The sequence below is a fragment of the Robiginitalea sediminis genome (genome assembly GCF_002198115.1).
Classification (GTDB): domain Bacteria; phylum Bacteroidota; class Bacteroidia; order Flavobacteriales; family Flavobacteriaceae; genus Robiginitalea; species Robiginitalea sediminis.
In genome coordinates this window covers 301,217-358,887 of the sequence record NZ_NGNR01000003.1, presented here as the reverse complement: position 1 = coordinate 358,887, position 57,671 = coordinate 301,217, and the positions used below count along the sequence as shown (strand labels likewise).

Genomic DNA, 57,671 nt, shown 5'->3' with positions numbered 1-57,671 from the left:
CTGGGGCCGTACGCCTCGTAGAAGGCGGTGTTGGGCTTGTAGGCCACGCAATACTCCCGGGTGGCATCTATGATGGCTTTGTTGAAGGCAAACAGGGGATCCGGCTCATCGAGCAAGTGAGGCGGGATGCGCTCCAGGTCCGTATCGAGTCCTACGCAGAGGAAGGAGGATTTTTCGCGGATGTGCCGCTCGAGTTGTTCCAGGTTCATGGGTTACAGGATCTCGGAAGCTTCTTTGAGCTTCTCGGTGTTTTCCACCAGCATGAGTTCGTCTATGATCTTCTGGATGTCGCCGTTGATGATATTCTGCAAATCGTACAGGGTCAGGCCGATGCGGTGGTCGGTTACCCTCCCCTGAGGGTAGTTGTAGGTGCGGATTTTGGCAGAGCGGTCGCCGCTGCTCACCTGCGAATTCCGCTTGGCGGCATCGGCCTCCTGCTTTTTGGCCAGCTCCATATCGTACAAACGGCTGCGAAGTACCTTAAAAGCCTTGTCCTTGTTCTTGTGCTGGGATTTCTCGTCCTGGCACTGGGCCACCAGCCCCGTGGGCAGGTGGGTCAGGCGTACGGCCGAATAGGTGGTGTTTACCGATTGCCCCCCGGGTCCGGAGGAACAGAAATAATCGATGCGCACGTCTTTTGGGTCTATATGTACGTCGAAATCCTCGGCTTCCGGCAATACCATAACCGTCGCCGCACTGGTATGCACACGCCCCTGGGTCTCGGTCTGGGGCACCCGCTGGACCCGGTGTACCCCGGCTTCGAATTTCAGCGTCCCGTAGACATCTTCTCCGCTTACTTCAAAATGGATCTCCTTGAAGCCTCCGCTGGTGCCCTCGCTCAGGTCTATCACGTTGGTCCGCCATCCCTTGGACTCGCAGTACTTGGTGTACATGCGGAACAGGTCGCCAGCAAAAATACTGGCCTCGTCTCCCCCTGTACCAGCCCGGATTTCCATAACCACATCCTTGGCGTCTTCCGGGTCCTTGGGGATTAGCATGAGTTTTATCTCCTCCTCCAAGGCTGGCAGCGCCTCCCGGGATTCCTCCAATTGCAGCTTGGCCATCTCGACCATTTCGGCATCGCTGCCGTCCGACAGGATTTCCTCGGCCTCCTGGATCCGGTCCTGCAATTCCACGTACAGGTTCCGCTTTTCCATAAGGCCTTTCAGGTCCTTGTACTCCTTGTTAAGCTGGATATACCGCTTCTGATCGGCGATGATGTCGGGTTGGATAATCAGGTCGGACACCTCGTCGAACCGCTGCTTTACGATATTGAGTTTGTCGAGCATTGCTCCTGTGGAAATTTGGAGCGAAGGTACGATTTTTGGGTCGATTTTCAGGAGGCGGCATCGGAAGTCTTACCGCCCCGGATCGGGCAGCAGGCCCCGTGTCCAGAACATAAGCCCGTCGGCATCCACTATAATAGCTTCGGTATCTCCCAGTTGCTCCACCAGGCGGATGCCCCGGGCCGGCCCCAGGGCACAGAGGGCCGTGGCAAGGGCATGGCTGAACTCGGCGGTCCGCGAGAGGACCACCACCTGACGGATACCTTCCACCGGGTACCCGCTACGCGGATCCAGGACATGCCCATAAGTCCTGTCACCCATCCTGACAAATCGTTTCCGGGTTTGTACCATGGCTACCGAAGATTCGATCAGGGGCAACCAGCGGTGCACCTTCCCGGTATTCTTGGGGTCGGCTACCCCAAGCATCCATTTCTCGCCCGAAGATTTGGCACCCCAGGCGGTTACCACCCCCCCGGCATTGATCATGCCCCCGGGCACCCCCCGGGCCAGCATGAGCTCCTTGGCCCGGTCTGCGGCATACCCCCTGAGAATAGCCTCCAGCCCGATCCGCATACCCTTTCGCGGCAAAAACACCGTGCGTGCCTCCGCATCGAGGACCACCTGCCGGTATCCCACCAGGGGAGTAAGGGCATTTATGGAAGTGGCATCGGGCAGGCGCCGCATACTGCCGTCGAAACGCCAGAGGCTGTCCAGGACTCCCAGGGTCATATCGAAAGCCCCTTCGGTGAGTTTGGAAATCAAAACAGCGCGCTGCAGCAAATGAAAACATTCGGGACTTACCTCAACCGGGGCCTCCCCTGCCATCGTGTTGATGCGGTGGGTCTGGGAACCCGGAATATCGGGGGAAAGGGCATCCTGTATCCTGCGCATCTCCGCCAGGGCCTCCTCCAGGTTGATATAACCCATTTCCTCACTGGCCTGGGTGATGTAGACCTCAACGGACTCCCCGAAAAGGACCTCTGTGCGCCGTACGGTCACCAGGCCGTCCTGCTGGGCAAGGCCGGCTCCTACCGCCCAGATCATAAGCCACAGGACCCACCTTCTTTTCCTCATCTTCCTCCTCTTTTGGGCCCGGTCGCTTTACCGGGATGTACTGAGTCTTATTCGAAAACGCGAAGGATATCGCCGTTCAGCTCTGTGTTGAAAACTTTAAGGGGGTTGCTGGTCACCGTGTTCAGGGGCGTGCCGCTTTGGTTGAATTGGGAGCCGTGGGTGGAACACTGGAAGATCCCGCCCTGGCTGGAGATAAAGCGCACCTGGTCGGTTTGCTGGTGGCTGCATACCTGGCTTGCGGCTACAAAATTCCCCTCCAGGTTGCGTGCCACTACGACGAAGTTCCTGAGGATAAAATCCCCGGGGTTTGCCAGGGCCATCCCATCCGGCCCGCTCAGGTCAATGGTGAAATCTACCCCTTCCGGGATGGGCTCGCTATCCTGCTCCGGACCCTTGGTGCACCCCTGGGTACAGGGGAAAATAACCGCAAAGGCCGCACCGGCGCCCAGCGTTCTTAAAAATGCTTTTCTTTCCATGCCATTTCTTTTAGGGTTAGCCCCTGAGAAGAAAACGGCGATCCGGTTAAAATCGTATGTTTAATAGGTGAACGACCCCTTGGGGGAATGGATGCTGAGGCTTTTGCTCCCCGCGGCTTCCACCCGGCCCACTACCCGGGCTTCTATCCCGAAACGTTCCGAGATGGAGATAACAGTTTGGGCAGCCTCCTCAGGCAGGTAAAACTCCATCCGGTGGCCACAGTTGAAGACCTGGTACATTTCCTTCCAGCCCGTACCGGATTCCCGTTGGATGAGTTCGAACAGGGGAGGTATGGGGAACAGGTTGTCCTTGATCACGTGGAGGCCTTCCACAAAATGCAGGATTTTGGTTTGCGCACCCCCGCTGCAATGGACCATCCCATGGATGGGTTCGGTGCCTAGTTGCTCCAGCACCTCCCGGACCACAGGGGCATAGGTGCGGGTGGGCGAAAGCACCAGTTTGCCGGCGTCCAGGGGTACCCCTTGAACCGGGTCGGTTAGCCCTACGCTCCCGGAATACACCAGGTCCGATGGGATTTCCGGGTCGAAGCTTTCGGGAAAGGTTGCGGCAAGAGCCTTTTCGAAGACGTCGTGGCGGGCACTGGTCAGGCCGTTGCTGCCCATACCCCCGTTATAGGCATCCTCATAAGTGGCCTGCCCGAAGGAGGCCAGGCCCACAATGACATCCCCCGGACGGATCCGGGAATTGTCGATGATGCGGTCGCGGCGGATGCGGGCAGTTACGGTGGAATCCACGATGACCGTTCGCACCAGGTCCCCCACATCGGCGGTTTCTCCCCCGGTGCTGTGGATGTGGATCCCCTGACCGGCCAGGTCGGAGATGAGCTCCTCCGTCCCCTGGATGATAGCCGCAATGACCTCCCCGGGGATTTTATTGGCATTGCGCCCGATGGTGGAACTCAGCAGGATGTTGTCTGTGATCCCCACGCAGAGCAGGTCGTCCAGATTCATCACCAGGGCATCCTGGGCAATCCCCTTCCAAACGGAGAGATCGCCGGTCTGCTTCCAGTACATATACGCCAGGGAGGACTTGGTCCCCGCCCCATCGGCGTGCATGACCAGGGCGTATTCCGGGTCCTGGGTGAGGTAGTCCGGGACAACCTTGCAAAAGGCCTTCGGAAAAAGGCCCTTGTCTACCTTGGCAATGGCCTTGTGGACTTCGTCTTTGGTGGCGGAAACACCTCTTTTCTGATAGCGTTCGGATGCGTTGGCTCCCATGGGAATAAGTTACGGTTAGGGCAAAAATACGGGAATCCTCGGGAGCGGCAACCCCTGCCTATTTGATAAAGAGCAGTTCCCGGTATTTGGCCAGGGGCCATTCCTTCTCCGAAACCAGGCGTTCCAGGCGGTCGCAATGGTAGCGTATCTCTTCGAAATACGGCAGTACTGCCTCACAATACGCCCGGGCCTTTTTCCCCAGGTCGTTCATGGCATTGGCGCGTTTGCGGGCCTCCGTCATGGCATCGGTCTTTTTGCGGGCTCCCTGCAGGTGCTCTGCCAATTGCTCCAGAATCCCCAACTGGGCTTCGGTAAGGGGCTTATGGGCGGCGCCATAAACCTCCTTCATGCCCCGGATATTGGCCAGCAGGCTGTTCTGGTAGGCGATTGTAGCCGGGATGATACTCCCGTAGACCAGCTCGCTCAGGACCCGCCCTTCGATCTGCGTCTGCAGGATATAGGTTTCCAGCTCCACTTCCTGGCGGGCGCGTATTTCCTTTTCGGTAAGAACGCCGGTCTCGGCAAAGAGGGCCAGGGACTCCGGAGCGGTGAGGACTTTCAGGGCGTCGGGGGTACTGCGGTTGTTGCTTAGTTTGCGGCGTGCAGCCTCCTTTTCCCATTGGTCGCTGTACCCGTCCCCATCGAAACGGATGCGCTTGCTGCTCTTGATATATTCCCGAAGCACATTAAAAATGGCCTCGTCCTTTTTGAGTTTCTTTTTCTCGATAAGCGCGTCCACCTCCTCGCGAAAGGCAGTCAGTTGCCGGGCTACGATGGTATTGAGCACGGTCATGGGCTTGGCGCAGTTGGCGCGGGCCCCAACCCCCCGGATCTCAAATTTGTTTCCGGTAAAGGCAAAGGGGGAGGTGCGGTTGCGGTCCGTATTGTCCAGCAGGATTTCCGGGATCTTGCCCACCACATTGAGCTTCAGCTCTGTTTTTTCCTCGGGAGAAAGCTTGCCCTTAGAAACCCCTTCCAGTTCATCCAGGACCTGGGTGAGCTGGGAACCGATAAAGATGGAGATGATAGCCGGCGGGGCCTCGTTGGCGCCCAGGCGGTGGTCGTTGCTGGCCGAGGCGATAGAGGCCCGCAGGAGTTCCTCGTAGGTGTCTACTGCCTTGATGGTATTCACAAAGAACGTGAGGAACTGCAGGTTTTTCATGGGGGTGCTGCCCGGGCTCAGCAGGTTGGTCCCTGTATCGGTGCTGAGGGACCAGTTGTTGTGTTTCCCCGAACCGTTGATCCCGGCAAAGGGTTTTTCGTGGAAGAGGACCTTGAGCCCGTGCCGCTCGGCCACTTTTTCCATCAGGTCCATCAGCAGCAGGTTGTGGTCTACCGCCAGGTTGGCCTCCTCAAAAACGGGAGCCAGCTCGAACTGGTTGGGGGCCACCTCATTGTGGCGGGTTTTTACCGGGATGCCCAATTGCATGCACTCGGCTTCCAGGTCGCGCATAAACCGGAACGCCCGCCCCGGGATTACCCCGAAATAGTGGTCGTCCAGTTGCTGTCCCTTGGCCGCTGCCTGGCCCACCAGGGTTCGGCCTGCAAGGGTGAGGTCCGGACGGCTCTGCGCCAGGGCCGCATCGACCAGGAAATACTCCTGTTCCCAGCCCAGGGTAGCATTTACCTTGGCTACGGTTTTATCGAAATACCGGGCAACGGCAGTGGCAGCCTGGTCCACGGCGTGTAGGGCCCGCAACAAGGGGGTCTTGTTGTCAAGTGCCTCCCCGGTGTAGGATACAAAGACTGTGGGGATGCACAGGGTGCTGCCATAGATAAAGGCCGGGGAAGTGGGGTCCCAGGCGGTATACCCCCGGGCCTCAAAAGTATTGCGGATGCCCCCGCTGGGGAAGCTGGACGCATCGGGCTCCTGTTGCACCAACTGCCCGCCCCCGAATTTTTCGATGGCCCGCCCATCGGGGAGCAGGTCGAAGAAGGCGTCGTGCTTCTCTGCGGTGGCCCCGGTAAGGGGCTGAAACCAGTGGGTGTAGTGGGTGGCCCCCATGGAAATGGCCCAGGTCTTCATGGCCTCAGCCACCTGGTCGGCCATTTTGCGTTCGATCTTAGACCCGGCAAAAATGGCATTCTTTACGCTTTGATACGCCTCGGTAGTGAGGTATTGCAGCATGCGTGCCTCATTGAAAACATGGGAGGCGAAGTGTTCTGACCTGCGGCCGGCCTGAGGGGGTGTCCCGCTTCCGGACTGGGGGGTGTGATGTTGCATGTACACGGGTTTATGAATTGGCAGCCGATAAAATTACGCAATTCGCATTGAACGGTGTCAAAATTAATTTTTTATCAATATCCCCCCTCAAAAAAGGGGGTGTTAATAATTATTAGTCTTTTTTTGATAATATACCCCCCTGCCATTATGGATGCGAGGTGAAAAAGTATATTTTTGACGGTCAAAATTCATAGTCAACAATAAACAATTCGGAATCATGAGCAAATCAAAATTAGAGTACATCTGGTTGGATGGCTACACCCCCACCGCGAACATGCGGAGCAAGACCAAGATCGAATCTGACTTCAGCGGGAAGCTGGAGGATTGTCCCATCTGGGCTTTCGACGGAAGCTCCACAGAACAAGCCGAAGGCGGTTCTTCCGACTGCCTCCTCAAACCGGTTGCCATCTATCCCGACCCGGCACGCGATAACGGGTTCCTGGTGATGTGCGAAGTTCTGAACCCGGATGGCACCCCCCACCCGACCAACTCCCGCGCCACCATCGATTCCGATGTAGACAACGACTTCTGGTTTGGTTTCGAGCAGGAATACTTTATTATGGACACCCATACGGACCTGCCCCTGGGCTTTCCTCCCGGAGGATACCCCGGCCCCCAGGGACTTTACTACTGCTCCGTGGGCGGGAAAAACACCCACGGTCGCGAACTGGTAGAGCGCCACGCCGATTACTGCCTGGAAGCTGGCCTGAACTTTGAGGGCATCAACCAGGAAGTGGCCTGCGGCCAATGGGAATTCCAGATTTTCGCCAAAGGCGCCAAGAATGCCGGCGACCAGATCTGGGTTGCCCGCTACCTGCTGGACCGCCTTACGGAAGAATACGGCTGGTATATTGAATACCACCCCAAACCCATCAAAGGAGACTGGAACGGAAGCGGGATGCACGCCAACTTCTCCAACAGCCTGCTGCGTACCTGCGGTTCCAAGGAGGTATACGAAAAAGTATGTGAGGCCTTCCGCCCGGTTGCCGCAGAACACATCGCGGTTTACGGCGCCGAGAACGACCAGCGCCTTACCGGGAAGCACGAAACGGCTTCCATCCACGACTTCAGCTACGGGGTTTCCGACCGGGGCGCCTCCATCCGGATCCCGATCATGACCGTTGAAAAAGGCTGGAAGGGATGGCTCGAAGACCGTCGCCCGGCGTCCAATGCCGACCCGTACAAGGTAGCGGCCCGCATCATCAAAACCGTAGAAAGCGCCAATATCTGATCCGGCAAAACCCAACGGTTTCCCAAGGAATGAACCCCGGCCCCCCACGGCCGGGGTTTTTTCATATCAGGGTGGTGTAGAGGAAACCCCCATAGACCAGCAGCAAAACCACCCCGTCGCGCCAACCCATGCGCAGCCCCTTGGGAATGAACACCAGGGGGAGGATTAATAAGGCGATCCCGAGCATCCAGTAGACATCCTGCTCCAAAATGGCAGGGTCGGAGGTGGCAATGGGCGCTATAAGGGCGGTAATCCCCAACACCGCCAGCAGGTTGAAGATATTGGAACCGATCAGGTTCCCCACAGAGATGGCCTTTTCCTTGCGGACCATGGCAATGACCGAAGCCGCCAGTTCCGGGATGCTGGTACCAACCGAGACCACCGTAATCCCGATAACCCGCTCACTCACTCCGAAAATCTGGGCCAGGCCAACGGCCCCGGCTACGAGCAGTTCCGATCCGCCCCAGAGGGCGACCCCACCCAGGGCCAGGTGGGTAAGGACCAGATAAAGCGGTTTTAAAGCCGGGGTATCCGACGGGACATCCACCACAGCCTGCTTCTGGAAGCGCAAGAGGTAGACTAAAAACGCAAAGAGCAGCCCCAGCATAATAGCCCCTTCGGCCCTGCTGAGCTGCTGGTCCAGGATCAGAAAGACATAAAAAACCAGGGAGGCCGCCATCATCATAGGCCAGTCCGTAAAGTAGAAGCTGCGCCGGACGTCCAGATGACCGATAAGCAGGGTAACGGCCAGCACCAGCCCAAGGTTGGCAATGTTCGAGCCGATGACGTTGCCCAGGGCCAGGTCCGGGAACCCGTCCAGAGCCGCTTTGGCGCTTACGATGAGTTCCGGGGCAGAGGTGGCAAAAGAGACCACCGTCATCCCGATAATAATCCGCGGGATGTGCAAACGCATAGATAGCCCCACGGCGCCCTTTAGCAGCATATTGCCGCCCAGGATGAGCAGCACCAACCCCGAAATGACCTGCAGGCCTTCTACCATATAAAAGCTTTTATCGCAAAGATACCTATGTTGGTCCACTACACCGCCCTGGTGTTACACCCCGGATTTCCTGATTTTTTAGTTTTTTAACTATTTTTATAGTTGCCGAACTAAATTTATCGTTAAGTTTGTCCTGCAATCAAAAAGCGAATCTTTCGTGATCCGCGGTCGGAAGCCCCCGGGGGCAACGTCTCCCGGGGCCTGCGACCCACCTGCAGATCCCCAAAAAAACATCCCATGCAAAAACTCACCAATAAGGAGGAAGAGATCATGAAGCTGCTCTGGAAGCGGCAAAAGGCGTTTGTCAAGGAACTCCTGGAGGACTTTCCCGGGCGCAAACCGCATTACAATACCCTCTCAACCATGGTCCGCAACCTGGAAGAAAAGGGCTATGTGGGCCACGAAGCCTTCGGGAATACCTACCGCTACTACCCGCTTATCACCCTGGAGGAATACCGGAAGGCCTTTATAGGGGAGACGGTTGCAGACTACTTCGACCACAGCTACAAAAGCCTGGTCTCCTACTTTGCCCGGGAGGAAAAGATTTCTGCCGACGAATTGCGCGAGATCATCCAACTCATCGAAAAAAAGCAGCCGTAATGGAAGCATTGGGACTCTACCTTCTGAAAGCCTCGGCCATACTGGCGCTTTTCTTTGTCTCTTACCAGGCCTACCTGAAACGCGAAACCCATTTCGGGCTTAACCGGGCCTACCTGCTGAGCGGGATCCTGGCCGCCCTGGGGCTCCCCCTTCTGGAATTTACCCGCACCGTTACCGTAGCCTTTACCCCTGTTGCCACCACCGTTACCCGAGGTACCGGGATACTCCCGGCAGAAACGGCAGCCCTGGGGTGGGACGAGGGCCTGGGACTGCTCTACCTGGGAGGAGCCCTGGCAGGCCTCTTTTTGATGGCCCGCCAATTGGTGGGCATCCTGCGCCTGATCAGGACCCACCAGGGGGAACGCCGGGACGGGTTTGTCTATCTGCCATCGGACCGGGTAGAGGCCCCCTTTTCCTTTTTCCGGTACATCTTTTACAACCCCGGGAACCATAGCGAAGCGGAACTCAGGCTTATCCTGGAGCACGAACGCGCCCACGGGGCCCAATGGCATTCCCTGGATATCCTGTTGGGTCGCCTGGCCGGGATTATCCTTTGGGTAAACCCCCTGTGCCGGTGGTACCGCCAGAGTATGGCCCAGAACCTCGAATTCCTGGCCGATGCCGAAACCATCCGCCGCGTCCCCTCCGTTAAAGAATACCAGTATACGCTATTGCGGGTATCGGCGGGCAACCGCCTCTCCCCCGCCCTGGCCAATTCCTTTTATTCATCATTCATCAAAAAACGAATCCTTATGTTACACCAACACCAATCCAGGCGCGCCCACATGCTCAAGCACCTGATTATCCTGCCAGTCCTGGCCCTGTTCCTGCTGGCCTTCAACACCCGGACCGTCTACGTGCCGGAAACTGCCCCCACAGACACCGTCACCCTTCAGGAGGGCAAGACCATTGAACTGATCATCGACAAGGATACCTCGGACGAGGAATTACAGGAGATCAAAACCAAGCTGGCTTCCGATGGGATGGATTTCAGCTACACGGCCGTGCGCAACGCCCAGGGAGAAATCATCGGCCTGGATATTGATATCCAGGGCAAAACCGCAAAAGGAAGCAACATTAGCGGATCGTATTCCCAATCCGACGATACCCCCATTGAGCCCACCCTTATCCGCCTGGACGACGCCGGAAGCCTCTTTATCGGGCAGGCCGATACGGGCCGCAAAATGACCTATCGCTTCACGGGCGATGACGATGCAGACCAGGAGAAGCAGGTACAGGTCTGGGTGCACCGGGATGGGGATGGGGAAGAAGAAACCATTGAGGTCCGGGAAAAAGAGGGTAAAAACGTCTTTATCGTAAACGGGGCTGAGGTAGATGCCGAAACCCTGTCCGAAGACAGCCGCGCCAAGAAAATCATGGTAAAACTCAAGTCCATGAGCGAGGATTCCGATATGGACGTACAGATCCACGAAATCCGGGTTTCCGAAGACGGGGACGAAGAGCATATAATAGAAGTCAAACCCGGGAAGGCCGTAGCCAAAACCATAGAAGTAAAAGAGGTGAACGGGAACAAAACCTATGTAGTAGACGGCAAAGTGGTGAGCAAGCTGGAATGGGAGGAACTAAACGAAGGGGGAGACAAGATGATTGTCCACACCGCCCATGTCCGTAAAATTGAGGATGCGGACGGGAAGCACATCATCATTTCAGACGATCTGGACTACGACAACGACATTATAGCCGAAGGCGGAAAGACCGACTTTATCTTTATCGATTCCGACAAGAGGAAAGACCCACTGGTTTTTATCGATGGCAAAAAAGCCAACATGAAAAAAATGAAAGCCCTGAAGCAGGATCAGATCGCTTCCATCGAAATTATGAAAGGACAAAAGGCCATTGACCAGTACGGCAAAAAGGCTGAGGACGGGGTTATCCTGATCACTACCAAAAAGTAGGCGCAAAGCACTAATACCCCCTGAAAAGGCATACCAAAGCCGGGCCCCAACGCCCGGCTTTTTTTAAGCCTCAAAAAATCCAAATGGCCAAAAACAGGCAAAATGCCACCTGTTTTTCCCTTGGATTTGAAAAAAGGGCCAAAAAAGCCCCTTGAAATATTACAAATTAATATACCATAGAAAATATAATCTTACACATATAAACCTATTTCAAGATTACCTTGTTATATATTGTGATATTATGGATTTTTTTACTTACAAAAGTGTATTTACTTTGATTAATTTTTGCCTTTTTTCTTGGAGGCGATCCGGGCCTGCGCATATATTCGGCCCATCATCACAATCGAGTCACCATTAACACCTAAAAAAACAGCAACATGATCGCACTTGCCAAGTACGTACTCCAACTGGTATTCACCCTGATCACCATCCTGTTCTAGGAGGTGGGATTACCCCAAAAGGCAAAAGGCTGCCCCCGGGCAGCCTTTACGCTTTTATAGAAGGGGCTATCTTTGCCCCCATGCAACAAGGTTTTTTTAAACTCCTCGCGCGGCTTAACAAGTGGCTGCTGCCATCACTCACCAAACGGCAGGCCGATTTGTCACGCGCGCCCAAATGGCAGCTGGCCCTTATCGGCTGGCGCTACTACGTAACCTGCCGCGCACTGGGCTAGTAGGTAACCAGGGCCCGGATGGGGAACCCATCCAGTTTATCGCGCCCTTTGAGGAATTGCAGTTCAATGAGGAAATTGCACTGTACCACCTCGGCCCCCAGCCCCCTGACCAGATCGCACATGGCCCGGGCCGTACCCCCGGTGGCCAGGACATCATCGTGGACCAGCACCCGGTCCCCGACCTCGATGCTCTCCGCATGGATCTCCAGGGCATCCGTACCGTACTCCAGCGCATAATCCTGTCTGCGGGTCTCCCGCGGCAGCTTTCCCGGCTTCCGCGCCGGGATAAAACCGGCCCCTAACTCGCGTGCCAGAAGGGGCGCAAAGAAAAACCCCCGGCTCTCGATGCCCACCACCTTATTGACCCGCAGGCCCTCCGTAAAGGCCAGCAGGGCCTCAGCGGCCTGGTGGAAGGCTTCCGGGTTCTCCAGCAAGGTGGTAATATCCTTGAAAACAACCCCTGGCGTGGGGAAATCCGGCACATCCCGGATGTAGTCTTTAAAATTCATAGAAAACCCTCGTGTGATATTTTGCCCTAAATCTAAAAAGAAATATATTTGCATCCCTTTTTAAGGGAAACCCATCGGCCACGTGGCGCAACTGAATAGCGCATCTGATTACGGCTCAGAAGGTTCCAGGTTTGAATCCTGGCGTGGTCACTAAATTGATTACCAAAGCAAATCAAAACCTTGTAAATCCTATGATTTACAGGGTTTTGTGATTTTTGGACCATCATTTAAATTGAATTAATTTGTGTTAAAAGGTTCACAGATCGTCAACATATTTTTGAATCTGTCAACATGTTGACGATTTAGGATTTCAGAACCCTACACAGATTACATAGTTGATTTGGCTTTCGTCAAACGGAATTCTAATTCTTAAAACCAAACAACTATGCGTTCTAAAAAAACTTTTTCGATTCTTTTCTGGACCTACTTCAATAGATCCTCTCAGGATCTTACCCCAATTTATTCCCGTATCACAGTGAATGGGAAGAGGGTTAATTTTAGTCTGAAAATTAAAGTCAATAAAGACCTTTGGGATCCGAATAGACAACGGGCTAAGGGGAATTCTCAAGCTGCTCGAGTGGTTAACCATTATTTGGACCAGGCACATGCCAAGCTCATTCAGTGTTATAATTCCTTGGACCAAAAAAACGAACTTATAACAGCGAAGATCATTAAGGCCATGTATTTGGGGGAATTTGAAACTCGCAAAACTCTACAAGACCTTATCACCTACCATAACCGCAAAACCGAAAATACTCTGGCCGAAGGTACTAAACGAAATTTTGGAGTAACTACTGGTTACTTGAATCGCTTTTTAAAGGAAAAGAAAAAGAAAGAAGATGTATTCCTTGGCGAGCTTAATTATGAATTAATCTCTGATTTTGAAGCCTATTTATTTAACTACTGGCCGAAAGGTCATCCTAAGGCCATGAGTCAAAATACAGTGATGAAGCATTTGCAGCGATTCAAAAAGATAGTAACCTTAGGGTATCATTTGGAATGGATAGATAAAGATCCATTTCTGCGCTGGAAACCCAACTTTACAAGGACAGATCGTGAATTTCTTATTGAGGAAGAATTAAAGGCTCTTGAAGATTACAAGTTCCTTCTTGATCGGCTGGATCGTGTGAGGGATCTCTTTGTCTTTAGCTGCTATACAGGTATCTCTTATGCGGATATGATAAGCTTGACAAAAAAGAATATTCAATTGGGGATAGACGGGAGTTACTGGATAATAACCAAACGAGCTAAGACAAAAGTACCCGTAAAAGTACCAATTCTAAAGAAGGCAAAAGAAATCATAAATAAATATGATCAGCATCCAATTACAGAAGTCAGTAATTCCCTTTTACCTGTAATCACTAATGAGAAACTCAATCTCTATTTAAAAGAAGTTGCCGAAGCCGTGGGAATTCAAAAAAATCTCACTTTTCATATGGCTCGTCACACCTTTGCGACTATAGTTACTCTTTCAAACGGGGTGCCTATTGAAACGGTTTCTAAACTTCTTGGACACACTAAAATTGCCACAACGCAGATTTATGCCCGGGTATTAGAAAGGAAAATTTCTGAAGACATGGCACTTTTAGAACTTAAACTTAAGAACTAATAGAGTATAGAAATCCAGGTATTTACACATAAAGAGGGGATTATAACAATACTCACAAATACGCTCTTTAAAAAGCCTTGTTGGGTCAACCTAGATTTGGAGGGCTGGCAATCATATAACTATTTGGCGATGAACTATGTATTCTCGATAATATCAATTTCATCTTCTGTTAAATGATACATATGATAAACAGAAAAATCTAACTGTTTTTCAAGTTCTGATGTGTCTGCTTGTATGTCTTTTGATTTAAGTTTTAATATTTCTTTTGATATAGATTCAATTTCATTTACAGCCTTGTCTGAAGGCATTGGAAACGAAATTTGCTTTATGTAGTCAGCTTTTATTGCAAGATTTAAAAACTTGGTAGCAAAAAGGTAATTTACCAAAGTCGAGTTTATAATCCCAATTAAAAAATATGCTGAATATTCGCCTGTCTTGGGAACTAGAAAGTTTAAACCTTGTGAGCCATAATAACCCACTTCGTCCACAGTGGCTACGATCCTTGGTTTTAGTCTTTCATTACGAGTATTCTGAATGATTATTTTTGGGGTGTAATCTAATAAGTCTTTGTTTCTGGCCCATTGTAATGAGAACCAAGGTATTGCACCATTAACACATTCTCGCCTTTTTGATAATTCTTCTTTGAATGGTTCAATATATCTTTTAGCCTTTTTAAAGTTGTCTATATCGCTCTTTGGATTTAGATAAAGGATTTTTCTTTCTGAATTCTTTATAATCCATTTGTTGAAGTCACGGCCGTGTAATACAGGTTTTAAAAGCTCAGGTTCAATCTCTGCTGATATCCATTGTTCGGGTTCATCAAAAATAAAAACTGGATTATTGCCTGTTACTATTCCTTGAAATACTTCAAAGTGCTGCTCAACATTAATATTAGTTGCTTTGAATAACTTGTCAAATATTTTGTTTGAGTTTTCATCACCGCTTACACTAATTGTATAATCGAATTTTTCAAAAAAGTCATTTTCAACTACCGTTGTTCGTGGTTGGTTGAAATTTAAAGCATCGATTAACTCTATTGATTTTACAGTTTTCTTATCTATAAAGAGAATAACGGTATCAACTGTTGCCTCTTCAAAAATGTTGCCGCCAGTGTAAAAAACTCTGCTTAACCAATTGTTTTTTAACAAACGTTCTCTAATTGGCCTATATGAGAGATTGTTTAAAACAATTGAAGGGATAATGAAATTTATTATTCCATTTTGTGTCAATGAAGAAGTTGCCAATTCTATGAACAAATTGAAAATATCTGAACGTTTGTAAAAGGTTGTAAAGGCATTTTTGAAATAATCCTTATCCCTTTTTTCCATCAATTCTACGTTCAAATAAGGCGGATTACCTATCACACAATCAAAGCCCATAAAATCGCCATCATCATTTAATACTTCAGGAAATTCAAACCGCCATTCAAAAGCGTTTTCAAAAATCTTGTTGGCCTTTATTTCTTCAATCTCTGCATCTAGCTTATTGGTTTGTTCGGTTAGCTGCTTCACTTTCTTGCTCCATGCGGCTTTTTCATTTTTACCCATTTCAAAAAGCTGCCCTTGGTTAGTTAGTTGAAATAGTTCTCCTGAAAGTTTGCGAAAACGTTTAACTTTTGGATCATTCAAAGAAATTTCACTCCTGAAATCTGACTTAATATCGGCTATCAGGCGTTCCATTTCTCTTTTCTGTTCCTTGCTTTCAGCATTTCGGTAAGTATCAACGGCCTTTCGGTAGCTGTCAATTGTCCACCTGCTTTTTTTCAAGGCTTTTTTCAGGTCTGCATCAATGGCAAAACGGCTCACTAAAGAGTTTCCACATTTTATATTGATATCAATATTAGGGAGCGTTTCAAGTTCTGTGTTGTTCTTGTAATAGGCGTTTTTCAAAAGCTCAATCCACAAACGCAATCGACAAATCTTAACTGAGTTCGGATTGATGTCCACCCCGAAAAGACAGTTTTCAATAATGGTTTGTTTTTCGTGGAAAAGCGCTTCTTGTATTCGTTGGCTTTCTTTGTTGTTAGGGTTATAATCAAAGAGCTCTCCTTCTTCGTCAGTTACAATCAGTTCGTCATTTATCACTTCAACCTGATACTCTTTCAGGCGTTTCCCGTCTCGGTCTTGTAGAATTTTCAAGTCATTCTTTACGGCGATCATTTCATTTAGTGCCGAAACCAAAAAGTGTCCTGAACCAACGGCCGGGTCACAAATTTTTAGACTGTTAACAATCTCATTGGCTTCTTTCCGGTCTTCAATTTTATCGTAAAGGTCATCCAGGTCATTACATTTCCAATTTTTAGTCTCGTTGAATTTCTGCACAACTGCTTTACGGATGGTTTCGCGACACATATACATAGTGATGAAACCTGGCGTGAAAAATGAACCATCCTTGTAACCGTTTATTTTCTCGAAAATCAATCCAAGAACGGAAGCGTTAATAAGAGATTTGTTTTCCTCCTGAATCTCTTCCGAACCTTCACTGCTGAAATCGTATGCGTCCAGAAATTCAAAAAGATATTCAATCGCATTTAGCTTTCCTGATCGCTTTTTTCCATGCTGGTCTTTCAACACAGTAGAGGATATAATTGGAATGGTTTTATCGTCCCTTAGATTACTTATGAAAAGTGTTTGCTGTTCAATATCTGTAGGCTCGAATAAGGAAGAATTGAGATAGGGGACCTTCTCAAAAGCTTTAATAACATCTTCGTTTCGCTCCTCATGCTTACGGGCTAAGACCTGAAAAAACAATCCATTCAGATCGTCATAGTTCTTGATTTTGTCTACATTCAGAAATGAATACGATTTATCGCCTTTGTGGTAGGTGATAAGTTGAGCTTCCAATAGTTTCAGAAATAATATCCTATTGATCCAAGTAATGGAAAGTTCAAGGGCAATATTGAAAAGCCTTTCTTCTTGTGAATTGCCAAATTGACTCGGTCGTTCCAACCTGCTAATCTTGTCCAAACTGTCAAGCTGAATGATAGCATTTTCAAGAATGGTCCCCGATAGTCGTTCGCCTAATTTGTTTCGTTCTATTAGTTTCTTACTTCCTTCTTTGGTCTCAGTTAAACCGATAATATGCAATAACTCACTATAAAAACGCTTGTCTAGGCTGTTGCTGTCATTGGTAAATGGAAGTTTTAAAAGATGTTCAGGAGATAAAAGCTTGTATAGTGCAATAAGTTTATTATCGTCTGTTTTATCCTCATTTCGAAGGGGCTTTTGATAATCCTGTAAATTGAAGTAGGTAAATTCAATTTCAGTTTTAATATCTGCGATAAATGGCTCGGCAATTTGCTTGTAGAAAAAATCCGTTTTGGTGTCTGCCAATCGACCACCTTCAAATTCATTGAATTGCTTTACTAATTTTTTGTTTTGAGCGAATAGTCTGTCAAAGGTGGTCGCATTAAAAATGAACCATTCATTGATGTTTGTAATAATCAAATGTTTGGTTTCGAGGTTGTTTTGTGTGATTCGCTCTCTTAGATAGTAAAGCATTAATTCCTGAAAAGCCTTTGTATTGAGCTTGTCAGTCGATATCATTTCATTCTTGTTGGTCGGTTTTTTTGCTTCAATAATTACTCCGACCGTGCTCTTTGCTTTGTCTCCGTTATGGATTACAAGGTCATTTCGCCCTTTGGTGTTGACAAAATGGTTTGGGTCGTAGTAGGTTTTTTTGAGAAAGTCAATGACAAGGTTTTTATGAAACTCTTCCGATTCGGTGTCATTTGTCCTGTTAAGCAGCTGGATGAGATTGGTCTTGAAACCTTCGATTTCGGACCTGTTGGGTTTTACTTTCAAAAAGGCTTTATTAAGTGCCTTTCTTGGTTTCAATTTTTTAATCTCCATCTTGCTTATGCCTCTTTTCTAGTTGAATTTATCATTCATATGCAAAGCCTCAAATAAAAATAGGCTCTTTCTCTCAGATTTGAATTTGCTTAGTAGCCGGTACTTATTCGCCTTTTCGCAAATTGGATTTCCAAATGGGATTAACATCAAACCAAATATGACTTGCGAGTGTTGTCCCATTACTTCTGAATTGTTTGGGAGTTCGCAGAATAGGCCATTGAGTAAAAGCAGTTTTTACCCTTCCTATTTTAGTTCATAGAATCGATTGTCAAAATCCTCCAAGATGAATATCCTTTCGAAGGAAGTCTTAAAATCCAGCTGAGTGTTTCTACGCAAATAGTATGAATGTTCGCCGACGCCCCCAATCAATAGTAATAGCCATTGAGGTAGTGAAGTGTTTTTGATGTACTCAGGTAGTTTTTGCTCCTTCTTCTGGATGGCTTCCAGTAGTTTTTGATCACTAAGCATCGGCACCATGTAGCCTCCAAAATTAACCTCCACACTTTTTTGAGTATGATCCATTTTCATAAGACGTTCAAATAAATTATTCTCAATTATTCTATCCTTTAGAACATATTCTTTAATGACCTTTATGAAGGTAGCGAGAATTTCCTTTTTATGTTTATTACCATAATCAACGTCCTTATTTAGATAGCAATTCACCAAAAAGTTTGGCATCTCCGGATCGCTATCAAATTCCTGCTCCGCAAGCAGCGCTATATTTTCAAAAAATCCGGTTCTTTTTAAAACGTCCTCCTTATAAATTGATTGATGTTCCAATCCTACTGATCGAATCCCATTGCTAATTATAAAATCGGGCCCTTCCCGCACTTCCATTATTTCATATTCCGGAAAAAAGGTGCAGAGGAATTTACCGACCTGACATAATTCCAAGATTTTTTGGGAATCACTTTGATTGTATTTGTCCAGCCCCTCCAAATACCTGTTGATTTTCTGCTCCATACATGCACTTAAATCCTCACTTTCGATAGGTAGTAATTCATTCATTGTATTTGAACGCTTTTTAGTTCTTCCCAATATAGAGTTTATCATACTTCTTGATTCCGGATAACCTCATAAGGAGAAAAGTTCTACAGAAGATTTAATCTGAATACCTAGAGAAGAAATGTGGAAATTTTTGGGTTAAAAAAATATAATCCCAAGATGATAGTTAGGCGCTGTCTTACTGCATTGAGTTTTCATTTCCCAGTCCTTATTTAGCGAAATCAACCTATCAATTCACTATTCAAGTTTAACGCTTAAGGCCATACCAATTCTTACGTCCTAGCCTCATCATGGAGTGCATGAATAATGACAAATACATTGAGTACATTAATCCCTATCTCCAGGATTATACAATAGACCTAAAACGTCTTCGATTTGCCATTGAATTAACCAGTAATCAACTCGATTTCCTTCGATCCATAATCAAATCCACAGAATTTAAATCTGAAGAACAAGAGATTCACTTTTTCAAACACGCAAAACCCCTTGTCCTATCCCATTTGATCTATTTTCTCAAGATCCATAAACTTCTTGAAAATTGCCCGGTAATGTTACCGGATGCCAAGCAAAATATAGTGAAGGACAAAATGGCCTCCATAAATCGGTTCCACAAAAAGCACTCGTCATTCATTCGATACCTTAGACAAGAAGAAACCCATTTGGATACCCTTTACTTCACCAGAAATAGAGCGAGTAAAATGGCAACCAGTTGGAATTACAATTCAGACCCTGACTTCTCAACTAATCATGATACCCTTGTTGCCAAATACCATGCTTCTTGTTTATTCGCCAAGTATTTGACCCATCAACTATACCTCCTGGATAAACCTAATTCCCAGGAATATCTATTCAAGGAATCACTTAAATGGACTGGACAAAAAGTGGATCTGATCGAGCTCATTTATGCACTCCAGGCCTCGGGCGTCTTTGAGCATGGACATAGTTCTGTCAAGAAAATCGCAGATTTCTTTCAGGAACATTTTGAATGTAATCTGGGAGATGTATATCGATGCTATTCCGAACTGCGATTTCGAAAAAAAAGCCGTACCAAATTCCTGGATCAACTAGCCGAGCAACTGCAGAAAAAAATGGATTCGGATGACTTTTAGACCTTACCCAAAACACCCCACTTGGGTATTTTGTAATGGCCCATTTCAGCCCTATTTAACACCTCTATTTTGGTGAAAATTGTGGCCAAATACCACCTTTAATTAAGATTTTATTCCCAAAGAAAAAAATACCCCACTGGGGTACACCTTCTGAGTTTTTACCTCCAAAAGCCCACAATTTTACCGAACGAAAGTCAAATCAACGCAAAGCCGTCCTAAAAAATGCTAACCGTGACGGCTTTGTTTTTTAAAACCCTTTTTTATGGCTACACAACTCATTACCACCGATGATTTAAGAGAATTCAAAATGGAGCTCCTGGAAGAACTTAAAGAGCTGCTTGATCATTCCAGTGGATCTAAACCCAGACGATGGCTCCGTTCCGGGGAAGTAAGGAAACTATTGAGCATTTCTGCTGGCACATTACAGAACCTACGGATCAACGGGACTATCCCCTACACTAAAGTGGGCGGGGTACTCTACTACGACGCGGAGGAGATAACCCGCGTCCTGCAGCAAAACCGGGTCGATAACAAATTCTACTAGTGTTTTGAAGGAACCTAATTACATCCGACATCTCAATGGTGTTTTCGAGCAATTCTCAAAAGATCGCCGAATCAATCCAACCCACATCAGTTTGTACATGGCCCTTTTCCACTTTTGGAACGCTTACTTTTTTAAAAAAGAATTCTTTATCAGCCGAGACGAAGCCATGGCTCTTTCGAAAATTGGCTCCAAGACTACCTATCACCGATGCATTCGGGAATTAAGTCTCTGGAAATACATTCAATACAGACCTTCTCACAACCCTTTTAAGGGAAGCCGAATAAAGATGTACAATTTCGAGACAAGTAGTGGACAAGCACTGTACCAGTGCCATACCAATATCGGGACAAGCAGTGGACAAGCGCTGGTACCTATAATAAAACATATACAAACTATAGAAAACAATAAAACAGATATAAAACAGAAAAATTTAAAAAACTCATTTTCTGAAAATTCGAAAAATCCAGAAAACGAAAATCCAGGTGTCCCAAAATCGGACAACCTCCGAACCCGTGAACAAAAAAAGTACGATAAGCCGTTATGATTTCTACCCAGCCCCATATCCTCACTGAGGCAGACCGGTCCTATCCCATCGGCACGCTTGAGGGCAAGGTCATCCACTATGATTTCCAACGGATCCTAACATACTTGGAGGTAAAGGGCAAATCGTGTTTTGGGAATCATTTCAAAATTTTCGAGCAGGACCATGCGGTCCTTAAAAAACTCATTTTCTGCACGATCAAGGACTATGATAACTGCGAAAAACTGGGGATTGATCCAAACAAAGGCATTTTGCTTACCGGTCCCATCGGATGCGGCAAAACCAGCCTGATGAAACTGCTCAAATACATCGTGCCCCACCACAAACCCTATAGCGTCATCCCCAGCCGAAACATCCTCTTTTCCTTCAACCACATCGGATTCAAAGCCATTGAAGATTACGGCAATTCCAGCTTTTTCTGTTTTGATGATCTGGGAGTAGAGCCCATGGGTCGTTATTACGGGCAGGACTGCAACGTCATGGGGGAAGTGCTGCTTTCCCGATACGAGCTCTTTGTGAATCACAAGGTCAAAACCCATGCAACCACGAACCTGAATGCCGACGAGCTGGAAGAGCGTTACGGCAACCGGGTGCGCAGTCGGATGCGCCAGCTTTTTAATCTCATCGCCTTTGACCAAGAGGCGATCGATAAGCGAAAATGAAATCGCTACTTCCCTAGCCACCCCTACTCCCCATCTTAATCACCAATCCTTCCAAAAATGTCCTGGTTTTGGATTAATTTCTTCGAGGTTTGCAGCCCCAATTGACGTTTTCAGTGCCAATTTACTCGGTCGGTTTTGGACTTATCAACAGCCTCACCCTTAAGTATCCATTCATTTTCAATTGAATTGGGGTCCTTTGCATTCATTTGACATCAACCAATATTTTGTCCACAAAAACCTGATATGCTTTTAGTTAGAATTTGATTTTGATAGTTTGCCGCTATCGATAATCGTCAAATTCTAGCCATGAAAAAACCGCTTTCCCTTCTCACAGTTCTGCTTCTATCCGCCCATCCACTCTTTGCCCAGATCGGGGGCATTGAAGATTCGGTCAACGATGTGGCCGATACCATCCGCACCATCTTCCCGATTGTCCTGGGGGTCATCTTCCTGATCGGTTTTTTATTTAATGCCGGCCACTTCTTCGGGGAGAATGCCGACCTGAAGAAAGGGATTACCCGGGTCCTGGTATTTGTACTGATCGCCGGGGCGGTCGTTGGCATCTTCACCTACCTCATTGGCATTGTGGTCTAATGAAAACCTACCCCATCTATCGCAGCATTCGAAAGCGCGCCTTGATCTTCGGGCTACCCGTAAGCCTGTTTGCCCTGCAAATGGTTGCCGTTATTGGCTCTTTGCTCGTGATCATCTTCTCCTTCAGTTTGGGGGTGATTCTGGGAGGCCTACTAGTCAATTTGGGACTCTATGCGGGCTTGCTTCGGTTTAACCGAAATCCCCAGCTGGTAACCCTTCAAAAAGTCTACCCGGAATCCATCAGCAATCAACAATCTACAGGTCTTTGTTATGAGAGGGATTGAACTAAGCGCCCACCATCCCATCCTGACCATTCAAGATGGGGTGGTCTTTGCCAGCAATGGAAATCTCATCCTACCCTTTCGTCTGGAACTCCCTGAGATTTATTCTGTCTCAGAAAGTGATTTCGAGGCGCTACATAGCACCTGGTTTCAGGCGCTGAAAACCCTTCCCGCTGGAACGGTCATCCACAAGCAGGACATCTACCTCAAAGCAACCTATGATGCCTCCCCCCTGCCTTCAGAGACTTTTTTGGCCAAGTCCACCCAACGATATTTCCAGGGCCGCCCCACCATGACCCATACCTCTTACCTGTTTTTTGTTTATGGAAAAAACCGGGCGCTAAATAATCCAGCCTTTGTCAATCCTTTTAAAAAAGTGGCCACCGGCATCCCTTCCCTTTTGGAAGGGAACCTAAAATCCTTTGTGCGTCAGGTAGAGGATGCCGTGGCTTTTGTGAACAACTCCAAAAAACTTCAGCTGATCCCCGTTTCTGCGGACCAATTCAAGGCCTACACCAAGGCCTATTTCAATGGCTACACCACCGATATGGATACCGATATCCTCTTGGGGTCGGAACTCACCATTGGAGACCAGCACTGGGATGTGCTTAGCATGAACAGCGAGCTCTGTTTCGGGGAATCGGTAAGCAGCAGCATCCCCAATGGCCAATTCTCATCCGAGGCTTTTGGCTTTCACCAGGGATTCATCGACGGGCTGGGCCTGCAGCTGCAGGAGAATCATGTGGTGAATCAAATCCTGTATCTGGATGACAAGCAAAAGTGGCGCAAGATCCTGGAAGGACGCATCGAAGAACTCAAGAAATCCTCTCGGTTTGGCACCCAGAACCAGGTCATTTTACAAAAGGTACAGCAGATCCTCGCTCAGATCAATGAAGATGACCAATCCCGGGTAATCCGCGGACACCTAAACCTCCTGTACTGGAGCGAGGATAAGTCCCGTCTTTCGGGGATTGCCGCCGCCATAAAAGCCGAATTCAAGGAACTCGATATCCTGCCCTACTATCCCCGGGGAGAGCAACGTAAAAAATATTTTTTAAATAGCTATCCATCCTACGCTACCCTATTCTCAGATTCCGATCTGTACGTATCCGACCTGAAAGCAGCCCTGTGCCTGTGGCTTAACACCACGACCTACCGCAGTGATGACAGTGGCATCCTCTTTCAGGATCGGGTCTTTAATACCCCTGTACTCAAGGATGTCTGGGATGAGTCCAAAAAACGGATCAAGGCTCGCAACTTTGCCATTTTTGCCCCTACGGGAGAAGGTAAATCCTTTTTGGCCAACAACATCCTTCGGCAATATTTTGAGGCCGGGGTGCGCCTGGTGATCATCGACCTGGGAGGCTCTTACACAAAGTTCGCCCGCCTGTATCCCGACCAGTACGCATTACTGCGCTACAAGGAAGGAACGTCATTGGGTATCAATCCCTTTTTTGTCACCCATCCGGAAGTCATTGAAGCGGACCACCTGGAGGATCTCACACAGTTCCTGTTGGAGCTCTTGGCCTCGGACACCCCACTAGGCAAACCCCAAACGGTGGCCTTAAAAAAGGTGCTGCGCCACTATTACCTGGAAGTGCGCCAGGATCACTCCCTGGAGACCTTCTATCAGTTTGTAAAAGCCTTCAAAACTGACTTACTGGAATCCCTGGATATCCCGGATTCGTATTTGTCCCTGGACTACATCTTGCATATCCTTTCCGAATACGTCAGCGGGGGGCTTTACAGCTTCCTTTTTGCCAGTGGGGATGATCAAACTTTCCGCCTGGAAGACAAGCGCATGATCATCTTCGAGCTCGATGATGTGAAAGACAACCGGGAGCTTCTGGCCGTTATGCTCAAACTGATTAAAACGGCCATTCAGCGCACCATTTGGAAAAACCGCTCGGAGAAAGGCATCATCCTCTTTGATGAGTTTGCCAAGCAACTCAAATTCGACAATGTCTTGGAAAGCGTGGAATTCTATTACCAGGCCATCCGCAAACAAAATGGGGCCATCGGGATCATTCTGCAAAGCATCAACCAGCTGCCCCAAAATCACACCTCGGCCAGCATCCTGGAAAACACCCAGGTCATCTACAGCCTGCACAATGAAAAGGGCTACGCAGATCTACAGCAGCGCCTGCATCTGACCGACCACGATGTCAACCAGCTCTACAGCATGCGAAACAACCTTACGGGAACCCGCAAATACACCGAGCTCTTTTTAAAAATCGGCAAACAAAGCAATGTCTACCGCCTGGAGGTTCCTCGGGAAGTTTATGCCGCCTATCTCACCGATGGAGCACAATCCGATGTCCTTCAGAAACTATACGAGCGCCATGGCTGCATGGAGCGCGCCATCCAAGAATTTTTAAACATTAAATAGGATCTATTATGAAACGCTCATTACAAACCCTTTGCTTAGCCCTTACCTTCTCCATGTTCGTGCCTGCTGGCGTCACCGGTCAGGGCATGCCTGTGTATGACAACACGAATTTTATCAGCATGACCAAGTCGCTGATTGAATCCGCCAAACAGACCTCGGAGCTTTTAAAAACGGTCGAATTTCTCAAAGAACAGAAGGACAACATTGTCAAGGTTAACAATGTGATCCGGGAGCTGCGGGCGGCCCGTGAACTCACCCGAAATCACGAGATCCTCTTTCGCACGGTGCAAAGGGACCTTAGAGATATCCTCAGCTCCCCGTACATCCGACCCGAGGAAACCCGGCAGATCTCAAATACCTTTGAGCAGCTCATGGCCACTGCTATCGAGGATCTGGACTTGGTGAGCCACATCCTCTCCAGTGATTTTCTAAAGATGACCGATGCCGAGCGTACCGGCATCCTTTTGGAAAAGGAAGCCGCATCCCGGGAGATGACCGCCGAGATTACCCGAAAGACTGAGCGCTACCGCGATATCATCGCCTTTCGGCGCATGCAGGAGCAAATCAATAACCGAGAGCCTGTGCACTGATGGATTTTTGGGCACTTCCTTTACTAATGGGCCTGGAGTATGTCGACGCCGTCTTCCAGACGATCAAGGCCAGTGACTTCTCCCAGTATACGATCACGGGTATGAAGACCCTGGCAGTGCTTTTCTTCCTGGTCAACATCTTAAAGAAGTACAGTGAAGGGGTGGCCGATCGCGAGGGATATACCTGGGGGCTCACCCCGGGGGAGCTGGCCAAGAATTTTATGATTGTCTTGCTGGTGATCTTCTCTACCCAGATCTTAGGCTTTTTCGATAACATCCTGCTGGCCATCGAAGGCCAGTACCGCGATACCGCCCCTGCCCTATTGCCCTTGCAATTGCAGGACATCCCTATTGAGGAGGATATCGGGGTGCTGGAGGCCACTAAAGAGGCCCTGGCCCTGTTGTATGAGGCGCTCATTTCACCACTTTTTGGATGGAAGCTTTTGGCCTTTATAATAAGCCTTATCCTATGGATACTGGACCTGTTTATCTATCCGCTCTTTCTGGCGGAGCGGTATTTTTTACTTGGAATCCTGCAGGCATTTTTCCCCTTGGTCTTAGCCCTGGCTGTCTTTGAAAAATTCCGGCCCATGGCTTATGGGTTTTTTAAACTCTATGCCGCGGTCTACATGCTGGTGCCGGCTTTCTTCCTGGTCAATGTGTTTATCAATACCCTTTATACGGAAATCAACACCAATTTCTGGCCCAACCTATTTGGCACGGATGTAGGCAGCCGGGTTTTTGCTCCTGTGGTGGATCTGGGCTCCGTGGGGTTTATCGTCTTTTTAAAGTTTAAGCTCTACCGCAAAGCCACCTCTTTTACCCTAAAACTCTTTACCGCATGAAATTCTCCTATCAAAACATCCATACCCTGTTTCGAATCAATCGCCTGATCGTGATCAGCGTGGTGATCATGGCCTTTGCTAGCAGTGGGGTATCCACCTGGATGACCTATCGGATTCACCGCGACGCCCTTCAAAATGCCTTTGCCATTGATGCCAGTGGGGCCGTCCTTCCCCTTTCCTGGGAGGCCCAATCGGCAAATCGCGAAATAGAAGCCCTGGCTCACCTGGAACAGTTCCACCGCCTGTTCTACGGCATTGATGCTGCCACCTTTGAACAGCACCTGGAGCGCGCCCTTTGGTGGGCCGATACCAGCGTGAACGAGCTTTATAAGCAAAAGAAATCCGAAGGCCTCTACAACCGCCTCTTGCAATACTCACTGGTGCAAAAAGTAGTCTCAATTGAGTCGCGCCTAGAGCCCGGGGATAATCGGATACCCTTCACCTCCCGGCTGGTATTTGACCTTAGGCGAGGGGAAGTCACCGATACCTATGAGCTCATCACTACCGGGGTTTTGATCCCGGTAGAGCGACAATTTCCCCGGAATCCGCACGGGCTCCTGATCACCGAATTCTTTGAAAAGTCCCTAAAAAAACTCTCCAATGAACCTTGAAAAAAACAAAATCGTCTTCGCAGGAGTCCTGGCCCTGATCCTCCTGTTTCTGGTCGGGTATTCTTTTTGGATCCTGGATGATACCCGAGCCGAGCCCGCTCTTACCGCTCCGGGGCTACCTAACTGGGAAGGGGCTGATACCCCTTTTGAGTCTAAGATTCAGGCCCTGGATGCGCTCAAAGAAGTGCGGCCAGCGAGCGAGCTTCCTTCTCCCTATCCCGATCACATGATCGATGAAAAAGGTTATTTCAATCCGGATTATATGGAATATGAAAAGCAGCGGATCATAGACAGCATTTATGCACGGGAGCATTTTTCCAGGGAAGCTCCAACCCTTTCAGCTTCGGAAGCGACACCAACCATTGTCAGCAGCACGGGTGAAACTCCTAAGGAACAAGTACCAGCAAGAACCTCTTCGGATCTGTCCCTGGAGCACCAACTCTTTTTTGCTAGCCATCCGGAGAAAGCAGATGGCCGCTATTTTGCCCGGGCCCGGATTGCCGGGGATCACCTGCTTCGCAAGCAAAGCCGCATCCAAATACAGACCCTAGAAGACGTTTCGATTGGGGATGAAACCTTACCGAAAAACAGCATCCTGTGGGGAACGGTTCATTTTGGGCCCAACCGGGTGTTTATCTCGGTCTTGCATCCTCGAGATGAAGCGCAAGTCCTGGAGGCCTATGACCTGCAGGATGGTCTTCGGGGAATCTATCTGGAAAACTCGTTTAAGGCCGAGGCGAGCCGCGAGGTTTTAGAGGATGTGGTACAAGATGTGAACATCGCCGGGCTGCCCCAGCTGACTGGCATTAAAAATGTATTCCGCCGTCGACAACAAAACCTCAAAGTCACGGTCCTGGATGGACACCGCCTGCTTCTAAAATCTAAATCCAAATAGCTATGAAATCACTTTTATCTTCATTCATTCTTTTGATCTCCTTCTGTCCATTGGCCAGTCAACCTACCCCCGACACACTGTATGCCAATCATCGGCAAGTACTCTCCCTTTTCTTTGAAAGTCCCATTGAAAAAGCCGTAACCGGTGCCCCGAATTACGCCTTTACCTTTAACCGGGAAAGACTTGAAACCCTGGGCCTCTTACAAGCCAAAGAAGGTCCAGAAAGCAATTTGCTCGTGGTTACCGAGGATGGAGGAATATACTCCTTTGTAGTAGCCTATAAGGATAGCCTACCGACCTTTACCCAATTTGTTGCGGAAGCCAAACGCTTACAGGCTGAGCCAATAGAAACCCTTCCGGTTACTGACAGCATTACCAGGAACCCGGAAGGGATGCAGCGTATCAGTGAGCAGATGATCCATCATTCGATTCCCTTTAAAAAAATTCAGCACCAGCGGGGCATACGCCTTAAAATGACCGATAGTTTTTACCACAACTCAGAAGTTTACATTACCTATGAACTGGAAAACGGCTCACGAATCAATTACGAGATCGAGGAGCTTACCCTTCTAAAAATCCTGGGCAATACGACCCATAAGTCTTCCTATCAGCAGCGCCCAATAATTCCCGTATGGGAGTATGATCGCCCAAGTATGGTTCCCCAGGGAACCACCCATCGGTTTGTCCTGGTGTACCCTAAGTTTACCCTGGGTCAGCACGAATCCTTGAAAGTCATTTTGAAAGAGAAAATGGGTAGCCGGAATTTTAGTTTTTAGTCCGCCCTTTCCTTGGAAACTTGCTTTTGCATGGCGGTTAGAATAGGTTGTACCTCCTGGTGAATTCGGGCATAGTTCGCTGCCAAGTCGGCATTTGTTACAGGCTGGGGAAGTCTCTTTTCCAGCCTGGGTTTTTTAAACCAAATGGACTGCTCCCTACCATCTGCAAAGGCAATAAATTCTCCCGGGCGAAGGCGAAAGAAAAGATCTGCACGTATTTTTGCCACCTCCCTCTCCCCCGTGGTGATGCGGGTATCAAAATTCATCGAATGACTCCGGTTAATGCTTCGGGTCGGCTTTTTTACAATCTGAAAGAACTGCTCATAATACTTGGCCGTATCCGGGTCATTGACCTTCCCAAAGAACTGATACGAAAGATTGCTTAGAATGGCTTTGCCTGCCTTTTCCCCGTACATCAGATCGTTCTGAATCTTATCCTGCATCACATAGATCGTGGCAATATCAAAACTGCGCAAGGTAGCCGGGATGCGGTGCATGTTGTGCAGGCGAATGGTGGGGGCTTCTTCCAACAGAAGAAAGGACGCACGCGCCCCACGTACCGCCATTTGTTTAGTCATCACATGCATGATGGTGGCAATTACCGGGCTGTAAGCCGATTCAAATTGGGGATTGTTGACCAGGCTAACGATAGTAGGCTTTTCCTGTTGGTTTACGGCCAAGGGCACTTCATCGGCCGACAAGACATAGAAAATCCGCATTGTGGCAATTTTTTTGAGTGCATTAGCCAGGGTGCTTAGTACCCCGGCCGTCTGGCGCTCGGACTCGAGTCCCTGCAAAAAGGCACTAGATAGCGCTCTGGATATGGGGCTGGCCTGAAGGAATGCAACCAGCTGCTCCTGGGGGAGCTTCCCATAGAGGGCAATCAAATGGGGTAAGGTGCATAGCTGGGGATAGTCAGCGCGAAGGCGCCAAATCATCCCGGCCAGTAAACCTTCCACGGCATCTGCAAAGAATTTACCACTTCCCGAGGGTCCCTCCTCTCTTTGTTCCAATAGATTGGCCAAGAGCACGTGAACCGTCTCATTGATGGCCTCTGCAGATGGAAGGTAGTTCGGGGCAATGGGATTGACCCGCTGATGTATGGGATCAAAGGAGATGCAATAGAACTGGGTCCTTTCTGGATCGATAAGCGGATAGGCGATTTCAGTGAGCTCAAAATCTTTGTAATCATGCAGCACCCCGGAGAGGCCATTTCCGGCACACTGGGAAAGCAGCTGGGCCAAGACGCTTTCAGTTTTCCCACTACCGGCCGCCCCAATTATGGATATTCCGCGACGGATGTTTTGCAAAGTTAGCACCCCTTTTCGATGTGCCAGCTTTACGGTGAAGGCATCGGCGCCGGTCTCAGTTTCACTTATATTCCAGAAGGTAATCCCAACGATAAAGAGTCCCAAGAGCGGACACACCCAAAATAGGAGCCACAAATCCCAGGAATCTTCCATGAAATAATACCCACCCACGACCCAAAGAAGTAACAGAAGGATACTGTAACCCAGGGGATATCGGGTCTTTTTTAATAGGGCATAGAGTAACACCACGAAGATCCCTATGATCAATAACCCAGCAATTGCAATAAGATCCATTGGCATGTTTTTAGATATTGATCGATGCCGAGGAGATGGCTTTCTGAAGGGATCTGCGGGCCTTTTTCAGGACCTTGAGCGCCAGATCAGGTCCCCCGGTGGGCAGCATAGGCATGCGTACTCCGGCAGCGGATAGGGCTTTAAGTACCGCTGCCTTTTCCGAACTGGGCAGCCCCAGTAATGCCTTAAGATATCGGTCCGGATCGGTACTTAGTAGCTTGCGGGTTTCATAGCGCTCCACAAAACTCCTTTGGTGGCCAAACTGCCGGTCAAAAACCTGTTCCGCTTTCTGAAAAAACTGGTCCCGGTCAAAACCTCGCTTGACGGTTTTACCACCCAATACTACTTCGGAGGCCTTATACTTGCTTCCCGGGGAAAGGCTCACTGAATTGGAAGCATCCTTGCGGCTTACGATGATATGAATATGGGTCTGGGGACCTGGTTTTTCCATCCCTTCCCGGATGCGCTGACCTTCTACTTGGGCCGGAGCCAGTCGCTCCAGGCGTTCGATCTCATGTTTTAACTTGGATACGGATGCATCCGGCTTTTCCCGTTGCACCCTTCTGATTTCATGTTTTAGTTCCAAAATTTGACTGGCTATGGGCTGATTCTGCCTTACTTCCGCGTCTGTTCCCTTGTAGTAGCGCTTATGTTCGATTTTCCCGAAAAATAAAATGTCGGAAACGCTCACGGGCCGTCCGTGTATCTCGCGATTGAAGCACTCGGCGTACCTCTGCATAACCTGACGTGTGTAGGCCTTCAGATCCTCAGTTGGGTTTTGTAAGGTGCGAAGCTCCCGCTGACTGGGACTGATCGTTATAGCGTAGAATCGGGGCTCATTGCGGGAGAGCTTTGCCGTATTACCATCGATTTGATCAATTACTTGTTGCCAGGGAACCCGGTCTTCGCCCTGGTTAAAGAAAAACGCTTGTTCCGATACGGGAAGGTTCTCGTTTTCCTTTTCCAGGTAGTTTACATAGTCGGCTACACTTACCGAGAAGTTGCCTCCGGATTTCTGTGGGGAAATGGTGATGTACATGATCATAGCATTTTTTCCAGTTTGCGAAGCTCCTCTTCTAAAGAAGGTTCTCCTGGTATAGGTCCTTTCTGTTTTTTGGTGTTCTTATCTCCTTGCAGTTCTGCCTCAAAAAGCGCCTGGAGTATACCTATTGTAGGGAGGGTCTGTTTTTTCTCAATGTCCTTGATAATTCCAATCACGGCATTGATCCGCTGCAGGAGCTTCTTTTCGGTTTGGATTAAATGGTTGGGAAGTTCGTCATCTGGGGATATTTTGTGCCTTTCGAAAAAGGTTATCATACGATCTAAAACCGAGCTATTCGAGCCACCAATCCGATTTGAGAACTTCCTGTATTTCCGTGCTACAGACCGTTTAATCTTCAGTGTTGCAAATCCCTCATTTTTATACTCACGATCCATTTTTGAGTAAAATTTGAATTGATTATCAGTACGTTACAGGCGTTTTGACTCAAAAACGCGATTTATCCAATCGTTGATAACACCCTAACTACTTGAATATGTGATAGCTACAAAACGTAACCTTGCGCGAGCAGGTTACCCTCTTGCTTCTCCGCTTTGCCCCACGAAATAGTTCGTTGAAAGCGTCGAACGCCCCAATTCTTTGGGGTATTCCAGATCTAAAAAATGTTTGGATGCGTCACGATACAAGGAAAGTCAAATCAAAAACTTTCGTGACGGTTAAGCTCTTTTTTGAGCTGTCTTAAAGATAGCAAATCCGAATGACCCGCTCATAAAAAAACCCTTCGAATCGAAGGGTTTTGAATTGGGATTTTTGAAGTTACAACATGCAATCATCGGCGAAACTAAAATATCCGCCGTGCGGGGCTAGAATCAGATGATCCAACACCCGGATATCCAAATACCTTCCGGCCTTTTGAATCTTCCGGGTCAGCTGCTGGTCTGCCTTGCTGGGTCTGAGTTGCCCTGAAGGGTGGTTATGAGCCAGGATAATTCCGGTCGAAAGGGTTTTCAATGCCACGGCTAGCAGGATTCGGATATCCACCAGGGTACCGGTTAGGCCTCCTTTGGAAAGCTCATAAATGCCTTTCACCTGGCTGGCATTGTTAAGCAACAGGACCCGAAAGGATTCCTGCAGCCCAAGGGTGCTGGGATCCCAGGAATCTCGCAAAATGTGATAAGCATCCTGAGAGCAGGTAATTTTGCTGCTTTGAAAAACGGCAGGCAATTCTTGATAACTGATCTTAATTTCGTTAACTTTAGAGTTCATAGCCTTTTATCGTTAAGAGGTTAATTAAGAGGGTGCTCCCGGCTAAAGCAGCACCCTCTTTTCATTGTTAGTTATCCGATTTGGAACCCAGCAGGAGGATTTCGCTGGCTTCTACTTCGGTTACGTAGCGTTGTACGCCGTCATTGCCGGTAAATCCCCGTGTCTTAAGCTTGCCTTTTACAGCCAGCTCTTTGCCTTTGTGGACATAAGACTGGACGATTTCTGCGGTCTTGCCCCAGGCCACGATGCTGTGCCAGTGGGTTTCGGTTTGCTTTTCACCGTCGGCATTTTTGTAATGCTCGTTGGTAGCCAGGGAGAAGCGGGCTACTTTTTTGCCGCTTTCCAGGTTGGTGATGGTAGGCTCCAGACCTACATTCCCGATTAACTGAACTTGATTTCTGATGGTACTCATAATGATAGATTTAAGTGAAACAATTGATTTACTTTTTATATCCCGAAGGCGTTTTCCTTTTTTGATTTTTTGAGGTTTTCTGCGCATCGGTATGTTTTCGGTTGAGTTCATAAGGCTTCTTCTTGATTTACTTCCCATAGTGCCCTTGGCTGTTTCCTTTTTTTGATGCTGACACAGATTCAATATTTCAAGTGGGATAAGGACTTATAAAAAGGACCTGTTTCAGGTCCGGCTTTATGCAGTCCGGCCCACCTTGAAATGTTGGTGTTTTGCTGTCAAAAAAAGGATCGGTCAGAGGGTACGGAAGTCGGAATCAAGATAGCCGACGAGACCGCAAAAACATTGCGTAGAAAACCGCTTGTTAGAAAAAGTCCTAAGAAAATCTGGGAGAAGTAAACCGGTCTATGAATAGCAAGAAATTGTGTACCTCACTCGTTAAACCGAATATGAGTATATTAATCCACTGAGGTTTATCCGGTGAAGTGTAAGGACACCTGGCAATGTCATTTGGTATCCCAAATTCGTGCTAATCAAACTGGCCCAACTCAACAATTAGACCGTAAGGCAACCACAAATCATTAAGGATTTTAATAATGGCTAAACTCCAATTCGAAGATTTACCTAGAGCGATGGAACAGGTCTTGGAAAGACTTGAATCGATTGAAAACGAGTTAAAGGAGGTACGTGAAAATCTGCAACCCAAAGTTCCTGAAGAACTGATGACCCGACATGAAGTTGCTGATTTCTTTAAGGTGACCCTATCCACAATTTGGAAATGGTCAAAAAATGGGAACCTTACCTACTATGGCGTGGGTAACCGGGTTTATTACAAGCGATCCGAAACCGAAAAGGCGATGATTAAAATCAATTGACAGACGACCATAGACTATGAATCAAAGTACTTCGAGCCAGCCTGTAATTACAGTATTTGAACATCGAAAAGCAGTCCATGCAATCTGAAAAAAGAAATGTAACTAGCTCGCATGTTTAATCCTTTAGGCCTATTAATATTCGTTGCCGGATCTCTAGGCATTGGCGCTTGGACCTACTATTCCGTCAAAATCAAGGATGTACAAAAAAGACGAGAAGCCAAAAGACAGGAATTGCATGCTAGGGTTCTAGAAGGTTATTTGGAAATCAAGGAGGCCCTAATCGCTTTTCCGATTAAGGCCAAAACCGATCGTTTTCAGTCCTATTCTTCCCTGAACGCCTGGGAAGCGAAATATGCATCGCTCTTTGCTGGCATGGCCAAAATGCCTCTTGAAGATTTGGGATTGGAACCTGAAGTAACTGCGGATATAGTAGAGTTTATTGAATCGTATCGAGGAATAAAAGCGCTTCGAGCAAAGGCAAATCAAAATTTTATTGAACGGGAATTGGTTAGCCAGCGGGCGCTTTTGGATAATATAGGAGGGATCTCACTTGATGAACAACAGCGAAAGGCCGTATTAACTGATGAGGATAATAATCTGGTTATAGCCGGGGCCGGAACTGGTAAGTCCACTGTTATTCTGGGGAAGGTGGCCTATTTACACACGCGATTCAGTATTAAACCGACCGAAGTATTGCTCCTCTCCTTCACAAAAAAATCTGCAGATTCCCTTGACAGGAAACTGGAACCTTATGGATTTAAGGCCACGACTTTTCACAGGTTGGGCCTCGATATTATTAGCCAGGCCACAGATAAAAAGCCAAGCATATTTGACACCAATCAATTCGAAAGACTCATCCACAGCTTCTTCGAGGAGCGCTTCCAAAACCCCAACTATTTGAGTCAAGCCATTGACTTCTTTGCGAAGCATCTTAAACAGTACAGGACCGAATTTGAATTCAAAACAAAAGCAGAGTACATCCAATATCTGAAGGACAACAATTTCAAGACTTTCAAAGAAAAGGAGTTTACTGTTGGCGGACGGACAACTTATAAGCGGGAGATCGTCAAGAGCGTTGAAGAATGTGAAATTGCCAATTTCTTGTACTTCAATAATGTGGATTACCAATATGAATATCCCTATGAATTTCAAACAGCGGATTCTCAATATGCACAATATCGACCCGATTTTAAGATCATTCAGGGTGATACCACGATTTACTTGGAGCATTTTGGGATAGCCCGCGATGGAAGTGTTCCTGCTTGGTTTGAACCTAAAGGTGAACAGTCAGCACGAGAAGCTTACCATCAAGGTATGGAGTGGAAGCGATACCTACACCAGTCCAAGAATACCATTTTGATAGAAACATATAGCTATGAGATGAGCGAAGGAATCCTTTTGGAGGAGCTTGCCAAAAAACTCATGGAAAAGGGTATTGCGTTAAAGCCGAAAAGCGAAAAGGAAAAATGGGAGATCATCTCCATGGTGGCCGTGGATGAAGTGGAAGCACTTATTTCAATGGCTAGCACCTATATAACCTTGCTTAAGTCAAACTATACACAGGAGGAAATACCGGCTACTCCCTTCATTGATCCAAAAAACAATCGGGCCAAGGAATACTGGAAGTTCCTAGAGCCAATTTATCAAGACTATGAGGACTACCTAGCCAAGAGGAATGAGATTGACTTTAATGATATGATTCATCATGCCAGAAACTATATCGAAACAGGCATGGCAAAACTTAACCTGAAATATATCATTGTCGATGAATATCAGGATATCTCCATGGGAAGGTACAAATTGATAAAGGCCTTACGCGATCAAAGTACTGATTGCAGAATGTTCTGCGTAGGTGATGACTGGCAATCCATCTACAGATTTAGCGGCAGTGATATTTCCTTGTTTAAGGATTTCGAAGACTACTTTGGCTATACTGAGAAATCCAAGATTGAAACCACCTTTAGGTTTAACAATCCCATGATTAAGTTATCCAGTGATTTCATCTTAAAAAATCCAACTCAGATAAGCAAATCGCTTCGGGGGCTAGATAAAAATGAGAGCACTTACGAAATTGTCTATTCACAAAATGAATCCGATGACACCGAGGCCTTGTATCAAATTCTGGAGCATTTAGTCTCTTCCGGCGCATACAGCTCAGAGAAGGATATTTTAATTCTATCCCGATATAGTGGAGATATAAATAGATTGCAAAACCAGCATCCCAATCTTCAAGTAAGCCGCAGTCAGGAAATGGTTGTGTACAATACCATTTCCCAATTTGAAGGGCAGGCTAGTAATCTATCGATTTCAATCCCTTTTCTTACAGTACACAAGTCCAAAGGGCTTGAAGCGGATTTCATTATTATACTTAATTGCAATGGAGGTAAATATGGGTTTCCCTCAGAGATGTCCGATGATCCCATTTTAGACTCCTTATTAGCCCAATCGGATTCGTATCCCAATAGCGAGGAGCGAAGGCTGTTTTATGTGGCCATGACTAGGGCGCGGGAAAGAACTTACTTCATTTCCAGCACCACTTTTCAATCAAAATTTATCTCCGAGATTGAGAATTGCGAAACTCCTGCTGATCACTCCAAGAAGTGTCCCAAATGTTATTATGGAAATATTATTCTAAGGAAGGAAGGAAAAGCCAAAAACGGTAACAATTACAGATTCTATGGTTGCACAAACTTTATCTATGGCTGTGAATACCAGGATACCCAATTTTCATAAAATGACTAACTACCCACATTAATAACTGTCGCATTGATTAATTGCCTTAACGCTTATCCTCTAAGCAGAGTATTGTTATGGACATGTAGTTCTATTGACAAGCATCCTTTCTTTTTATCCAAATTGTGGAATCTCTTGAGACACTAAGAATATCAATCGGACCTCCTACTTCATTTGGATGTTCATTAGAAGCTATTTCTATGAGATTTGCAATTCCGGATTCGACACCATTCTGCCAAGTTGATTGTTGTTCCAATAGCATGTTAATTTCTTCAACATGTCCAGCAGTGATAATAGTCCCGGTATATGTTTTAAAAGTAAGTTTGATACTATTACTTAGGTCTAAGTTAAATCGTGAAACACCTAGATAGAGGGAATCACTCTCGACCCCAAAAATAATTATAGATGCAAATGACCCATCATTCTTAATATTCCTGCGGCCAATATCATTATATAATTTTTCGTGATTTCGTTTTACTCTTAATAATTTTCTTTCAACCTGTTGAACAAATGATTCACTTATTACAGAAATGGCACTGTCAAAACTATAATTTCCTTCTGCTAGAATAGATCTTGAAATGTCTTTGGCGGAATCTGAATAATTGCCGGCAAAAGCCAAATTATAGTTTGAAACCTGGATTATTTTACAAGTGGAATCCTTTACAGTGGTTAATTTGTGTGTGACGGGATCTTCAATATCAATTAATACCCTACTATCCGCACCGACTACTATACGCCTCGGTGTTTTTACTGCAACAATACAAGTTTGAGAGTAGCTCTTTACAGTATTTCCCAGTGAGAAAACTAGAATAACAAGAAGAATTATATACCTCATTTTAGTGCTCTATCCCAAATTGATTCAAAAGGCAATTAAAACCCAACTTGTTATTTTTTAGGCCACTTCTAACTTGATTAAGTTAAGTATAATTAATCGGATAAAATTTCAAATCAATAAAGTAACAATTCAATCAACCGCAAGCATTTAAAACAAAAAAGGTCACTACTAAAGTGACCTTCTATATTTATATGTATGCAGTATTTACTAAGCGTTTAGAACCAACATCGCAGCTTCTTGCAGTGATCTACTTTCATTCATCTCATAATTCCTTACAACTTCCTTCATAGCTGATTTTACTCGATTGTTCGTTTCAGCAATTGAACTCTTGTTGATGACAGTAAACTTGCCCTCATTTACAGACTGGAATGATATTTTAATCCTCTTGCTTGCCAAGACTCCTCTATTTTAGATTACTATAATAGCGATAATTTTGAAAAATTTGATTCAAAGTAACAAAATTATTGTCATTCAAGCTAATACATCGGTCAGGATAGCCGGCGAAAATAAGGGCATCAATGCTCTCCTGGTTAGCTTCTGTTGCATCAAGTACAACAATCCCATCCGCAATATCATTATGAATTTCAACGCTTTCTTTCGGGTAAAATTCTCCCACCCATATGAATTTTGGCATCTTGCAAAGAAGAATACTGTTTTTTAAAACAGGTTGCATCTTCTCAAGTCTGGCAATATGCGCTTTGAAAGATCTACTGGAAGCCAGGAAAAAGCGAAAGACGAAACCTTCCTTAAATTCATAACCAACAATTGAATCTTGTACAATATTTAGAACTAATTGCTTAGCCACAACAGATTCGAGATAAATTTTAGGGTATAGTGGCACGACAATGGAGTCTATTTCAAACGACCGACACTCTGGCTCGTCGTAATGTTCCCCAGGTTCTGATAAATTAATTAGCCTATAAGGTGCATGATTATCATCTTGAACAACATACTTCGCTTCAATATTTGTGGTTTCAAAATATTCAATGCTTTTACCTTTTATCTGAATAGTTGACTTATTTACTCTAGTCCAATCTACCTTATCATCAACCTTTTTGCCAACAGCTATTATTACATGTCCGATATGTCCACTTTGTAATCCTACAATCACAGGGATTCCTGATTCAACATAGGAATCAATGATATTATATATTTGATCTCCGTAAGCTCCTTTTGAATAAATGCTTGTACCAAATCCAAATTCCTTTAAAGCAAACGAAATTTGATCCATGGTCAATCCATTTGAGGGTAATTGTCTTTGGTACGAAAACCGCTCTAAAGCAGAATGAATTTTAGCAGGTAATGCAGGCTTATATTCGGCATATTTATTACCAAAATATTCCATCAGAGCCCAAATAGTTGTTTCAGCACATTTGATTGTCTCACCATCTTGCGAACTATGCGGAAACCCTTCAACACTTAATTTGACACCATAAATTAAGCTATCTGTCCTGCATAAACAGATATGAAAATGATTTATTTCAAATGCCGCTGGACTAATAATCGACCTTCCAAAAAGTGAGTTTATTGTGGGGCGAATCACGAAATATCCCAAAAACTTATTATCAAGTGCAGAGTGCTTACTTGAATCCAAAAATTCTTCATGGGTAATTTCTTCACTAAACAATGATACCCTAATGCAATCTCTCTGATAGGTAAAATGTTTTGAAGAATAGTAATTGTAAAAGCTATCTCGGTAGACTTTATCCACGTAAGGATACTCGATCAGACAATACAGGTCTTCTTTTAGTTCGTCAATTAAACCTGAAAGATCAGTTTCAATTGATGGAGGAATGAAGTCATCTGTAGCATCTTGAAGGAAATACTCTCCAATTTTCTCTTTGAGAGCATCTATTAGCTCTTCAATTGGCGTTATTTCTATCTCAATGTTTGTTAGCATATTAATTAGAGATGAACATCAAATATCCGAAGTTAAAACCTTATTTCATAAATACTTCTTACCCTTCCGCGTCTAATTACGAACTTCATCTTCTCTCCACGTTTTGCACTTCCAGTAACCACCTAAAAAATCAGACTAGTAAAAACATACAAAATCACTAATTTTAAACAAGTCCAATCAACTTAAAAGACTCAATAAATAGGTTCACAAATCGTCAACATTTGACTTAGGATTTACAAAGAAACCCAACAAATACAAGGGTTTCCAAAGGAGGTTTGAATCCTGGCGTGGTCACTAAAATTTGATACGATTTGATATCAAAACCCTGCAAATCATTAGACTTGCAGGGTTTTTTAATTTGATTTGGTCTTTTTTGATTTGAAATAATTCTTCCAATTCAGGGTGCTCGAGGTCACAATTCGGTCACACATGAGTTGAGATAGGTCACAGTGTGACCTTTTTGGTTTTATTTAAAATGAGGAGATGGTTGGATTACGTAAATAAACCGACCTTTTGATTTCTTGATTTGACCTTTACAACTTTTAGACCTTTAAAATTGTGACGGTCCTATTTCCATAGGATTTATCCGTTGTATTACCAAAAATTGAAAATTATCTCAAAACAAAATCCGGTTAATTGCTGTGGCCTAGGCTTGCATCCTTTTCAATAGGATCACGGCAGACACCAAGGTTAGAAATCCGATAAACCCAATAGCCCAATTCATGCCCAGAGTATCTGCCAATATCCCGGTCAATAATGCTCCCAGGGCATAGCCCAGGTCCCGCCAAAGGCGAAAGACGCCAATGCTTTCTGCGCGTTGCCCGGGGTGCGAGAAATCAGCGATGGCTGCCAGGAATGTAGGATATACAACGGCCGTCCCGATCCCGAGCAAAACGGACAATACCACAAAATGGAAAAATGTTTCGGCATAAATGAGTGACATCAGTACCAGCCCCTGAAGCGCCATCCCACAGAACAGCATCCCTTTTTTATTGAGATGGTCGGCCAATTTCCCGGTAAACAACTGACCCAGTCCCCAGACCATGGGATATAGTGCCACGATTTTACCGATCTGCTCCAGGTCAAAGCCTTTTGTAGATAACAGGATCGGGAGCAATCCCCATACCATTCCGTCGTTCAGATTATTGACCAGCCCGGCCTGTGAAATCGACCCCAGGTTTCTGTTGGCCCAGGTAGTTTCCCAGAACACATTTTTCAACTCGGGCAATTGGCTTGCGCTGGTCTCGGCCCGGACATGGTGGACGGTATCCTTTATCCAGACCGTGCTGAACAACAAACCCAGTACTGCAAATACGATCCCCAGATAAAATGGATAAGGGCGAATCCCATATTCGGAGGCGATCAACCCAGTCAAAAATGCCACCCCCCCTACTGCGAGGTAACCGGCAGATTCGTTCAATCCCATCGCCAGACCGCGGTGCTTTTCCCCCACTAAATCTATTTTCATCACTACAGTACTAGACCAGGTCAGGCCCTGATTCACACCGAGCAATACGTTGGCCAGGATAATTACATTCCACGACTGGGCGTAGATCAGCAGGAAAGGAATGGGCAGGGCTACGAGCCACCCCAGGACGAGCAATCGCTTTCTTCCGAAACGGTTGGCGAGGGCCCCAGTATAGTAATTAGTAATAGCCTTTACGATGCCGAAAACGATAATGAAGGAAAGAATTGCGGTTTTGGCGGCAATTCCGAAGTCGGCTTCGGCAAGCTGAGGAAGTATGGTGCGCTCCAAACCCACCATGCCCCCGACAAATGCATTTATAAGAACCAGCAGGGAAAATTGGCGCCAGTTTTGTTTGAGCCCTAATTCTACGTTTGCCATAAGTTGTGGAATTCAGGTTGCATCCCCATTCCATATTCGGCATCTGAACCAACAGGGTCCTTACTTTGAATTACTGGGTTTGAGATGTGCCATAAAGTTCGGATTTATATCCGATATGCTTCTCAATTTTCAATCAGGATCGGTATTTCGAGCCGTCATTCGCCGAATTAAAATGGCCTTTGCAGGGAGGAACGTGCCGGACCATCATTTCAAATCGCATACCTTTGCCATGTGCGTGTAATCGCCTACATATTAGCCTTAATGACCCTGGTTCTTTCTGTAGCGCCCTGCTGCATTTTCGAAGACCATTCCGATCCTTGTTGTCAGGAATCCCCAGAATCAGCCTCATTTCCTGGGGAGGATTGTCCCGAGTCGAAAGGCCCCTGCTCTCCCTTTTATAGCTGTGGCGCCTGCCCCGGCTGTATTGAAACCGTGGCAATTGAATGGGCTATGGCCCCACTGAGTACCACCAGAATCCAAATCAGTATTTTGCAGCCGGAATCCAAACCAAAGTCTGTCGTGCAAAAATTATTGCGACCGCCCATTTCGGAATTTAGTTAATAGCTCAAATTGTTTGTGGCGGGTTCTTCAAGGGAGAACTTGACCTTAATTAATTATCTAGATTCCAATAAGATGAAACTTAAGACCTTTTTGACCGGGCTGGCCCTGTCCGGGTTTTTTGGGCTCTTTGCTCAGAACGAATTCAAGGCCAAAATCATTGACCATGAAACCGGTGATCCCTTATTTGGTGTCACCATCCTTATTCCCGAACTGGACAGGGGAGGTACCACCGATGAATCGGGGCATATCACCATGGACGGGATTCCCGATGGTGCCTTTAGGATCCGCTTCAGTTATGTGGGTTACGAAACCCTCGAACTTACCTTTGCATTTCCGCGGCGAGCAGATCGGCCAACACTCACCCTTGAATTACACCCCGCCAGTGAGGAAATGGACCAGGTAACCATAACCTCTACGCGGAGTACCCGGTCCATTGTAGACATACCTACCCGGGTCGAATTCATTGCAGGGGAGGAATTGTCTGAGAAGGGGAATATGAAACCGGGAGACATCCGGATGCTCCTCAATGAGAGCACGGGTATTCAAACCCAACAAACCTCGGCTACCAGTTATAATTCCAGTATCCGGATCCAGGGGCTTGATGGGAAGTATACCCAGCTCCTCAGGGATGGTATGCCGCTATATTCGGGGTTTTCAGGGGGCCTTAGCCTAATGCAGATTGCCCCTTTGGATCTCAAACAGGTCGAAGTCATAAAAGGAGCTTCCTCCACGCTCTATGGGGGCGGGGCAATAGCTGGCCTGGTCAACCTCATAACAAAGACTCCAGGGGAAGAACGGGAACTCAGCTTCATGCTGAACGGCACCTCGGCCCTGGGTCTGGATGCGAGCGGCTTTTATTCTGAACGATACGGAAAGGTCGGCACGACGGTTTTCACCTCCTACAACCTGGGTACCCCTTACGATCCTGCGGACATCGGCCTGACGGCAATCCCTGATTTTAATCGTTTCACGCTCAACCCGAAACTTTTCGTTTATTTTGATACTCAGACCACCTTGAATGCCGGGGTGAATATCGTGACGGAGAAGCGGACTGGGGGCAATCTGGAATATGCCAAAGGGGCGCAGGTTGCGGACCCCTATTTTGAAGAGAACACAACGGACCGGATTTCCACTCAGATGCAACTGGACCGTAAAACGGACGAATCCAGGCGATTTCAATTCAAAAACAGCCTGAATTACTACAAGCGTTCCATAGTCGTACCGGACTTCGTATTTGCCGGGAATCAATTTTCCTCGTTTAGCGAATTAAATCTCTCGTGGGGAAATAATCGATCAGAATGGATAACCGGACTTAATCTCTGGACAGATCAGTTCAGCCAGTCCGAAGGCAACCCTAATGAAGATCTTAGTTATTCGGATGCAACCCTGGGTGGTTTTATTCAGAACACCTGGAATTTGATCCCGCAATGGACCCTGGAATCCGGATTTCGCTTGGATTATCAGCATCAATATGGATGGTTCCCCCTACCCCGTTTTTCCCTGATGTTTGATCCTGCATCGAACTGGACCTTCCGGCTAGGTGGCGGTTTGGGTTATAAAACGCCTACGGTGTTTTCAGAGGATGCGGAACGCTTGCAATTCGAGAATATCCGGCCGTTAAATACCGAAGCACTTACGGCAGAAAGGTCAGTGGGTGCGAATTTCGATATCAACAACAGGACGCCGCTGGCCCCGGGCCTGCTTATGACTTCCAACCTCCTATTTTATTATACCAAAATCCGCGATCCGTTGCAACTCACACCCCTAAACGGGTTTTACGAATTCACCCAACCTGACGGCTACGTAGATACGCATGGGGCGGAAGTAAATCTCAAATGGAGCTATGATGATCTGAAACTCTTTGTGGGGTATACCTACGCTAACGTCAAAGAGCATTATAACGGAGAAATATCCGATTTTCCGCTCGTTGCAAAGCACCGACTCAATAATGTGCTGATGTATGAAAAACACGATAATTTCTGGATCGGCATAGAGGCATATTACTTCAGCCCCCAAAAACTCAATGATGGAACCACAGGTGAAGCTTATTGGATCACGGGTTTAATGACCGAGAAAAAGCTGGGGGAGCACTTTTCCGTTTTTCTGAATTTTGAAAACATCCTGGATACCCGTCAAACCGCCTTTGATTCCATTTACACAGGGGATTTGAGCGATCCGGAATTTCGTGACATCTACGCCCCGGTCGATGGTTTTGTGGTTAATGGGGGATTTAAATGGAAGCTATGAGTCTTAGTCTGCATGAATTTAAAGGCGAAAAATTAAAAAGGATTTAGTGAGATCAAAACCGGAAATAAAGTTCTACAATTGATGAGTTGTGCAAAAGCAACAGGTTTAATTGAGTTAGATCAAATGAAAGGCTAAAAATATGTTCACATATCGCAAATATTTGACATTGTATTCACAAAGTAACATTACAAATTCAAGCCTTTTAAAGGAGGATTGAGGCCGCGCACGACTACTGAAATTTGATATTATTTTAATACTAAACTCCTCGCCTAAGATCTTGGGAGTATTGCATACTACAGTTTTTAAGGGAGTTTTCAGAAAATATAAATTATCTTGAACGTCAGGATACTATTTTAGAATTTGCTTAAATGCTAAAATAATTTTAATTTGGTTCAATGAAAAAACATACCTGTATAAGGCAACAAGCCGATATTGATCAAATTAATCAATGTAAAGCCGTTATTTCAGATCTAGACGAAACTTTTTCAAATATTTCAAATGTGCTGGAAGTCATCGCAAACGGAGTACGATTTAGAATACTATTCCTTTTGCATCAGGAACAAAAACTTTGTGTATGCGACCTGAGCGATATTCTGGGAATGAACATTTCCGCTATATCCCAACATTTGCGCAAACTCAAAGATAAGGAGCTGATTGCCTCTGAAAGACAGGGCCAGACCATTCATTATTACCTGACCAATAAACACAGCATGCTTTTAAAATCCCTGTTATCTAAGGTCGATGAGGAGAAAATAATGACGGTATTATGAAAAAAGAAAGAAAATTAATTGGGGCTGGATTCCTGACAGCATTTACAGCCTCACTCTGTTGTACAACACCTGTATTGGCACTTATATCCGGGACCGGTGGCATTGCGTCAACTTTTTCTTGGATTGAACCCTTTAGACCCTATTTGATAGGACTAGCTGTTGTAATGCTTGGACTTGCCTGGTACCTGAAATTGAAACCAAAAACGGACGTTGATTGTGACTGCCCAGTGACCGATAAGCCAGGATTTTTTCATGGCAAAACCTTTTTAGGGTTACTAACCCTTCTGGCCGTTTTGATGTTGGCCTTTCCTTATTACGTCCATGTCTTTTTCCCGCAGCCAAAAGAGGAAGTGAAAGTGGTGGCAGATGCAAATATTCGCAACGTTGAATTCACAATTAAAGGAATGACGTGTGCCAGTTGCGAAGAACACGTAAACTACGAAGTGCATAAACTACCTGGAATTATTAATTCTGCAGCTTCTTACGAAAAAGGCAATGCATTCGTTGAGTATGATCCTTCCAAAACGAGTGAGGCTGAAATTGAGCAGGCTATCAATGCAACGGGTTATATAGTAACGGACAAGAAATAAAAGGCATGGAAATCCTACTTCAATCAATAATTACATGCCCGAAATGCGGACACAGGAAAGAAGAAACCATGCCGACGGATGCATGTCAATTTTTTTACCAATGTGATAATTGTAAAACCGTGCTTAGGCCCAAAAAGGGCGACTGCTGTGTGTTTTGCAGTTATGGAAGTGTCAAATGTCCGCCGATTCAACAAAATAAGTCTTGTTGCTAACCGAAATAACACTCCTCGTAATAAGAACCTCTCCTAAAATTCGACCATAGAGAAATGGATAAAAGCACTAAATTTATACTCGTCCAATCAACTGGAAAGACTCAATTATTAGGTTCACAAATCGTCAACATTTCACATAGGATTTACTAAGAAACCCAACAAATACAAGGGTTTCCAAAGGAGGTTTGAATCCTGGCGTGGTCACATCAAGCAGGAAACCCCGCAACGCAAGTTGCGGGGTATTTTATTTTACGGAGAAAGCCAAGCTTACTTGAGCTTTCGGAGTGAAATGAAATACACGCAGCCCGCCAGGGCTGCGGGGTTTCCTATTTGCACAAGGGTCTTAGACAAGGATCAGGAACTAATCCTGGCGTGGTCACTTAAGCATCGAAAGCTCGCCTAGTAGGCGAGCTTTTTTATTTTCGATCGAGGTGGGAGCTCGCTCCCGAACCGAAGAGAGAAAATAAAAAAGCACAAACCGAAGGTTTGGAGCTTTCGATGTAGACTACGGGGCCGTCAGGAAAACCAAGCGCAGCGCAGGTAATCCTAGAAGGTTTGGCGAGCTTTTCATTTAGACTACGGGGCCGCCAGGAAAACCGAGCAAAGCGAGGTACTCCTGGCGTGGTCACTAAAATTTGATACGTTTTGATATCAAAACCCTGCAAATCATTTTACTTGCAGGGATTTTTAATTTGATTTGATCTTGTTTGAATTGAAATAATTCCTCCAATTCAAGGTACTCGAGGTCACAATTCGGTCACACCAATATTGATGTAGGTAACGGTGTGACCTTTTAAACTTTTTGTAAAAGAAGAAAATCCTTTAAATAACTAAACTCCTGATCTATGTTTTGGGGAGTATTATTTAATAGCCATTCAAGATAAATTACCCATGGGATTTCTTAATCTTGATTGATACAGTAATATAGCTACCTGCCCTATCTCAAGTTTAGGATTTCTGTCGAATTCAGGCTGAACATATAGTGAAAGAACCTACACATGCACTCAGGACTGGATTCTTCCCACTAACTTTAGCCTATGAAGATTCCTTGTAAAATGAGATCACAAATTTCGGCCCTAGCACTCATTCTATTCACCGCGTTTCCCACCCTCGGACAACCTACTGATTTTGTAACGCTTCCAGAACAGTTAAACGATCCTGCTTTCGCGGATTGGATATCCTACCCGGGCATTTCGGGCCTGGAATATGGTATCTTTTACTTTCGGAAGGAACTAAACCTCGATGAGAAGCCTAAGCGTTTTCTTGTGCATGTATCCGCTGATAATCGATACCGCCTTAAAATAAATGGCCAGTGGGTGAATGACGGCCCGGCAATTGGGGATCTCAATAACTGGAATTATGACACGATTGACATCTCCGAATGGCTTCAGAAAGGAAGGAATATCGTTGCGGCCCAGGTTTGGAATATGGGGCCTTACAGGGCACAACGTCAAATCACGCATAAAACTGCTTTCATTTTACAGGGAGATACTCCAAGTGAACAATCGCTTAATACCGATTCATCCTGGCTGACTTTCCGCGATCCGGGCTATTTTCCAATCAGCCACACGCGCGAACAGGTTGGGGGCGGCTATATTGCGGGCGCCACAGATAGCCTCATTGGTGCCCTTCATCCGTGGGGCTGGGCAGACCTGTCTTTCAGAGAGGTAGGGTGGCAGCAAGCCGATATATTGGGTAAGGGTAATCATTTGGGGCTCGACACCTGGAGGGGAACCCCATGGCTTCTCCAACCTAGGAGCCTTCCAGCTATGGAGCAAAAAAAAGAACAAACCCCAGCTGTTGTGGAAGTTGAAAATCTGGATATTCCCGTTGATACCCTTTCAGAACAATTGCATTTTACCGTGCCGGCAAATTCAAAGGTGTCTTTATTACTCGACAACAAATCCATCACCATGGGCTTTCCCAACCTGGCTTTTTCAGGTGGAAGGGACTCCAGGATTAAAATTCAATATCAGGAAGCACTGTTTGATGCGGAGGGTAGGAAGGCAAACCGAAACGAGTGGCGAAATAAAACCATGAAAGGGTATTATGATGTGGTAGTCAGTGACGGGGGCAAGCAAAGGGTCTTCACACCCCTTTGGATCCGCGTGTTTCGGTATGTGAAAATTGAGATTGAGACCCGGGATGCTCCGCTGGAAATCCATGATTTCCATAACCTGTATACGGCTTATCCATTGAAAGAGAATGCAGAGTTCCTGAGTGAAGATCCTGAACTGGAAAGGATTTGGGATATCAGCTGGCGTACAGCGCGGCTATGTGCTTTGGAGACGTATATGGATTGTCCGTATTATGAACAAATCCAGTACATAGGCGATACCCGTATTCAGGCGTTAATTTCGATGTATGTCGACGGGGATGATCGGCTGGCGAAAAATGCCTTATCTCAATTCTACAACTCTATGCAGCCGATGGGGCTCACCAAGAGTAACCACCCTTCCTCCAATTCGCAGATCATCCCCCCCTTCTCGCTTATTTTCATCAGTTCGGTCCATGATTATTTCATGTTGCGCAACGACCACGAATTTGTAAGCACCTTCCTGCCCGGTATCCGGTTTATTCTGTCATGGTTCCTCTCGAAAATAGATGATACGGGGATGCTCGGCCCCCTTCCCTATTGGAACCATGTCGACGGGGGGACCCCAGAATTCAGAGAAGGTTCGCCCCCCGGGATCACGGAGGGTGGATCTGCTCACATGACCCTGTTACTTGCAAATACGCTCCGGCATGCCGCCAGCATGTTCTCCTATTTCGGGTATTCGCAAGAGGCTGAGAACTATATGGTTTTAGCTGATAATCTGGTAGAGCGCACAAAAAAGACCTGCTTTGACCAAAAACGCGGACTCATGGCCGAAACCGCAGGAAAGAAAGTCTTCTCACAGCACACCAATGCCCTGGCCATTCTTTCCGGGGCTTTTGATTCCGAAGAGAATGAGCGGATAGCCCGGCAAATAATGACAGACGAAAGCCTGGCCCAGGCTACACTTTATTTTAATTTCTATGTGTTTCAGGCGCTGAAAAAAGCGGGAAGGGGCGATCTATTCATCGAATCCCTGGATCAATGGAAATACTTTTTGGACAAGGGGTTCACAACATTTCCGGAACACGGTCTAGAAAGCAGGTCGGATTGTCATGCATGGTCTTCTCATCCCATGTATGACCTTCTTAACATAACCTGTGGGGTCGAGCCGGGATCACCCGGTTTCCAAACCGTATCTATTACCCCTCAACTTGGAAGTCTAAATGCGGTTCAAGGGACAACCATTCACCCCTTTGGACCCATTATAACCACCTACAAAAGAGAAAAAAATGGCAAACTAAATTGTGTTATTGAACTGCCGGAAGGATTAAACGGAACGCTAAAGTGGAATCAAAGCGACCATAAATTAATTAGTGGAATCAACAAATTTGTTCTGGACTGAGCCATTTGTCTAATGCAATTAATTTAATTGGTGTAAATGAACCGAAATATAACCTCTCCTAATATTCGACCATCGAGAATTAGACAAAAGCACTAAATTTATATAAGTCCAATCAACTGAAAAGACTCAATAAATAGGTTCACAAATCGTCAACATTTGACATAGGATTTACAAAGAAACCCAATAAAATCAAGGGTTTCCAAAGGAGGTTTGAACCCTGGCGTGGTCACTTAAAGCGCAAACCCCGCAACAAATGTTGCGGGGTTTTGTTTTTCAGGGGCGCGTCAGGCGCTCGCGTCTGTAAGCGGCCATGGAAAACAAAACCGCACGGGCTGCGGCCGTGCCGGGTTTGCATTTTCAGGAGTGAGTAGCCAGGATCACGAGCGCAGCGAGTACTCCTGGCAAACCGAAGGTTTGGCGAGCTTTTCATTTAGACTACGGGATCGTCAGGAAAACCGACCCTGAAGCAGAGCGAAGCACGCTTAGGGGAGGTACTCCTGGCGCTTACATTTTCAGGCTGGAGTACAAAGGAAAACCCAGCCGCCCCCCCAGACTCAACTTCACTATAAGACCCTCCCCCAAAGGCACCCAACCTTGGACTCAAATCATTTGAGTCCTTTTCAATCCCGCCAAAAACGTCTCAAATCACAATTTAAGTCGATTGGCCTGGGGCCCGGACCTACTTTCGCCCTATCGAATCCAAAAAAGTAATCCTTTAAAACCCTGAAAAATGAAACATGTAATTGTAGTACTGACCCTCTGCCTGTCCGCATGGCAGGTATGCGCCAAAGAGCAAGTAGTGCTCCCGGCAGGAAAGGCGGTGGAGCTTACCTACGAGGAATTTGCCACCTACGATGTAAAACTCGTCAACCGCTCGGGCAAGCCCATAGACGTGGCCGTCCTAACCCCAGACACGCGCAAGCAGGTTAGCGGCTTCGGGCTGGGGCCCATGGGTAAGGCCGTCTTGTATGTCAAAGCCGGGAACATCCTGAAGCTGAAAAACAACTCCGGAAAGGATATCAGCATCGCGCTGAGTTTTGTGGATCGCCAACCCCAGCCGGAGCGCACCCCGGGGATGGAGACCGTGAACTTTACCCTCCACAATTCCTCCTTAAAATCCATCCCCCTGGTCATTCCCGGGGTTATGAACCCCAACCTCTCCCCTATGTCCAACAGTGGGGTTGCCCTGGCAAAGGGTCAGGAGATTTATTACCGCAAAGGGCTCAAGAAAATCCTGGTCCTTACGGTGGACGACAGCATTGAACCAGGCGCGAAGATCGATATGGCCAAGCGCATCCGGGACCTCGAAAAAGGAAACTAACGCGTAAATGGAAACGGGGATAAGCCATCCGTGCGGAAGGCTTATCCCATTTATCAGTACCTTTCCCTCATGTCCCTGTATACCACCCCCCTGCAGATTGGTTACTTCTTCGGCCTGCTGATGTGGCTCGTTTTTTTGGTGCGCGGGTTCCGCCAGCAGCGCCTTTCGGATACATTCCTGGGCTGGATCATGTTTATCCTCGCCATGGAACTCCAGGACTACACCTTTGGTTTTGCGGGCATCAACTTCTTGTGGAACGAACTAAACGGGTTTCCCAGAGGGGTTAGTTTTTTATTTGGGCCAATGGTCTATTTCTACTTCCGGGCCCAAACCAACCGGTCCTTTCGCCTCAGGGGCAAAGACTTCTGGCACGCCCTGCCCTACCTGGTGTATTTCCTCTATGAAATAACCGCCTTTGTCCAGGGACCCGAAGCCGTAAGGCTTAAACAGGAATCCGGATACGACCTGGTACTCTCCTATGTGTTTCGATTCGCCCTTTGGGGCTCCTTTATTTTCTATCTCGGAAAATGCCTGGTGATTTACAGGGCCTACCGGGCCTGGTCCATCCACCAGTTCAGCAATACCGAACTGATCAGTTTCAATTGGTTCCGCAACTTTATCTATGCCATGATTTTCTGGCTTCTGTTCCGGGAAATTATGAATGTCCTGGATGCGTTCCTGGACCTTAGTTTCTACCAGGACTGGTGGTGGAACCTGGGGCTTGTAGCCGTTATTTTTTACATAGGCCTCGCCGGGATTTCGCAGCGCCAGCCGGCCATGATCCATTTTGACCTCGATCTGCAGCAGCCTGAACCCCCGGATGAAAAAGGAGCAGACACCACCCATTTGGCCATAGCCCAAAGGCTCAGGGCACTGATGGAGCAGGACCGGCTGTATCTGCAGGCAGACCTGAACCTGAGCGAACTGGCCCAGCACCTCGGAGCAACGCGGCCCCAGGTATCGGCGGCCATCAACCAGGTTTTCGGAAAGAATTTTAACGACTACGTCAACAGCCTGCGCATAGAGGAGTTCATCCGATTGCACCGGGAAAACGGTTCTACCTATACCCTGCTCTACCTGGCCTATGAATCCGGGTTCAACTCCAAAGCCACCTTTAACCGCGCTTTTAAAAAGATCAAAGGGCGTTCCCCCAAGGCGTTCCTGGAGGGATAATCCACTTGCTGAAACTGTGGGTATAAAGCTGTCCCCATTCCCCAAAATCCCCTATCTTGAGTGGCGCTAAACGCAAACGAAACGCTGCATGAGAACATTCGCCTGGGTGCTGCTGGCATCCCTGCCTGTGCTGGCCTGGAGCCAACAGGAAAAATGGACACCCGAAGAGATAATAAACACGGAATATGTATCCGGCCCGGAATTTTCCCGAGACGGTTCGAAACTGGTCTGGAGCCAGCGCAAGGGGTTAACCAAGGAGGATAAATTCGTCAGCAAGCTCCACCTGGCCCGCCTGGGAGAGGAATCCCCGGAGGTGCTGCAGCTCACCCGTTCGGAATCGAGCGAATCCGGCGCGACCTTTTCTGCCGATGGAAAGGCGCTTTACTTCCTGTCTTCCCGGGAGGAAGGGAAAGCCCTTTGGATACTGAACCTGGCCGGGGGCGAGCCCGAGCAGGTCCACACCTTCGAGAACGGTATCTCCGGCCTGCAGCGCCTGGCGGACTCTGCCCTGTTGTTTGTGGCCGGGGAAGGGAAAACCCTCTACGACATCACCTACGAAAAGGACAATACGGTAATTGTGGAGGACACCCTGCACTGGAACCCCCGCCGCATTTATGCCTTCAACCTGAAATCCAAAAAAATACGCCGCATTACGGATAATGCTTACCGCATTGCCGACTACGCGGTTTCGGAAAGCGGGAGCCACCTGGTCTACACCGAGATCACCTCGCCGGACTACGGGACCGACGGGAACCCCAAACCAAATATCGTGCTGGTAGACCTCAAAAGCGGCAGTAGCCAGAACATCCTGAAGGGCCTGCAGGAGCCTTCCGGGTTTACCTTTACCCGCAGCGGCAGTGGGTTCTATTTCTCGGCGGTCCGCTCCTCGGACCCCCAGTGGAACGGTGCCGGTGTGCGCGAGCTTTACTTTTACAACCTGGCCAACGGGGCCTATACCCAGGTAGACCTGGATTGGGAAAACGGCCTGAGCGGGTCCTACTACCTCAACGGGGAGGACGTAATTGCCCAGCTGGCCAACGGCCCCTATATGAAGGCGCGCTATTACCGCAAAGACGGAAACAGCTGGACCCCGAGGGAACTGGATTTTGACGGGAAGGGGCAACACGTGGCCATCCTGGCCTTCAATGCACCTACCGGAAAGGTGGTCTACCGCCATTCCACCGCCTCCCAGCTCCCGGAATACTACACAGGCACCCTGAAAGCAGGCCGGCGGGGGGGTACCATAGAAGGGTCCCAGACCCTGGTTTCCCTGAACGACGCGCTTAAGAAAAAGCCCATTGCCAAAGCCGAGGTGATTTACTGGGAAGGCGCCAACGGGGACCAGGTAAACGGCATCCTGTACTATCCGAAAGGGTACGAGGAAGGGAAGAAATACCCGCTGGTACTGAGCATCCATGGCGGGCCTACAGGGGTGGACAAGGACCAGTGGTCCGAGCGCTGGTCTACCTACCCGCAAATCCTGACCGACAAAGGAGCCTTTGTGCTGAAGCCCAACTACCACGGTTCGGGCGACCACAGCCTGGCCTTTATTGAGTCCATCAAAAACGGGAACTACTACTCCCTGGAGCAGGTGGACATCTACAACGGGATACAACACCTCAACAGCCTGGGGCTGATCGATATGGACCAGCTGGGCACCATGGGCTGGTCCAACGGGGCCATCCTCACCACCTGGATGACCCTCAAATACCCGGACATGTTTAAAGTTGCAGCCCCTGGGGCCGGGGATATCAACTGGACCTCGGACTACGGGACCTGCCGCTTTGGGGTGACCTTCGACCAGAGTTACTTTGGCGGGGCCCCCTGGGATGACACCAACGGGAAGCATTACAATGAGTGGTACATTAAATACTCCCCTATTTTCGAAATCGAGAAAATCAAAACCCCTACCATCATTTTCCACGGAAGTGAGGACCGGGCCGTACCCCGGGACCAGGGGTGGGAGTACTACCGCGGGCTGCAACAGGTAGGACAGGCGCCGGTGAAATTCCTCTGGTTCCCCGGCCAGCCCCACGGGCTTCAGAAAATCACCCACCAGCTGCGGAAGATGAAGGAGGAGATGGCGTGGTTCGACACCTATTTGTTCGGGGAGGATGAAACCAAAAACGAGGCTTTCAAAAAGGACAGCCCGCTGGCTTCCAGGATCGAATTGCAGGAAAACACTACCGAAAACGGCCTGTTGGGCACCCTGAAGGAGGGCACCCTTCTGCCCGCCGTTGTGGCTGTCGGCAAGGACAGTATCTCGGTTGCGCTGCACGAGGTCACCCTGGCCCAGTATCACGCCTATAGCGGCAAATCCTACGACCGCCTTTTTGCCAACCATCCGGTAACAGGTCTCTCCGAAGCGGAGATTAATGGCTACCTGGCGTGGCTCAGCGCTCAGACGGGGGACACCTACCGCCTGCCAACTGCCAAAGAAGCGAAGAGCCTCCACCAGAAAGGCCGGAAGGCGTTCGAAAAACAAAACAACCTGAACCATTGGGCCGGGTATGCCTTAACAGCCCTGGATGTCCCGGGCCTTAAGGCTAAACTGGAAGCGCTCAAAACCTCCCTGGTGAAAGCCGCCGGCAGCCACGACCCGATAACCCTGGAGAAGGAAACCAAGGTATACGACCTGGGGGGCAATGTAGCGGAATACTATAAAGACGGTGACGCGCTCAAAACGTACGATTACAGCGCTTACGATTTTGTGGACCCCATGCAGGAGAGCGGCAGCAGCGCTGCGGAGCACACCGGGTTCCGCGTGGTTCGGGAATAAGACGGGGCAAAGCAACATTTTGCTATGGCGGTAAAATAAGGTACTTTCCCAAAAGCCTTTAACGGGCACCAATGGAAAAGAACCGCCGCATTCCCTGGTATTACCTGGCCTTGCTGATCCTTGCCGGAGAGGCTGTATTTGTACTACCATTTGTGCTGCCCAGAGTCTTCCGCCCCACTGTATTGGACGCCTTTGGCCTGGACAACCTGGAACTTGGCATTTGTTTCTCGATATACGGCTTCGTGGCCATGGGGTCATATCTTTTAGGCGGGCCCCTGGCAGACCGGTTAGACCCCAGAAAACTCATTGCCCTGGCCCTGTGGCTCACTGCCCTGGGAGGCTTAGTCCTGGCCACCTTTCCCTCCTATTCCCTTCTGAAAATCCTCTACGGATACTGGGGCATGACCACCATATTTCTGTTTTGGGCACCCATGATTAAAGCCACAAGGATCTGGGGAGGGTCAGCCTCCCAGGGTAAGGCATTCGGGTTCCTGGATGGAGGCAGGGGCCTGGTGGCCGCGCTCTTTGGTTCGCTTGGGGTCTTCCTTCTCTCCACTTTCATGGAAACCAACGCTGCAACCCAAGGGGTGCAGACAGCCTTCCGCACGGTAATCCTGGTTTCCTCTGGCCTGGTAGCCGTGGTGGGTATCCTGGTGTGGTGGGGTCTCCGGCATCCTCAGGACACCGGAGAAGCAACGCAAATGGAGCGGATGCGGCTGAACCACCTTAGGGAAGTCCTGCGCTTAAGGTCTGTCTGGTTGCTTATGGCAATTATCCTTTGTGCCTATGTAGGGTATAAGATAACAGACATCTTTTCCCTTTATGCCCAGGAAGTGATGGGCTATGACCCCGTTGGCGCTGCCAGGGTGGGGACTTTCCTGCTATTTCTAAGGCCTGTGGTGGGGGTGGTTATAGGTGTACTGGCAGACCGGACAGCCACCTCGAAAGTGCTTCTAGCAGGGTTCTGGCTCTCCGTTGCGGGAGGCTTGCTTTTTGCCTCAGGCCTTATGCAGCCATCGTTTACCATCTTGTTTTTCCTTTCGATTTTGGTGGTAGCCGGTGGCGTATATGCCACCCGTTCGTTGTATTTTGCAGTAATGAATTCCGGACGTATCCCCCTGAGATATACCGGGACAGCTGTGGGTTTGGTTTCCCTGACCGGATTTACCCCGGACATATTTGCGGGGCCGGTCATAGGCTACCTCCTCGAAGCCCACCCGGGCCGGGAGGGGCACCAACACGTGTTCTGGATGCTTGTGGGCTTTTCCCTGCTCGGGGCGTGGGCAGCATCGGCGTACCTCAGGCGTTACGGCAAATCATAAACGTAAACAGGTAATATGGCACCACCTGCTAGCTTTCCCCCAAAGGTCTACCTCAACGGCCAAATCCTCGAGGCCTCAGAGGCCCGCATCTCCGTTTTTGACCGGGGGTTTATTTTCGGGGACGGTATCTACGAGGTCATGGCGCAGATTGGCGGGCGTTTCTTTTACCGCAAGGCCCATCTAGACCGACTGCGTTCCTGCCTGGAAAAAATCGACATCCAATTGGATTTGGACGCCCTGGAGGCCGAGATTCCTGCCCTTCTGGATGCTACCGGGCTTACCGGAAAGGACTGCCTTCTTTATATTCAGGTGACCCGGGGGGTGGCCCCCCGACAGCATAACTATCCCAAAGGCATTGAACCCACGGTGCTGATGTACGCATGGGCCAAGAGTCTCCCCGATATCCCGGCAAATCATGCCCGGACCATTTCCATGGAGGACTTCCGGTGGGCCCGGTGCGATATCAAGATGACCTCCCTGCTGGGAAATGTCATGGTAAATGAACATGCCATGCGCAACGATTGTTATGAAACCGTTTTGGTCCGCAACGGGGTGGTAACCGAGGCCTCTCACTGCAATGTTTTTTTTGTGAAGGACGGGGTGGTGATCACCCACCCGGCCGATACGTTTATTTTGGATGGGATTACCCGGCAGGTAGTACTGGAACTATGCGCAGAACTGGGCCTTGAAGTGCGGGAGGAAGGTTACCCGGCCAAGGACATCCCACAAGCAGACGAAGCCTTCCTGACTGGCACAAGCACCCAGATAACGGCCATACAGCAATTGGATGACCATGTTTTCTTCACCTCGGAAGCAGGGCCGGTAACCCGGCGGTTGCAGGAGGCGTTTCTGGAGCGAAAGAGAAGTGGATGGGGTTAAAGCCTTTTGTGAACGGATGGGTTAGAAATAAGGATTCCGGGATTCTGGGGCCCCCTCCCCCCACCCATCAAACTACACCAACAACCTGCAACCGCCTATCACCCTCCAAAAATTCCAGGCCCAATCACAGGCCTGAATAGAAGACATGAACCGCAAACCTTTCTTTTCGCCTTAAGATCTCCTACCAGGTATATTCCGGCGGATCTATCCCATTGATCCGGAGATACAGGTTGGACTTGGAGCGGTGGTTGGCCATGTGGTCCTGTACATAGAAAAAGGCGAAGGCCCGGCTAACTGTATTACCGCTGTGGTACATGACGCAGGTCTGGTCCAGTTGCTCCTGTTCCACCGTGCGGATAACCCCTTCCACGTAATTGAATCCTTCTTCCAGCAGCGCCAGTATTTCCGCCTTGGTCATTTTTGAAGCATCCGGGGTGTTGGGGGTTACGTCCATGCCCTGAACATAGCGCTCGGTCAGCAATACTACCGTATGGGCAATATGCACCATCTGCTCCCCGAAGGTCTTGCTCACTTCCGTGGGCTTATAGCTGTAAAGCTCCTCAGGCATGGCCCGGGCCACATCCAGGCAATGGTCCCGTGCCTCCTCCCAAACCGGGAGGTACATGCGGGTAAAGTCAGTTTTCGGTTCTTGCTGGGAATGCGCCACTCCCGTAACCATGAGGAAGAGTAAGGCGGCTCTTTGTATCTTACGTAGCATCATAAGGAATCTGTTTGCGTTATACCCCGGGATCCCTTCACAAAAGACCTAAAGGCAAAGACCCGGGTGTTGCGCTTGAAAATACGCATTTATCCCGGTATTCAAACCAGGGGCAGTTACCCGCGTGTCTCGAGATATCTTCTCCCTTCCGGGCTAAAATTAAACCGCGGGTTGCCTTGGAATCTGTTATACCTTTGAGCCGGAAACGGCGTCTGATATGCCGGCCTTAAAAAAAAACCTATGGAGCTACGCGACATCGATAAGATCGAACTGAAATACCTTTCCCTGGACGACTACCACGACCTGCAACAGGCCATGGTTTCGGCCTACCCGTCCATGCCGGATGCCTACTGGCGGGAGCAACACGTGCGGTCCCTTATCGAAAAGTACCCTGAGGGGCAGGTGGTGATCCGTATAAACGGGGAACTGGCAGGTTGCGCCCTTTCCATCCTGGTCCCGGAAGACCTGATTGAGGAAAAACACACCTACCGGGAGATCACCGGAGACTACAGCTTCAATACCCATACCGACCAGGGCGAGGTGCTCTACGGGATAGATGTGTTTATCAAACCGGAATTCCGGGGGTTGCGCCTGGGCCGTCGGCTCTACGACTACCGGAAGGAGCTCTGCGAGAAACAGAACCTCAAGGGAATTGTCTTTG

The 57,671-nt window shown here is 47.7% G+C and carries 48 protein-coding genes and 1 tRNA gene (2 of these 49 running past the window's edge); 30 read left to right on the top strand and 19 right to left on the bottom strand.

Translation table 11 applies throughout. From position 1 onward, the window contains the following. The 6 genes from pyrF to CA832_RS11390 form a co-directional block, all read right to left on the bottom strand. Positions 1–209: the 5' portion of an orotidine-5'-phosphate decarboxylase gene (gene pyrF, locus CA832_RS11415; protein ID WP_088341741.1), read on the bottom strand. Its footprint begins 601 nt before the window's first position; the window shows 209 of its 810 coding nt (coding positions 1–209); its start codon is at positions 207–209; its stop codon lies off the left edge, out of view. A 3-nt stretch (positions 210–212) separates the two neighbouring features. After that, positions 213–1,289, bottom strand: a complete 1,077-nt coding sequence (prfA, locus tag CA832_RS11410) for a peptide chain release factor 1 (RefSeq protein WP_088341740.1) — start codon at positions 1,287–1,289, stop codon at positions 213–215. A 69-nt stretch (positions 1,290–1,358) separates the two neighbouring features. Next, positions 1,359–2,360 (bottom strand): FAD:protein FMN transferase, encoded by a 1,002-nt coding sequence (locus CA832_RS11405; protein ID WP_088341739.1) that lies wholly within the window; start codon positions 2,358–2,360, stop codon positions 1,359–1,361. Positions 2,361–2,407: 47 nt separating this feature from the next. Continuing rightward, the gene (locus CA832_RS11400; protein WP_088341738.1) at positions 2,408–2,836 is read right to left on the bottom strand and encodes a QcrA and Rieske domain-containing protein; all 429 of its coding nucleotides are present in this window, start codon (positions 2,834–2,836) and stop codon (positions 2,408–2,410) included. A gap of 60 nt (positions 2,837–2,896) precedes the next feature. Continuing rightward, positions 2,897–4,075 carry an AIR synthase related protein gene (locus CA832_RS11395; protein WP_088341737.1) on the bottom strand — a complete coding sequence of 393 codons (1,179 nt, stop codon included), beginning with the start codon at positions 4,073–4,075 and terminating at the stop codon, positions 2,897–2,899. 58 nt (positions 4,076–4,133) lie between these two features. Beyond that, positions 4,134–6,299: a glutamine synthetase III family protein gene (locus CA832_RS11390; RefSeq protein ID WP_088341736.1), complete on the bottom strand. Its 2,166-nt coding sequence runs from the start codon at positions 6,297–6,299 to the stop codon at positions 4,134–4,136. A 217-nt stretch (positions 6,300–6,516) separates the two neighbouring features. On the opposite strand from CA832_RS11390, the gene CA832_RS11385 reads away from it, so the two are divergent. Next, positions 6,517–7,530, top strand: a complete 1,014-nt coding sequence (locus CA832_RS11385; protein WP_088341735.1) for a glutamine synthetase beta-grasp domain-containing protein — start codon at positions 6,517–6,519, stop codon at positions 7,528–7,530. 61 nt (positions 7,531–7,591) lie between these two features. On the opposite strand, the gene CA832_RS11380 is transcribed toward CA832_RS11385, so the two are convergent. Beyond that, positions 7,592–8,530, bottom strand: coding sequence for a calcium/sodium antiporter (locus CA832_RS11380; protein WP_088341734.1), 939 nt, complete (start codon positions 8,528–8,530; stop codon positions 7,592–7,594). 237 nt (positions 8,531–8,767) lie between these two features. Here CA832_RS11380 and CA832_RS11375 point away from each other — a divergent pair, with 237 nt between their 5' ends. Together CA832_RS11375 and CA832_RS11370 are read left to right on the top strand one after the other, a co-directional pair. Continuing rightward, the gene (locus tag CA832_RS11375) at positions 8,768–9,130 is read left to right on the top strand and encodes a BlaI/MecI/CopY family transcriptional regulator (RefSeq protein WP_088341733.1); all 363 of its coding nucleotides are present in this window, start codon (positions 8,768–8,770) and stop codon (positions 9,128–9,130) included. Then, the gene (locus CA832_RS11370) at positions 9,130–11,046 is read left to right on the top strand and encodes a M56 family metallopeptidase (RefSeq protein WP_088341732.1); all 1,917 of its coding nucleotides are present in this window, start codon (positions 9,130–9,132) and stop codon (positions 11,044–11,046) included. Before CA832_RS11375 ends, CA832_RS11370 begins: the two co-directional genes overlap by 1 nt. 669 nt (positions 11,047–11,715) lie before the next feature. On the opposite strand, the gene CA832_RS11360 is transcribed toward CA832_RS11370, so the two are convergent. Then, the gene (locus CA832_RS11360) at positions 11,716–12,228 is read right to left on the bottom strand and encodes an adenine phosphoribosyltransferase (RefSeq protein WP_088341730.1); all 513 of its coding nucleotides are present in this window, start codon (positions 12,226–12,228) and stop codon (positions 11,716–11,718) included. 76 nt (positions 12,229–12,304) lie between these two features. Here CA832_RS11360 and CA832_RS11355 point away from each other — a divergent pair. Together CA832_RS11355 and CA832_RS11350 are read left to right on the top strand one after the other, a co-directional pair. After that, positions 12,305–12,378, top strand: a tRNA-Arg gene (locus CA832_RS11355). 235 nt (positions 12,379–12,613) lie between these two features. Next, positions 12,614–13,837 carry a site-specific integrase gene (locus CA832_RS11350; RefSeq protein ID WP_088341729.1) on the top strand — a complete coding sequence of 408 codons (1,224 nt, stop codon included), beginning with the start codon at positions 12,614–12,616 and terminating at the stop codon, positions 13,835–13,837. Between the two features lie 134 nt (positions 13,838–13,971). Here CA832_RS11350 and CA832_RS11345 read toward each other — a convergent pair whose 3' ends face one another. Together CA832_RS11345 and CA832_RS11340 are read right to left on the bottom strand one after the other, a co-directional pair. Next, positions 13,972–17,673 (bottom strand): DUF7149 domain-containing protein, encoded by a 3,702-nt coding sequence (locus CA832_RS11345; protein WP_233131792.1) that lies wholly within the window; start codon positions 17,671–17,673, stop codon positions 13,972–13,974. Between the two features lie 258 nt (positions 17,674–17,931). Continuing rightward, a complete protein-coding gene (locus CA832_RS11340; RefSeq protein ID WP_143542384.1) occupies positions 17,932–18,696 on the bottom strand; it encodes a hypothetical protein in 765 nt (254 codons plus the stop codon). A 287-nt stretch (positions 18,697–18,983) separates the two neighbouring features. Here CA832_RS11340 and CA832_RS15305 point away from each other — a divergent pair, with 287 nt between their 5' ends. From CA832_RS15305 to CA832_RS11280, 12 genes are all read left to right on the top strand, one after another. Next, the gene (locus CA832_RS15305; RefSeq protein WP_088341726.1) at positions 18,984–19,802 is read left to right on the top strand and encodes an RteC domain-containing protein; all 819 of its coding nucleotides are present in this window, start codon (positions 18,984–18,986) and stop codon (positions 19,800–19,802) included. A 262-nt stretch (positions 19,803–20,064) separates the two neighbouring features. Further along, positions 20,065–20,346 carry a helix-turn-helix domain-containing protein gene (locus CA832_RS11330; RefSeq protein ID WP_088341725.1) on the top strand — a complete coding sequence of 94 codons (282 nt, stop codon included), beginning with the start codon at positions 20,065–20,067 and terminating at the stop codon, positions 20,344–20,346. Positions 20,347–20,443: 97 nt separating this feature from the next. Continuing rightward, a complete protein-coding gene (locus tag CA832_RS11325; RefSeq protein WP_233131791.1) occupies positions 20,444–20,890 on the top strand; it encodes a hypothetical protein in 447 nt (148 codons plus the stop codon). Further along, positions 20,887–21,549 carry a P-loop NTPase family protein gene (locus tag CA832_RS11320; RefSeq protein WP_198944479.1) on the top strand — a complete coding sequence of 221 codons (663 nt, stop codon included), beginning with the start codon at positions 20,887–20,889 and terminating at the stop codon, positions 21,547–21,549. The genes CA832_RS11325 and CA832_RS11320 overlap by 4 nt, the downstream gene beginning before the upstream one ends. 306 nt (positions 21,550–21,855) lie before the next feature. Continuing rightward, positions 21,856–22,143 carry a hypothetical protein gene (locus tag CA832_RS11315; protein WP_088341723.1) on the top strand — a complete coding sequence of 96 codons (288 nt, stop codon included), beginning with the start codon at positions 21,856–21,858 and terminating at the stop codon, positions 22,141–22,143. Then, positions 22,143–22,427: a hypothetical protein gene (locus CA832_RS11310; RefSeq protein WP_088341722.1), complete on the top strand. Its 285-nt coding sequence runs from the start codon at positions 22,143–22,145 to the stop codon at positions 22,425–22,427. Before CA832_RS11315 ends, CA832_RS11310 begins: the two co-directional genes overlap by 1 nt. Next, positions 22,414–24,813 carry a TraG family conjugative transposon ATPase gene (locus CA832_RS11305; RefSeq protein ID WP_088341721.1) on the top strand — a complete coding sequence of 800 codons (2,400 nt, stop codon included), beginning with the start codon at positions 22,414–22,416 and terminating at the stop codon, positions 24,811–24,813. The genes CA832_RS11310 and CA832_RS11305 overlap by 14 nt, the downstream gene beginning before the upstream one ends. An 8-nt stretch (positions 24,814–24,821) precedes the next feature. Beyond that, the gene (locus CA832_RS11300; protein WP_088341720.1) at positions 24,822–25,403 is read left to right on the top strand and encodes a conjugal transfer protein; all 582 of its coding nucleotides are present in this window, start codon (positions 24,822–24,824) and stop codon (positions 25,401–25,403) included. Between the two features lie 26 nt (positions 25,404–25,429). After that, positions 25,430–26,248, top strand: a complete 819-nt coding sequence (locus CA832_RS11295) for a hypothetical protein (protein ID WP_233131790.1) — start codon at positions 25,430–25,432, stop codon at positions 26,246–26,248. Beyond that, complete coding sequence (locus tag CA832_RS11290) at positions 26,245–26,859, top strand: conjugal transfer protein TraK (protein WP_088341718.1); 615 nt, start codon at positions 26,245–26,247, stop codon at positions 26,857–26,859. Before CA832_RS11295 ends, CA832_RS11290 begins: the two co-directional genes overlap by 4 nt. Continuing rightward, the gene (gene traM, locus CA832_RS11285; RefSeq protein WP_088341717.1) at positions 26,849–27,754 is read left to right on the top strand and encodes a conjugative transposon protein TraM; all 906 of its coding nucleotides are present in this window, start codon (positions 26,849–26,851) and stop codon (positions 27,752–27,754) included. The genes CA832_RS11290 and traM overlap by 11 nt, the downstream gene beginning before the upstream one ends. 2 nt (positions 27,755–27,756) lie before the next feature. After that, entirely contained in the window at positions 27,757–28,530 is a 774-nt protein-coding gene (locus CA832_RS11280) for a DUF4138 domain-containing protein (protein ID WP_088341716.1), read from the top strand. Here the strand turns inward: CA832_RS11280 and CA832_RS11275 are convergent. From CA832_RS11275 to CA832_RS11255, 5 genes are all read right to left on the bottom strand, one after another. Further along, the gene (locus tag CA832_RS11275) at positions 28,527–30,134 is read right to left on the bottom strand and encodes a type IV secretory system conjugative DNA transfer family protein (RefSeq protein ID WP_394335751.1); all 1,608 of its coding nucleotides are present in this window, start codon (positions 30,132–30,134) and stop codon (positions 28,527–28,529) included. The two genes, CA832_RS11280 and CA832_RS11275, sit on opposite strands and share 4 nt — an antisense overlap. Before the next feature lie 10 nt (positions 30,135–30,144). Continuing rightward, positions 30,145–31,173: a MobB family relaxase gene (mobB, locus tag CA832_RS11270; protein ID WP_088341961.1), complete on the bottom strand. Its 1,029-nt coding sequence runs from the start codon at positions 31,171–31,173 to the stop codon at positions 30,145–30,147. A 2-nt stretch (positions 31,174–31,175) separates the two neighbouring features. After that, the gene (locus tag CA832_RS11265; RefSeq protein ID WP_143542383.1) at positions 31,176–31,571 is read right to left on the bottom strand and encodes a BfmA/BtgA family mobilization protein; all 396 of its coding nucleotides are present in this window, start codon (positions 31,569–31,571) and stop codon (positions 31,176–31,178) included. Between the two features lie 379 nt (positions 31,572–31,950). Further along, positions 31,951–32,400 (bottom strand): JAB domain-containing protein, encoded by a 450-nt coding sequence (locus CA832_RS11260; protein WP_088341713.1) that lies wholly within the window; start codon positions 32,398–32,400, stop codon positions 31,951–31,953. A gap of 67 nt (positions 32,401–32,467) precedes the next feature. After that, positions 32,468–32,812 (bottom strand): single-stranded DNA-binding protein, encoded by a 345-nt coding sequence (locus tag CA832_RS11255; RefSeq protein WP_088341960.1) that lies wholly within the window; start codon positions 32,810–32,812, stop codon positions 32,468–32,470. A 593-nt stretch (positions 32,813–33,405) separates the two neighbouring features. Here CA832_RS11255 and CA832_RS11250 point away from each other — a divergent pair. Next, positions 33,406–33,684: a helix-turn-helix domain-containing protein gene (locus tag CA832_RS11250; RefSeq protein ID WP_088341712.1), complete on the top strand. Its 279-nt coding sequence runs from the start codon at positions 33,406–33,408 to the stop codon at positions 33,682–33,684. A 111-nt stretch (positions 33,685–33,795) separates the two neighbouring features. Further along, positions 33,796–36,417 carry a UvrD-helicase domain-containing protein gene (locus tag CA832_RS11245; RefSeq protein ID WP_088341711.1) on the top strand — a complete coding sequence of 874 codons (2,622 nt, stop codon included), beginning with the start codon at positions 33,796–33,798 and terminating at the stop codon, positions 36,415–36,417. Positions 36,418–36,508: 91 nt separating this feature from the next. Here CA832_RS11245 and CA832_RS11240 read toward each other — a convergent pair whose 3' ends face one another. The 3 genes from CA832_RS11240 to CA832_RS11230 form a co-directional block, all read right to left on the bottom strand. Then, complete coding sequence (locus CA832_RS11240; protein ID WP_088341710.1) at positions 36,509–37,252, bottom strand: Ntn hydrolase family protein; 744 nt, start codon at positions 37,250–37,252, stop codon at positions 36,509–36,511. A 403-nt stretch (positions 37,253–37,655) separates the two neighbouring features. Then, positions 37,656–39,152 carry a hypothetical protein gene (locus CA832_RS11235; protein WP_088341709.1) on the bottom strand — a complete coding sequence of 499 codons (1,497 nt, stop codon included), beginning with the start codon at positions 39,150–39,152 and terminating at the stop codon, positions 37,656–37,658. A gap of 646 nt (positions 39,153–39,798) precedes the next feature. Next, positions 39,799–40,998, bottom strand: a complete 1,200-nt coding sequence (locus CA832_RS11230; RefSeq protein ID WP_088341708.1) for an MFS transporter — start codon at positions 40,996–40,998, stop codon at positions 39,799–39,801. Between the two features lie 633 nt (positions 40,999–41,631). Here CA832_RS11230 and CA832_RS11225 point away from each other — a divergent pair. The 10 genes from CA832_RS11225 (at position 41,632) to CA832_RS11180 (ending at position 56,292) form a co-directional block, all read left to right on the top strand. After that, positions 41,632–43,806 carry a TonB-dependent receptor gene (locus CA832_RS11225; RefSeq protein ID WP_088341707.1) on the top strand — a complete coding sequence of 725 codons (2,175 nt, stop codon included), beginning with the start codon at positions 41,632–41,634 and terminating at the stop codon, positions 43,804–43,806. A gap of 395 nt (positions 43,807–44,201) precedes the next feature. Further along, positions 44,202–44,576: an ArsR/SmtB family transcription factor gene (locus CA832_RS11220; protein WP_088341706.1), complete on the top strand. Its 375-nt coding sequence runs from the start codon at positions 44,202–44,204 to the stop codon at positions 44,574–44,576. Beyond that, a complete protein-coding gene (gene merTP, locus CA832_RS11215) occupies positions 44,573–45,166 on the top strand; it encodes a mercuric transport protein MerTP (protein ID WP_088341705.1) in 594 nt (197 codons plus the stop codon). Before CA832_RS11220 ends, merTP begins: the two co-directional genes overlap by 4 nt. A gap of 5 nt (positions 45,167–45,171) precedes the next feature. Further along, positions 45,172–45,378, top strand: a complete 207-nt coding sequence (locus CA832_RS15205; RefSeq protein WP_088341704.1) for a GDCCVxC domain-containing (seleno)protein — start codon at positions 45,172–45,174, stop codon at positions 45,376–45,378. Between the two features lie 1,037 nt (positions 45,379–46,415). Continuing rightward, positions 46,416–48,818 (top strand): alpha-L-rhamnosidase-related protein, encoded by a 2,403-nt coding sequence (locus CA832_RS11205; protein WP_088341703.1) that lies wholly within the window; start codon positions 46,416–46,418, stop codon positions 48,816–48,818. A gap of 730 nt (positions 48,819–49,548) precedes the next feature. Beyond that, entirely contained in the window at positions 49,549–50,139 is a 591-nt protein-coding gene (locus tag CA832_RS11200) for a hypothetical protein (protein ID WP_088341702.1), read from the top strand. Positions 50,140–50,208: 69 nt separating this feature from the next. Continuing rightward, positions 50,209–51,312 carry a helix-turn-helix domain-containing protein gene (locus CA832_RS11195; protein ID WP_088341701.1) on the top strand — a complete coding sequence of 368 codons (1,104 nt, stop codon included), beginning with the start codon at positions 50,209–50,211 and terminating at the stop codon, positions 51,310–51,312. 88 nt (positions 51,313–51,400) lie between these two features. Beyond that, on the top strand, positions 51,401–54,091 hold the full coding sequence (locus CA832_RS11190; RefSeq protein WP_088341700.1) for a prolyl oligopeptidase family serine peptidase: 2,691 nt from the start codon (positions 51,401–51,403) through the stop codon (positions 54,089–54,091). A gap of 71 nt (positions 54,092–54,162) precedes the next feature. Further along, positions 54,163–55,413 (top strand): MFS transporter, encoded by a 1,251-nt coding sequence (locus CA832_RS11185; RefSeq protein WP_088341699.1) that lies wholly within the window; start codon positions 54,163–54,165, stop codon positions 55,411–55,413. A gap of 15 nt (positions 55,414–55,428) precedes the next feature. Further along, positions 55,429–56,292 (top strand): aminotransferase class IV, encoded by an 864-nt coding sequence (locus CA832_RS11180; RefSeq protein WP_088341698.1) that lies wholly within the window; start codon positions 55,429–55,431, stop codon positions 56,290–56,292. 181 nt (positions 56,293–56,473) lie between these two features. Here CA832_RS11180 and CA832_RS11175 read toward each other — a convergent pair whose 3' ends face one another. Further along, entirely contained in the window at positions 56,474–57,013 is a 540-nt protein-coding gene (locus CA832_RS11175) for a DinB family protein (RefSeq protein ID WP_088341697.1), read from the bottom strand. A 237-nt stretch (positions 57,014–57,250) separates the two neighbouring features. On the opposite strand from CA832_RS11175, the gene CA832_RS11170 reads away from it, so the two are divergent. Beyond that, positions 57,251–57,671 carry the 5' end (the start) of a carbon-nitrogen hydrolase family protein gene (locus CA832_RS11170; RefSeq protein WP_088341696.1) on the top strand. It continues 1,115 nt past the right edge of the window, so the window shows 421 of its 1,536 coding nt (coding positions 1–421); the start codon lies at positions 57,251–57,253; its stop codon lies beyond the right edge, outside the window.

What these genes read in the sequence shown, in the direction of transcription:
- prfA (WP_088341740.1), bottom strand. Translation starts at nt 1,289, where the DNA reads ATGCTCGACAAACTCAATATCGTAAAGCAGCGGTTCGACGAGGTGTCC.
- CA832_RS11405 (WP_088341739.1), bottom strand. Translation starts at nt 2,360, where the DNA reads ATGAGGAAAAGAAGGTGGGTCCTGTGGCTTATGATCTGGGCGGTAGGA.
- CA832_RS11400 (WP_088341738.1), bottom strand. Translation starts at nt 2,836, where the DNA reads ATGGAAAGAAAAGCATTTTTAAGAACGCTGGGCGCCGGTGCGGCCTTT.
- CA832_RS11395 (WP_088341737.1), bottom strand. Translation starts at nt 4,075, where the DNA reads ATGGGAGCCAACGCATCCGAACGCTATCAGAAAAGAGGTGTTTCCGCC.
- CA832_RS11390 (WP_088341736.1), bottom strand. Translation starts at nt 6,299, where the DNA reads ATGCAACATCACACCCCCCAGTCCGGAAGCGGGACACCCCCTCAGGCC.
- CA832_RS11385 (WP_088341735.1), top strand. Translation starts at nt 6,517, where the DNA reads ATGAGCAAATCAAAATTAGAGTACATCTGGTTGGATGGCTACACCCCC.
- CA832_RS11380 (WP_088341734.1), bottom strand. Translation starts at nt 8,530, where the DNA reads ATGGTAGAAGGCCTGCAGGTCATTTCGGGGTTGGTGCTGCTCATCCTG.
- CA832_RS11375 (WP_088341733.1), top strand. Translation starts at nt 8,768, where the DNA reads ATGCAAAAACTCACCAATAAGGAGGAAGAGATCATGAAGCTGCTCTGG.
- CA832_RS11370 (WP_088341732.1), top strand. Translation starts at nt 9,130, where the DNA reads ATGGAAGCATTGGGACTCTACCTTCTGAAAGCCTCGGCCATACTGGCG.
- CA832_RS11360 (WP_088341730.1), bottom strand. Translation starts at nt 12,228, where the DNA reads ATGAATTTTAAAGACTACATCCGGGATGTGCCGGATTTCCCCACGCCA.
- CA832_RS11350 (WP_088341729.1), top strand. Translation starts at nt 12,614, where the DNA reads ATGCGTTCTAAAAAAACTTTTTCGATTCTTTTCTGGACCTACTTCAAT.
- CA832_RS11340 (WP_143542384.1), bottom strand. Translation starts at nt 18,696, where the DNA reads ATGAATGAATTACTACCTATCGAAAGTGAGGATTTAAGTGCATGTATG.
- CA832_RS15305 (WP_088341726.1), top strand. Translation starts at nt 18,984, where the DNA reads ATGGAGTGCATGAATAATGACAAATACATTGAGTACATTAATCCCTAT.
- CA832_RS11330 (WP_088341725.1), top strand. Translation starts at nt 20,065, where the DNA reads ATGGCTACACAACTCATTACCACCGATGATTTAAGAGAATTCAAAATG.
- CA832_RS11325 (WP_233131791.1), top strand. Translation starts at nt 20,444, where the DNA reads ATGGCCCTTTTCCACTTTTGGAACGCTTACTTTTTTAAAAAAGAATTC.
- CA832_RS11320 (WP_198944479.1), top strand. Translation starts at nt 20,887, where the DNA reads ATGATTTCTACCCAGCCCCATATCCTCACTGAGGCAGACCGGTCCTAT.
- CA832_RS11315 (WP_088341723.1), top strand. Translation starts at nt 21,856, where the DNA reads ATGAAAAAACCGCTTTCCCTTCTCACAGTTCTGCTTCTATCCGCCCAT.
- CA832_RS11310 (WP_088341722.1), top strand. Translation starts at nt 22,143, where the DNA reads ATGAAAACCTACCCCATCTATCGCAGCATTCGAAAGCGCGCCTTGATC.
- CA832_RS11305 (WP_088341721.1), top strand. Translation starts at nt 22,414, where the DNA reads ATGAGAGGGATTGAACTAAGCGCCCACCATCCCATCCTGACCATTCAA.
- CA832_RS11300 (WP_088341720.1), top strand. Translation starts at nt 24,822, where the DNA reads ATGAAACGCTCATTACAAACCCTTTGCTTAGCCCTTACCTTCTCCATG.
- CA832_RS11295 (WP_233131790.1), top strand. Translation starts at nt 25,430, where the DNA reads ATGGGCCTGGAGTATGTCGACGCCGTCTTCCAGACGATCAAGGCCAGT.
- CA832_RS11290 (WP_088341718.1), top strand. Translation starts at nt 26,245, where the DNA reads ATGAAATTCTCCTATCAAAACATCCATACCCTGTTTCGAATCAATCGC.
- traM (WP_088341717.1), top strand. Translation starts at nt 26,849, where the DNA reads ATGAACCTTGAAAAAAACAAAATCGTCTTCGCAGGAGTCCTGGCCCTG.
- CA832_RS11280 (WP_088341716.1), top strand. Translation starts at nt 27,757, where the DNA reads ATGAAATCACTTTTATCTTCATTCATTCTTTTGATCTCCTTCTGTCCA.
- CA832_RS11275 (WP_394335751.1), bottom strand. Translation starts at nt 30,134, where the DNA reads ATGGATCTTATTGCAATTGCTGGGTTATTGATCATAGGGATCTTCGTG.
- mobB (WP_088341961.1), bottom strand. Translation starts at nt 31,173, where the DNA reads ATGTACATCACCATTTCCCCACAGAAATCCGGAGGCAACTTCTCGGTA.
- CA832_RS11265 (WP_143542383.1), bottom strand. Translation starts at nt 31,571, where the DNA reads ATGGATCGTGAGTATAAAAATGAGGGATTTGCAACACTGAAGATTAAA.
- CA832_RS11260 (WP_088341713.1), bottom strand. Translation starts at nt 32,400, where the DNA reads ATGAACTCTAAAGTTAACGAAATTAAGATCAGTTATCAAGAATTGCCT.
- CA832_RS11255 (WP_088341960.1), bottom strand. Translation starts at nt 32,812, where the DNA reads ATGAGTACCATCAGAAATCAAGTTCAGTTAATCGGGAATGTAGGTCTG.
- CA832_RS11250 (WP_088341712.1), top strand. Translation starts at nt 33,406, where the DNA reads ATGGCTAAACTCCAATTCGAAGATTTACCTAGAGCGATGGAACAGGTC.
- CA832_RS11245 (WP_088341711.1), top strand. Translation starts at nt 33,796, where the DNA reads ATGTTTAATCCTTTAGGCCTATTAATATTCGTTGCCGGATCTCTAGGC.
- CA832_RS11240 (WP_088341710.1), bottom strand. Translation starts at nt 37,252, where the DNA reads ATGAGGTATATAATTCTTCTTGTTATTCTAGTTTTCTCACTGGGAAAT.
- CA832_RS11235 (WP_088341709.1), bottom strand. Translation starts at nt 39,152, where the DNA reads ATGCTAACAAACATTGAGATAGAAATAACGCCAATTGAAGAGCTAATA.
- CA832_RS11230 (WP_088341708.1), bottom strand. Translation starts at nt 40,998, where the DNA reads ATGGCAAACGTAGAATTAGGGCTCAAACAAAACTGGCGCCAATTTTCC.
- CA832_RS11225 (WP_088341707.1), top strand. Translation starts at nt 41,632, where the DNA reads ATGAAACTTAAGACCTTTTTGACCGGGCTGGCCCTGTCCGGGTTTTTT.
- CA832_RS11220 (WP_088341706.1), top strand. Translation starts at nt 44,202, where the DNA reads ATGAAAAAACATACCTGTATAAGGCAACAAGCCGATATTGATCAAATT.
- merTP (WP_088341705.1), top strand. Translation starts at nt 44,573, where the DNA reads ATGAAAAAAGAAAGAAAATTAATTGGGGCTGGATTCCTGACAGCATTT.
- CA832_RS15205 (WP_088341704.1), top strand. Translation starts at nt 45,172, where the DNA reads ATGGAAATCCTACTTCAATCAATAATTACATGCCCGAAATGCGGACAC.
- CA832_RS11205 (WP_088341703.1), top strand. Translation starts at nt 46,416, where the DNA reads ATGAAGATTCCTTGTAAAATGAGATCACAAATTTCGGCCCTAGCACTC.
- CA832_RS11200 (WP_088341702.1), top strand. Translation starts at nt 49,549, where the DNA reads ATGAAACATGTAATTGTAGTACTGACCCTCTGCCTGTCCGCATGGCAG.
- CA832_RS11195 (WP_088341701.1), top strand. Translation starts at nt 50,209, where the DNA reads ATGTCCCTGTATACCACCCCCCTGCAGATTGGTTACTTCTTCGGCCTG.
- CA832_RS11190 (WP_088341700.1), top strand. Translation starts at nt 51,401, where the DNA reads ATGAGAACATTCGCCTGGGTGCTGCTGGCATCCCTGCCTGTGCTGGCC.
- CA832_RS11185 (WP_088341699.1), top strand. Translation starts at nt 54,163, where the DNA reads ATGGAAAAGAACCGCCGCATTCCCTGGTATTACCTGGCCTTGCTGATC.
- CA832_RS11180 (WP_088341698.1), top strand. Translation starts at nt 55,429, where the DNA reads ATGGCACCACCTGCTAGCTTTCCCCCAAAGGTCTACCTCAACGGCCAA.
- CA832_RS11175 (WP_088341697.1), bottom strand. Translation starts at nt 57,013, where the DNA reads ATGATGCTACGTAAGATACAAAGAGCCGCCTTACTCTTCCTCATGGTT.